Origin of the sequence: Paenarthrobacter sp. NPDC056912 (genome assembly GCF_042786555.1) — a bacterium.
Lineage (GTDB): Bacteria > Actinomycetota > Actinomycetes > Actinomycetales > Micrococcaceae > Arthrobacter.
In genome coordinates, this window is sequence record NZ_JBHUCD010000027.1 from 1 (window position 1) to 57,671 (window position 57,671).

At 63.2% G+C, this 57,671-nt stretch carries 47 protein-coding genes and 1 pseudogene (1 of these 48 running past the window's edge); 26 read left to right on the plus strand and 22 right to left on the minus strand.

Features of this window, described 5'->3' with window-relative positions; all coding sequences use genetic code 11:
- The 3 genes and pseudogenes from ACFRJ9_RS21800 to ACFRJ9_RS21810 form a co-directional block, all read right to left on the minus strand.
- Positions 1-563, minus strand: a pseudogene (locus ACFRJ9_RS21800) (hypothetical protein); the annotation flags it as partial.
- A 229-nt stretch (positions 564-792) separates the two neighbouring features.
- Positions 793-2,478: an acyltransferase gene (locus ACFRJ9_RS21805; RefSeq protein ID WP_377672433.1), complete on the minus strand. Its 1,686-nt coding sequence runs from the start codon at positions 2,476-2,478 to the stop codon at positions 793-795.
- Between the two features lie 142 nt (positions 2,479-2,620).
- Positions 2,621-3,517 (minus strand): helix-turn-helix transcriptional regulator, encoded by an 897-nt coding sequence (locus ACFRJ9_RS21810; RefSeq protein WP_377672435.1) that lies wholly within the window; start codon positions 3,515-3,517, stop codon positions 2,621-2,623.
- 129 nt (positions 3,518-3,646) lie between these two features.
- Between ACFRJ9_RS21810 and ACFRJ9_RS21815 the strand changes: the two genes are divergently transcribed.
- A complete protein-coding gene (locus tag ACFRJ9_RS21815) occupies positions 3,647-4,690 on the plus strand; it encodes an NAD(P)-dependent alcohol dehydrogenase (protein ID WP_377672437.1) in 1,044 nt (347 codons plus the stop codon).
- Between the two features lie 109 nt (positions 4,691-4,799).
- On the plus strand, positions 4,800-7,406 hold the full coding sequence (gene hrpB / locus ACFRJ9_RS21820; protein ID WP_377672563.1) for an ATP-dependent helicase HrpB: 2,607 nt from the start codon (positions 4,800-4,802) through the stop codon (positions 7,404-7,406).
- 31 nt (positions 7,407-7,437) lie between these two features.
- Here hrpB and ACFRJ9_RS21825 read toward each other — a convergent pair whose 3' ends face one another.
- Positions 7,438-9,081, minus strand: a complete 1,644-nt coding sequence (locus ACFRJ9_RS21825) for an amidohydrolase (RefSeq protein ID WP_377672440.1) — start codon at positions 9,079-9,081, stop codon at positions 7,438-7,440.
- Positions 9,071-10,528 carry an APC family permease gene (locus tag ACFRJ9_RS21830; protein ID WP_377672442.1) on the minus strand — a complete coding sequence of 486 codons (1,458 nt, stop codon included), beginning with the start codon at positions 10,526-10,528 and terminating at the stop codon, positions 9,071-9,073. Before ACFRJ9_RS21830 ends, ACFRJ9_RS21825 begins: the two co-directional genes overlap by 11 nt.
- A 159-nt stretch (positions 10,529-10,687) precedes the next feature.
- On the opposite strand from ACFRJ9_RS21830, the gene ACFRJ9_RS21835 reads away from it, so the two are divergent.
- The 3 genes from ACFRJ9_RS21835 (at position 10,688) to ACFRJ9_RS21845 (ending at position 14,264) form a co-directional block, all read left to right on the plus strand.
- The gene (locus ACFRJ9_RS21835) at positions 10,688-11,305 is read left to right on the plus strand and encodes a TetR/AcrR family transcriptional regulator C-terminal domain-containing protein (RefSeq protein ID WP_377672444.1); all 618 of its coding nucleotides are present in this window, start codon (positions 10,688-10,690) and stop codon (positions 11,303-11,305) included.
- Complete coding sequence (locus ACFRJ9_RS21840) at positions 11,302-12,036, plus strand: M50 family metallopeptidase (RefSeq protein WP_377672446.1); 735 nt, start codon at positions 11,302-11,304, stop codon at positions 12,034-12,036. Before ACFRJ9_RS21835 ends, ACFRJ9_RS21840 begins: the two co-directional genes overlap by 4 nt.
- A 119-nt stretch (positions 12,037-12,155) precedes the next feature.
- Positions 12,156-14,264, plus strand: coding sequence for an elongation factor G-like protein EF-G2 (locus ACFRJ9_RS21845; RefSeq protein ID WP_377672448.1), 2,109 nt, complete (start codon positions 12,156-12,158; stop codon positions 14,262-14,264).
- A gap of 3 nt (positions 14,265-14,267) precedes the next feature.
- Here the strand turns inward: ACFRJ9_RS21845 and ACFRJ9_RS21850 are convergent, their stop codons facing one another.
- On the minus strand, positions 14,268-14,933 hold the full coding sequence (locus ACFRJ9_RS21850) for an alpha/beta family hydrolase (protein WP_377672450.1): 666 nt from the start codon (positions 14,931-14,933) through the stop codon (positions 14,268-14,270).
- A 126-nt stretch (positions 14,934-15,059) separates the two neighbouring features.
- Here ACFRJ9_RS21850 and ligD point away from each other — a divergent pair, with 126 nt between their 5' ends.
- Positions 15,060-16,085 carry a non-homologous end-joining DNA ligase gene (gene ligD, locus ACFRJ9_RS21855; RefSeq protein ID WP_377672453.1) on the plus strand — a complete coding sequence of 342 codons (1,026 nt, stop codon included), beginning with the start codon at positions 15,060-15,062 and terminating at the stop codon, positions 16,083-16,085.
- Between the two features lie 13 nt (positions 16,086-16,098).
- Positions 16,099-17,109: a serine hydrolase domain-containing protein gene (locus ACFRJ9_RS21860; protein WP_377672456.1), complete on the plus strand. Its 1,011-nt coding sequence runs from the start codon at positions 16,099-16,101 to the stop codon at positions 17,107-17,109.
- A 16-nt stretch (positions 17,110-17,125) separates the two neighbouring features.
- Here ACFRJ9_RS21860 and ACFRJ9_RS21865 read toward each other — a convergent pair whose 3' ends face one another.
- The 7 genes from ACFRJ9_RS21865 to ACFRJ9_RS21895 form a co-directional block, all read right to left on the minus strand.
- Positions 17,126-17,746, minus strand: a complete 621-nt coding sequence (locus tag ACFRJ9_RS21865; RefSeq protein WP_377672459.1) for an L-threonylcarbamoyladenylate synthase — start codon at positions 17,744-17,746, stop codon at positions 17,126-17,128.
- Positions 17,747-17,766: 20 nt separating this feature from the next.
- A complete protein-coding gene (locus tag ACFRJ9_RS21870) occupies positions 17,767-18,621 on the minus strand; it encodes an ABC transporter permease (protein WP_377672461.1) in 855 nt (284 codons plus the stop codon).
- Positions 18,611-19,609: an ABC transporter ATP-binding protein gene (locus ACFRJ9_RS21875; protein WP_377672463.1), complete on the minus strand. Its 999-nt coding sequence runs from the start codon at positions 19,607-19,609 to the stop codon at positions 18,611-18,613. The genes ACFRJ9_RS21870 and ACFRJ9_RS21875 overlap by 11 nt, the downstream gene beginning before the upstream one ends.
- The gene (locus ACFRJ9_RS21880) at positions 19,606-20,730 is read right to left on the minus strand and encodes an outer membrane lipoprotein carrier protein LolA (RefSeq protein ID WP_377672465.1); all 1,125 of its coding nucleotides are present in this window, start codon (positions 20,728-20,730) and stop codon (positions 19,606-19,608) included. The genes ACFRJ9_RS21875 and ACFRJ9_RS21880 overlap by 4 nt, the downstream gene beginning before the upstream one ends.
- A 133-nt stretch (positions 20,731-20,863) precedes the next feature.
- Complete coding sequence (locus ACFRJ9_RS21885; RefSeq protein ID WP_377672468.1) at positions 20,864-21,934, minus strand: SIS domain-containing protein; 1,071 nt, start codon at positions 21,932-21,934, stop codon at positions 20,864-20,866.
- A 30-nt stretch (positions 21,935-21,964) separates the two neighbouring features.
- Complete coding sequence (locus ACFRJ9_RS21890) at positions 21,965-22,864, minus strand: N-acetylglucosamine kinase (protein ID WP_377672470.1); 900 nt, start codon at positions 22,862-22,864, stop codon at positions 21,965-21,967.
- Positions 22,861-24,291 (minus strand): sugar porter family MFS transporter, encoded by a 1,431-nt coding sequence (locus ACFRJ9_RS21895; protein WP_377672472.1) that lies wholly within the window; start codon positions 24,289-24,291, stop codon positions 22,861-22,863. Before ACFRJ9_RS21895 ends, ACFRJ9_RS21890 begins: the two co-directional genes overlap by 4 nt.
- A 112-nt stretch (positions 24,292-24,403) precedes the next feature.
- Between ACFRJ9_RS21895 and ACFRJ9_RS21900 the strand changes: the two genes are divergently transcribed.
- Positions 24,404-25,135: a GntR family transcriptional regulator gene (locus ACFRJ9_RS21900; RefSeq protein ID WP_377672474.1), complete on the plus strand. Its 732-nt coding sequence runs from the start codon at positions 24,404-24,406 to the stop codon at positions 25,133-25,135.
- Positions 25,136-25,167: 32 nt separating this feature from the next.
- Here the strand turns inward: ACFRJ9_RS21900 and ACFRJ9_RS21905 are convergent, their stop codons facing one another.
- Genes ACFRJ9_RS21905 through kynA form a run of 3 tightly spaced genes read right to left on the minus strand, consistent with a single transcriptional unit; the run spans position 25,168 to position 28,173 of the window.
- Entirely contained in the window at positions 25,168-26,031 is an 864-nt protein-coding gene (locus ACFRJ9_RS21905) for a PaaX family transcriptional regulator C-terminal domain-containing protein (protein WP_377672476.1), read from the minus strand.
- The gene (kynU, locus tag ACFRJ9_RS21910) at positions 26,028-27,266 is read right to left on the minus strand and encodes a kynureninase (protein ID WP_377672478.1); all 1,239 of its coding nucleotides are present in this window, start codon (positions 27,264-27,266) and stop codon (positions 26,028-26,030) included. The genes ACFRJ9_RS21905 and kynU overlap by 4 nt, the downstream gene beginning before the upstream one ends.
- 37 nt (positions 27,267-27,303) lie before the next feature.
- Complete coding sequence (gene kynA, locus ACFRJ9_RS21915; protein WP_377672480.1) at positions 27,304-28,173, minus strand: tryptophan 2,3-dioxygenase; 870 nt, start codon at positions 28,171-28,173, stop codon at positions 27,304-27,306.
- 119 nt (positions 28,174-28,292) lie between these two features.
- Here kynA and ACFRJ9_RS21920 point away from each other — a divergent pair, with 119 nt between their 5' ends.
- The 6 genes from ACFRJ9_RS21920 to ACFRJ9_RS21945 all read left to right on the plus strand — a co-directional run bounded on the left by ACFRJ9_RS21920 (position 28,293) and on the right by ACFRJ9_RS21945 (position 32,952).
- On the plus strand, positions 28,293-28,811 hold the full coding sequence (locus ACFRJ9_RS21920) for an HAD domain-containing protein (protein WP_377672483.1): 519 nt from the start codon (positions 28,293-28,295) through the stop codon (positions 28,809-28,811).
- A 178-nt stretch (positions 28,812-28,989) separates the two neighbouring features.
- Positions 28,990-30,195 (plus strand): anion permease, encoded by a 1,206-nt coding sequence (locus ACFRJ9_RS21925; RefSeq protein WP_377672485.1) that lies wholly within the window; start codon positions 28,990-28,992, stop codon positions 30,193-30,195.
- The gene (locus ACFRJ9_RS21930) at positions 30,192-30,413 is read left to right on the plus strand and encodes a hypothetical protein (RefSeq protein ID WP_377672487.1); all 222 of its coding nucleotides are present in this window, start codon (positions 30,192-30,194) and stop codon (positions 30,411-30,413) included. Before ACFRJ9_RS21925 ends, ACFRJ9_RS21930 begins: the two co-directional genes overlap by 4 nt.
- Before the next feature lie 94 nt (positions 30,414-30,507).
- Positions 30,508-31,500, plus strand: a complete 993-nt coding sequence (locus ACFRJ9_RS21935) for a hypothetical protein (protein WP_377672490.1) — start codon at positions 30,508-30,510, stop codon at positions 31,498-31,500.
- Positions 31,497-32,387, plus strand: coding sequence for a hypothetical protein (locus ACFRJ9_RS21940; RefSeq protein ID WP_377672492.1), 891 nt, complete (start codon positions 31,497-31,499; stop codon positions 32,385-32,387). The genes ACFRJ9_RS21935 and ACFRJ9_RS21940 overlap by 4 nt, the downstream gene beginning before the upstream one ends.
- A gap of 13 nt (positions 32,388-32,400) precedes the next feature.
- Positions 32,401-32,952: a dihydrofolate reductase family protein gene (locus ACFRJ9_RS21945; protein WP_377672495.1), complete on the plus strand. Its 552-nt coding sequence runs from the start codon at positions 32,401-32,403 to the stop codon at positions 32,950-32,952.
- A gap of 8 nt (positions 32,953-32,960) precedes the next feature.
- On the opposite strand, the gene ACFRJ9_RS21950 is transcribed toward ACFRJ9_RS21945, so the two are convergent.
- Positions 32,961-33,425, minus strand: coding sequence for a hotdog fold thioesterase (locus tag ACFRJ9_RS21950; RefSeq protein WP_377672497.1), 465 nt, complete (start codon positions 33,423-33,425; stop codon positions 32,961-32,963).
- Between the two features lie 160 nt (positions 33,426-33,585).
- Between ACFRJ9_RS21950 and polA the strand changes: the two genes are divergently transcribed.
- The 4 genes from polA (at position 33,586) to rpsA (ending at position 40,297) form a co-directional block, all read left to right on the plus strand.
- A complete protein-coding gene (polA, locus tag ACFRJ9_RS21955) occupies positions 33,586-36,228 on the plus strand; it encodes a DNA polymerase I (RefSeq protein ID WP_377672566.1) in 2,643 nt (880 codons plus the stop codon).
- An 83-nt stretch (positions 36,229-36,311) separates the two neighbouring features.
- Positions 36,312-37,622, plus strand: a complete 1,311-nt coding sequence (locus ACFRJ9_RS21960; RefSeq protein WP_377672499.1) for a GNAT family N-acetyltransferase — start codon at positions 36,312-36,314, stop codon at positions 37,620-37,622.
- A 45-nt stretch (positions 37,623-37,667) separates the two neighbouring features.
- Positions 37,668-38,624: a polysaccharide deacetylase family protein gene (locus tag ACFRJ9_RS21965; protein ID WP_377672502.1), complete on the plus strand. Its 957-nt coding sequence runs from the start codon at positions 37,668-37,670 to the stop codon at positions 38,622-38,624.
- A gap of 194 nt (positions 38,625-38,818) precedes the next feature.
- Positions 38,819-40,297, plus strand: coding sequence for a 30S ribosomal protein S1 (gene rpsA / locus ACFRJ9_RS21970; RefSeq protein ID WP_377672504.1), 1,479 nt, complete (start codon positions 38,819-38,821; stop codon positions 40,295-40,297).
- A 184-nt stretch (positions 40,298-40,481) separates the two neighbouring features.
- Here the strand turns inward: rpsA and ACFRJ9_RS21975 are convergent, their stop codons facing one another.
- Positions 40,482-41,171 carry an IMPACT family protein gene (locus ACFRJ9_RS21975; RefSeq protein ID WP_377672507.1) on the minus strand — a complete coding sequence of 230 codons (690 nt, stop codon included), beginning with the start codon at positions 41,169-41,171 and terminating at the stop codon, positions 40,482-40,484.
- Positions 41,172-41,193: 22 nt separating this feature from the next.
- Between ACFRJ9_RS21975 and coaE the strand changes: the two genes are divergently transcribed.
- The 4 genes from coaE (at position 41,194) to ACFRJ9_RS21995 (ending at position 47,108) form a co-directional block, all read left to right on the plus strand.
- Complete coding sequence (coaE, locus tag ACFRJ9_RS21980) at positions 41,194-42,420, plus strand: dephospho-CoA kinase (protein ID WP_377672509.1); 1,227 nt, start codon at positions 41,194-41,196, stop codon at positions 42,418-42,420.
- Positions 42,421-42,461: 41 nt separating this feature from the next.
- Entirely contained in the window at positions 42,462-44,561 is a 2,100-nt protein-coding gene (gene uvrB, locus ACFRJ9_RS21985; protein WP_377672512.1) for an excinuclease ABC subunit UvrB, read from the plus strand.
- A 166-nt stretch (positions 44,562-44,727) separates the two neighbouring features.
- On the plus strand, positions 44,728-45,756 hold the full coding sequence (locus ACFRJ9_RS21990; protein ID WP_377672515.1) for a TerC family protein: 1,029 nt from the start codon (positions 44,728-44,730) through the stop codon (positions 45,754-45,756).
- 29 nt (positions 45,757-45,785) lie between these two features.
- Positions 45,786-47,108: an MFS transporter gene (locus ACFRJ9_RS21995; protein ID WP_377672517.1), complete on the plus strand. Its 1,323-nt coding sequence runs from the start codon at positions 45,786-45,788 to the stop codon at positions 47,106-47,108.
- A gap of 60 nt (positions 47,109-47,168) precedes the next feature.
- On the opposite strand, the gene ACFRJ9_RS22000 is transcribed toward ACFRJ9_RS21995, so the two are convergent.
- Genes ACFRJ9_RS22000 through ACFRJ9_RS22015 form a run of 4 tightly spaced genes read right to left on the minus strand, consistent with a single transcriptional unit; the run spans position 47,169 to position 52,958 of the window.
- A complete protein-coding gene (locus ACFRJ9_RS22000; protein WP_377672519.1) occupies positions 47,169-48,497 on the minus strand; it encodes an alpha/beta fold hydrolase in 1,329 nt (442 codons plus the stop codon).
- A complete protein-coding gene (locus ACFRJ9_RS22005; RefSeq protein WP_377672521.1) occupies positions 48,490-49,002 on the minus strand; it encodes a GNAT family N-acetyltransferase in 513 nt (170 codons plus the stop codon). The genes ACFRJ9_RS22000 and ACFRJ9_RS22005 overlap by 8 nt, the downstream gene beginning before the upstream one ends.
- Before the next feature lie 33 nt (positions 49,003-49,035).
- The gene (locus tag ACFRJ9_RS22010; protein ID WP_377672523.1) at positions 49,036-50,412 is read right to left on the minus strand and encodes a CoA transferase; all 1,377 of its coding nucleotides are present in this window, start codon (positions 50,410-50,412) and stop codon (positions 49,036-49,038) included.
- Positions 50,413-50,423: 11 nt separating this feature from the next.
- Positions 50,424-52,958, minus strand: a complete 2,535-nt coding sequence (locus ACFRJ9_RS22015; RefSeq protein ID WP_377672526.1) for a DEAD/DEAH box helicase — start codon at positions 52,956-52,958, stop codon at positions 50,424-50,426.
- 70 nt (positions 52,959-53,028) lie between these two features.
- Between ACFRJ9_RS22015 and ACFRJ9_RS22020 the strand changes: the two genes are divergently transcribed.
- The 4 genes from ACFRJ9_RS22020 to ACFRJ9_RS22035 form a co-directional block, all read left to right on the plus strand.
- Complete coding sequence (locus ACFRJ9_RS22020) at positions 53,029-53,808, plus strand: trans-aconitate 2-methyltransferase (protein WP_377672528.1); 780 nt, start codon at positions 53,029-53,031, stop codon at positions 53,806-53,808.
- 154 nt (positions 53,809-53,962) lie between these two features.
- On the plus strand, positions 53,963-54,343 hold the full coding sequence (locus tag ACFRJ9_RS22025) for a GntR family transcriptional regulator (protein ID WP_377672530.1): 381 nt from the start codon (positions 53,963-53,965) through the stop codon (positions 54,341-54,343).
- A 65-nt stretch (positions 54,344-54,408) separates the two neighbouring features.
- A complete protein-coding gene (uvrA, locus tag ACFRJ9_RS22030; RefSeq protein ID WP_377672532.1) occupies positions 54,409-57,336 on the plus strand; it encodes an excinuclease ABC subunit UvrA in 2,928 nt (975 codons plus the stop codon).
- A gap of 112 nt (positions 57,337-57,448) precedes the next feature.
- On the plus strand, positions 57,449-57,671 hold the beginning of the coding sequence (locus ACFRJ9_RS22035) for an HAD hydrolase-like protein (protein WP_377672535.1). The gene runs 494 nt beyond the window's last position; only the first 223 of its 717 coding nucleotides appear in the window; its start codon is at positions 57,449-57,451; its stop codon lies beyond the right edge, outside the window.

The window sequence follows — 57,671 nt, forward strand, 5'->3', positions numbered from 1 at the left end:
TGGCCGGTCATTCCCACACCGGGGAGGACCTCGGCGGCGAGGGCGAGTCGGCGGCGTGCTTCGCTGATACTGATCCGGAGCCGGGCGCGGAGGAATTCCGCGGCGTTCCGGTACCCGTCATCGGCCGGGTTGACTACTGATTCTTGGCCGGGCGTCGTCGTCGTGCTCCATCCGGTCTGCCACCCGGGCGCGGCGCCAGCGCCGGGGACAGGGGTCCCGTTCCGGGCTTCGCGGCGGGTCCGTTCGACCGCCTGGGCTGCGATGATTTGCAGGTATTCCACTGTCCGGGAGATGTCCTCGATCCTGCCCGCGACGTCGGCTGCTTCACTAAAACCCAGCACCCCGGCATCGGTGGCAGCGGATGACCGCAGCGAGGTCAGTGCCTCGGTGGCTTGATCGAGTAACGCGTCCACCCCGGCGGTGCTGTTGGTCCCGGCGGCTGGCAGCACCCGGATTCCGTGGGTGGACGCTGAACTCCTGGCGACCACCGAGGCGCGCGAGGCTGCGCCGCCACGAGTTTCGGTGGTGAGGCCCCCGAAACGCCGGGACGCGACGAAACTCATGGCGGGCGATATAGCCCGACGTGCCACGAATTGCCCCATGCCTTCCATGAATCAACCCTGTCACCAGGCACCGACAAAATAGGGCCCCATCGAGCCAGTCACCAGACGTGAAAGAGCGTCGGGGAAAAGGGTGTCGGGAAGTGAGAGACGGTCGGAGAAAAGGGCGCCCGGAAGTGAGAGACGGTCGGAGAAAAGGGCGCCCGGAAGTGAGAGAGCGTCGCCGTGGTGGTTAGAGCGTTGGCAGCACGTAGGCCGGCTCGGGACGGTGGACGCCGCGGGGGCGGTAGCCCAAAGCTTCAGCGCATCCGAGGAGATCGGCGAGATACCAGATGATCGCGAGCCACATTTCGGTTCCCTGGAGGCTTGGGAGGTTCCTGCTTCCGCTTTCGGCAGCAACGCTGAATGCCATGCCTTCGCCGCTGTGCCACCAACCCAGCACTTGCTCCAGCTGGATCCGTGCCCAGGCAGTGGTCTCCGGCCGACGTTGGTCCGTCTGCTTGGCCGCGAGCCAGAGCGGGTGAACGACGTCCAGGACGTTGCACGCGTTCTGCCGGCCTGGGGCGAAGTATCGAGGATCGGCCGAGTGCTTCAGTACCGTGTCCACCAGCCGTTCAACGTAGGGCACGGGCAACCCGAATTGCGCGAACGTTCCGCGGGTTAGCCGGTAGTAGCCGTTGACTATCTTTAGGCGGGTGTCCTCGGATGGGGAGCCCCACGTTCCGGAGGAGGCATTGGCATGGGTCAGCAACCATCCGAAGAGGGCGTCAAGTGACCCCGCAGAGTTCGCGTGGCGCTGGTCGAGGTTCCAATACGCAGCCGTGCCCCAGGCGTCCACCCAGGCACCGGATTCCCAGGCTTCCTTGGTCCAGGGGAGTTCGTCCAAAACAGCGGTCACCAGAGCCGGGCTCATCGCGGCCACGGCGTGGATAGGATGTGCGAACCGGCTGCCCAGGAGATCCAGTGCATAGCCCACGGAGAGCACGTGGTAGGTTTCCGGACCTCTGCCGAAGCGAAGTTCACCACTGCTGCCGGACGTATCGAACTCCGGCACCAAACCAGTGACCGGATCCTGCAGTGCCAGGAGCCGGGAGACATGTTGTGCCCGGGATAGCTGCTCCGGCACGGTGCCCAGAAGCAGGTCCGCGATCTCAATTGCGTCGCAGTGCGCCCTCACTGTCGGTGCCGTTCCGGACTGGTCTACGAATCGGCCGTCCCGGGAAGACCAACTCCTCGAAAGGACGGCCGGGGCGTCCCTGCGTGCCGCCTCGGCAAACGCAGCAAGCGCGGACCGCAGACCGCCGTCGGGCACTTCCTGGGAAGCAGCATCACGCCGGTCCCGGATCCGCCGCGCAGGGTTGCCGCCCACTATGGACCATTCCGGGACGTCTTTGGTGACCACCGCGCCCGCCGCCAGCACGGCGTGTGAGCCTACTGTGACCCCGTCGAGGACCACCACGTTGGAGCCGATCCAGACGTCGTCGCCGATGCTGATTCCCTTGCTGGTGAGTGGTTGCTTGAAGACCGGCGCCGAGGGGTCCATGGAGTGGTTGAAGCCGAGGATGGACGTGTGCGCGCCGATCCGGACACCGTCGCCCATGACTACTGTGCCGCGGACCACGGTGAAGGCGTTGACCGTGCAGTCATCACCTATGGCGATGGAACCGGTGACGTACGCATGGGCGGCGATGAAGGAATCTGCGCCAAGGGAGAGAGTGTCTGCAGTAACGCTGGCAAATGGGGACAGGAATGCCCGCTCACCGATGGTGACGCCGTCGCGCTGGGCGAGTGCCTTTTGGTGCTCGTGCTGGGCTTCACGTTCGGCGTCCGATGCCGAGTTCCAGAACGTCCAGGGGGAGTAGTCGTAGCTGAGGTCGTGCTGGGGGTTCACGTCGTTGTCTCCGCAGTTGGTGGTCAAGCCCTGAACACGGGGCGCGATGGAAAGCGCTTCCCCCATTATTGTGAAGACAAAACAACCGGTCAATGCATCGACCGGAAACGATCACGTTCGATCATCCCGGGTGGCCGTATCCTCATCGGTGACGTGCAGCCGCCCCGTTTCAATCCCGGGCAGGCTCCCTTGCGGCAGGAGTGCTTTGCGTCGTCGCAGCCCAGCTGGCAAGCAGCTGAAAGGCGTCTGCGGTGGGCGTTCCGGGTTCGGCGTTGTAGACGGTCAAGGTCAGTCCGGCGTCGGCCGAGAATTCCATGGCCTCATACAGCATGTGCAGTTCCCCCACGATCGGATGCCGAAAGAATTTCTGGCCGGTGTAGTGCTGCCGAACGTTGTGCGCGGCCCAGCGCACCCTGAATTCCTCACTGCGGGTGGAGAGTTCGCCTACCAGATCGGTAAGGCCGCGGTCGTAGGGATCACGGCCGGCTTCCGTCCGCATGATGGCCACGGTGTCGTTCGCGGCGCGTTCCCAGTCAGGGTAGAAGTCGTGGCTTCGTTCGTCGAAGAACAGGTACCGGGCCAGGTTGGGAGGCTCGGCTGAATTGCCGCCCTGGCCGGAATAGATGTCCGAGTACAGGGCTCGTCCCAACGCGTTGATCGCGAGGATGTCCAATCGTCCGTTGCGGACAAACGCCGGTGATTGTGCAATCGCATCCAGGGTGAGTTGCACACCTTGGCGGATGGCTTGCTTGCGAACCGGGCGGCGCCGCTGGCGGCCGCCATCATTGGCAGCACGGGCGAGGTCGTTGAGGTGGTCCCTTTCAGCCTCATCGAGCTGGAGCGCGTTGGCCAGGGACTCCAGCACACTTTCCGAAGCGCCGGCGAGGTTTCCACGTTCCAGCCGGGTGTAGTACTCCACGCTGACACCCGCCAGCATCGCCACCTCGCCGCGGCGAAGGCCAGGCACCCGTCGGTTGCCGCCATAGGCGGCGAGACCGGCCTGTTCTGGCGTGATTCTGGCCCGCCGCGTAGAGAAGAAGTCGCGCGTTTCGGTCCGGTTGTCCATGGTTCAACCGTAAGACTTTTCTCCAGCTAAGGGAGTCCCTGCCATTACCCCTAACAGCAGTGACTCCTTCCTGTTTCCGAAACAGGGTTAGATGGAAACATCCAACAACGTTCACCACGCAGGAGAAACATGCCTACCGCTACCGCTTACGCTGCCCCATCGGCCACGGGCGATCTTGCCCTGACCACCATCGAACGCCGCGAAGTTGGCCCCAACGATGTCCACATTGACATCAAGTTCGCCGGAATCTGTCACTCGGACATCCACACTGTTCGGGGCGATTGGGGACCGCAGCAGTATCCTCTGGCCCCTGGCCATGAAATTGCCGGCATTGTCACCGAAGTTGGCCCGGAGGTCACCAAACACAAAGTGGGGGACCGTGTTGGCGTCGGCTGCATGGTCAATTCCTGCAAGGAGTGCGCCAACTGCCTGGCGGGCGAGGAACAGTACTGCCTCAACGGCAACGTCGGCACGTATGGTTCCGTTGACCGGGACGGCACCATCACCCAGGGCGGCTACTCCAGCAGCGTTGTGGTGAACGAAGACTTCGTCGTCACCATCCCGGAAGGGCTGGATCTCGATGTCGCCGCACCCCTGCTCTGCGCGGGCATCACCACGTTCTCCCCTTTGAACCACTGGGGTGCCGGCCCCGGCAAGAAGGTCGCTGTGGTTGGCCTGGGCGGACTGGGCCACATGGGTGTCAAGATTGCCCACGCCATGGGTGCGGAGGTGACCGTGCTCTCACAGTCGTTGAAGAAGATGGAAGACGGCCTCAAGCTCGGCGCGGACCACTACTTCGCTACCAGTGATCCGTCCACGTTCGAGCAGCTTGCGGGCACTTTCGACCTCATCATCAACACTGTCAGCGCGTCCATCGACATCAGCGCCTACCTTCGCTTGCTGAGCCTCGACGGCACGCTGGTCAATGTGGGGGCTCCCGCCGAGCCGTTGCCAGTTAATGCCTTCGCCCTGATTGGCGGCCGCCGTCGCTTCGCAGGTTCAGCGATCGGCGGCATCCGCGAAACGCAGGAAATGCTGAACTTCTGCGCCGAGCACGGCTTGGGCGCCGAGATCGAGGTCATTCCTGCCAGCAAGATCAACGATGCCTACGAGCGCGTTCTCGCCTCCGACGTTCGCTACCGCTTTGTCATCGACGCCTCCACTATTGGCTAGGAGCAACACCCCAAAAGGCCACACGCCCCCTCGACTACCGTCGGGGAGCGTGGCTTTTTGTGTGTCGCCCGGCAGGGAGAATGGTCTGGTGACTTTCAGACTGGACACCATGGGGACGGGGCTGGTCTTTGCCGGTTCCCTGGATAACCTGGCGGGCGCCCTGACAAAGCAGGGCGACGGCGGTGCAGCGGTGGTGCAGGCACCTCCCGGCACGGGCAAGACCACATTGGTCCCTCCGCTGCTGGCCAACGTGGTTTCCGCGAGGCGCCAGGGACAGCCTCGTATCGTCGTTACCCAGCCTCGACGTGTTGCTGCCCGCTCTGCGGCCTGGCGGCTTGCATCTCTGGATGGCAGCCAGCTTGGCCGCAGGGTGGGCTACACGGTTCGCGGCGAAAGCAAGACCAGTAAGGACACCGTGATCGAGTTCGTCACGCCGGGTATTCTGGTGCGGCGTTTACTCACGGATCCGGGCCTCGACGACGTCCATGCCGTTGTCCTGGATGAGGTCCACGAGCGGGGCCTTGAGTCGGACCTTTTGGTGGGAATGCTTGCAGAGGTCCGGGAACTTCGTGGCGACCTCACCCTTGTGGCAATGTCGGCCACCCTTGATGCCGCGCAGTTCGCCGCCCTTCTGGGACAGAGCGGCCAAGACGACGGCGACCGGCCGGCTCCGATCGTCGACTGTCCTTCAGCGCTGCACCCGTTGAAGGTTGAATGGGCTCCCGCCAGGGAGCGCCGCCTCGACGGCCGCGGCGTGGCCCGGAGTTTCCTCGATCACGTGGCACATACGGCCGCTGCCTCGCATGCCGAAGCCCTCGCAGCGAGCACGGACGTTGATGCCTTGGTCTTCCTCCCGGGCGTGCGTGAAGTGTCCGACGTCGCTACGCGCCTTCGCAGCTTGGTTCCTGCCGGGATTGAGGTGCTTGAGCTGCACGGGCAGATCGGTCCGGATGCGCAGGACCGTGCTGTATCTGGCCGCGAGCCCGGCGGTGGGCCCAGGATCATCGTGTCCACGGCGCTGGCGGAGTCGTCCTTGACTGTTCCCGGCGTGCGGTTGGTGATCGATTCCGGCCTTTCCCGCGAACCGCGGCGCGACGCCGGCCGTGGCATGTCAGGGTTGGTGACGGTGTCTTGCTCAAGGGCATCGGCCGAGCAGCGGGCGGGCCGTGCCGCACGCCAAGGTCCGGGCACTGTGGTGCGTTGTTACGACCAGCAGGCGTTTGCTGCTGCCCCCGCGCACCAAACTCCTGAGATTTCAGTGGCGGACCTGACGGGTGCGGCGCTGGTGTTGGCTTGCTGGGGCGCGCCGGGCGGCCAGGGCCTGGCCCTTCCGGATACTCCTCCCCGCGCTGCCATGGAAGATGCCGTGGAGATTCTCCGTGAGCTCGGTGCAGTGGATGCAGCGGGAGCCGCCACTGAGCTGGGCAAGACCCTGGCCCGGATACCCGCGGATCCACGGCTTGCCCGTGCTTTGCTGGACGGTTCAGCCACCGTGGGCCTCCGGGCTGCAGCCGAGGCAGTCGCCATGGTGGCCGGCGACCAGCGCGCACCAAGCGCCGACCTGACAAAGCTGCTGCAGTCGCTGCGTTCGGGATCGGACCCAGGGGCACGGCGTTTCGCGGAGGACGTCAAGCGAATGGAGTCGATGGCACGGCAGGAGGCCACCGCCGTCGTACATCCGGGGCCTTCGAGGCCACTCACGGCGGCGGAGGCCCTTGGTTTCGTGGTCGGTTTGGCTTTCCCTGACCGCGTGGCCCGGAGGGTCCCGGGTGCAGGGTCAACGACGTACCTGTTGTCGTCGGGAACACGGGCGGGCCTGCCGGCGGGAAGCCCGCTCACGGGGCAAGAATGGCTCGCCGTCGCAGAGGTTTCGCGTGCGCAGGGCCGTGACGCCGCCGGAACAGGTGCCGTCATCAGGGCTGCGGCCCCCTTGGCGGCCGAGTTGGCGGAAGCGGCCGCACCGGAGCTGTTGACCCAAGAGGTGCAGGCGACCTTTGACCAGGGCAAGGTGACGGCAAGGCTCGAACGGCGACTAGGCGCCATCGTCTTGTCCTCCACACCTGTCCGCCCGAGTCCGGAAGCCGGTCGTCGTGCTGTGGCCGAAGCCTTGGCGCGAGCTGGATTGTCCACGATCGGCTGGTCGGCCACAGCAAATTCTCTACGGCGGCGGCTAGCGCTGCTGCACAGGGAAATCGGCGATCCGTGGCCCGATGTCAGCGATGAAGGGCTGGTGGCACGACTGGAGGAGTGGCTGGCGCCCGAACTCGACGCCATGTCCACCGGAACCCCTGCCAACGGCATCAGCCTGACCGATCCGTTGCGGCGGTTGCTCCCTTGGCCCGAAGCCGCCCGCTTGGATGCCCTGGTGCCCGAGCGGCTGGCGGTACCGAGTGGCTCGCTGGTGCGTATCGACTACCCGGAGACCTCCCGTCGCAGCGATGACAACGACGCCGGCCGTCCGGTGGTGGCGGTCAAACTCCAGGAGTGCTTCGGCTGGGACCGCACGCCGCGATTGGTGGACGGCCGGGTGCCGGTCCTGTTCCACCTGTTGTCCCCGGCGGGGCGGCCCTTGGCGGTGACTGACGATCTCGCGTCCTTCTGGTCGGGACCGTACGCCCAGGTCCGGGCCGAGATGCGTGGGCGCTACCCCAAGCATCCCTGGCCCGAAGACCCTTGGACGGCGCAGGCTACGGCCAAGACCAAGAACCGGATGTAGCCCTTCACCTCCGGCTGCGCCAACGGTCCTGCTATGCCTGCCGGTCAAGCATGAACTGGATCTCGCCGTCCACGAACGTTCCCAGCACGTTGCTCGCGGCAAAGGCATCGGGGGTCGTCGCCAGCGGATCAAGTTCCAAGGCCGTGAAGTCGGCCCGCTTCCCCACGGTAATCGACCCCGAGACGTCCCATAATCCCGCCGCCTTGGCCGCGTGGGACGTGTAGCCTTCCAGGGCCTGGCGTGCGGTGAGGGCTTGGCTGGGAGCGATCGGTTCCTGTTCCGGGTGACCTGAGCGGCGCCGCAACTGCGCGTCGGCCATGATCGGCAGGGGCTGGTAGGGGGCGATTGGCCAGTCCGAGCCGATGCCCAGAGTGACGCCGGCAGTGCGAAGGTCCCGGCAGCGCCACGCCCTGTCCGCACGTTCTGCGCCAAGCCGGGTGGACCAGTTGTCGCTCTGGTCCGCCAAGGAGTAGTGGGTGCAGTGTGTCGGTTGCATGCTGGCCACTACGCCCGATTTCCGGAAACGCTCCACCAACTGGTCCGGGACGGTCTCGATGTGCTCGATCCTGTGGACAGTCCGACGGAGTACATCTGACGGCACTGAGCCCTGCAGCGATTCCAAGGCGTCAAGGACGTGTGCCACTCCAGCGTCGCCGATAGCGTGCGTGGCCGTGGGGATGCCTCGGGAGGCGAAGTAGTTTATGGCCTCGGTGTATTCTGCGGGCCGTGGCCAGAACGGGGCGGTGGACTGGCCGTAGAGGTCCGGTTCGTACAACCAGGCAGTTCCGTTGTCCACGGTCCCGTCGACGAACAACTTGATGGCCTCGATGGACCAGCGGTGTCCGCCCGTCCCGATGCTGTGGGCCAGCTCTTTCCACTGGGCTTCGCCAGTACCCGGCATGCACCACGGCGCCGTCCGAAGCCGCAACGGCAACTCGCCGTCGGCCTCCAATGCCCGGAATAGGGCGGATGATTCGTCACTGTGGTCCATGACGTGGCCTCCGGTCAGCCCTGCCCGGGCGAAGTCCAGCAGCAGGGCACCGAGGCGGGTCTTGCGCTCGTCGAATGACTCTTTGGGGATGTGGCGCTGGACGAGGTCCATCGCCGCCGCCTCGAGGAGCATGCCGGTGGGCTTTCCGTCGGTGTCGCAGACCACCTCTGCCGTCTGGTCGAATTCCTGTTGTCCTTGGATGCCGGCGATCTCCAAGGCCTTGCTGTTCGCCAGGCCCGAGTGCCCGTCGAACAACCGGATCATCGCCGGACGGTCACCGGTGATGTCATCTATGGCGTTCCGGTGCAGGGGGACTGAGCCAAAAGCGTTCGGGTTCAGCCCCCAGCCACGCAGCCACCCGCCGTCGTCGGGGGTTTCATCCCGCAGCAACGCGCGGACCTCAGCCAGGGTTCCGGCGCCGGACAGATCGCAGCCGATGGTGAGGTCCAGGCCGAACACGGGGTGGATGTGGCAATCCACCAACCCCGGGGTCAGCGTCGCGTTGCCGAGGTCCACTACCCGCGTACCGGCCTGCCGCCAGTTCTCGGCGTCCTGGCGACTTCCGACGGCGGTAATGACGCCTCCGCGGACAGCGACGGCCTGGATTATTTCGCGGTTTCCAGTGCCGGGTACGTCGTCGAGGGTATGGATGGTGTCCGCAAGGACGATGAGGTCAGGAGTCATGGGTTTCGAAGGTTCCAATCCGTGCGAAGACGTCGGGGCGGGTGGTGCGCAGGCTGCGGGCGATCAGCAGGCCTGCCAGGAAAACGACGGGTGCCACCAGCAACAGGATGGTGTTGGTCAGGGCGTCGGCGAAGGTCAGCAATTCGATGTTGATGGCGATCAATGCCACTACTCCGAACAGCAAGACGGCGGAGGCCACACTCAAGGGGATGAGGAGTCGGTGGGTAACCGCTGCCGGATTGCGGCGCAGATAAATGAACGCTGCTACCGAAACCAAGCCTTGGAGGGCCACGATTCCAAAGATGCCGGGAGTGTTGACCCAGATGAGCAGTTGCTTGTAGGGATCGGCGCCTGCGATGGCACAGATGATGATGACGACGGCGGCCAGGACAGTCTGAATCTGGCCGGCACGGTGCGGTGATTTGTACTTGGGGTGTGTCTTGCCGAGGAATGCGGGGAGCACGCCGTCCTTGGCGAGCATGTAGACGTAGCGGTTGATGGCGTTGTGGAAAGCCAGTTGCGATGCGTAGACGCTGGTCACGATCAGGACGTACATGACTACCTCGGCCCAGGGACCGACATAGTGGTTGATGGTGGCGAAGAACATCCCGTCGGCGAGTTCTCCGGCGGCGGCAACCACATCACCGTCTCCGTAGGCCTGAATAACGGTCCACACAATGAAGGCGTAGAACACGGACATGAAACCGACCGCGATGTAGGTAGCCCGGGGCACGGACTTGTCCGGATTCCGGGCCTCACGCCGGTAGAGGACAGTGGATTCGAAGCCCATGAAGGCGGCGAAGCAGATGGCCAGGATGGCCAGGACGCCTGGCGTAAAGGCGTGCTCCGGGGCAAACGAGGCAAAGCTGATGCCTTGCGCGCCACCGGCGGCCAGGATTCCCACGCCCATGATGGCCAGGATGGCGGTCTCGGCGATGAGAAGGACACCCAAGACCTTGGCACCAACATCGATGCCGCGGTATCCGAGGAACCAGACAGCGGCTATCGCGGTAAGTGCCACCACAGGCCATGGCACGTCCAGCCCGAAGAGTGTACGGAGCATGGCCTGGGTCTGCACCGCGAACAGCCCGTAGACGCCGATCTGCAGGCAGTTGTAGGAGACGATTGCCAGAACCGCGGAGGCCAGTCCCACCGTCTTGCCCATGGCCAGTGTGATGTAGGTATAGAAACCACCGGCGGCCTTGACGTGCTTGGTCATGGCCATGAAGGAAAGCGCGAAGACCAGCAGGACCGCTCCGGCTATGAGGTAGCCCATGGGGGCGCCAATGCCCCCGATGCCAATGGCGACAGGTGCCACGCCAGCCATCACGGTCAAAGGAGCCGCAGCGGAAATCACCAGGAAGGCGATGCCGCCGGTGCCCAGGGCATTGCGTTTGAGCCCATTGCCGGCGTCGGCTGCCGGCGGTCGGGTTTCGAGATCAGACATGGGGGTCCTCTGGGGTTGGATAAGGGGAAATTTTCAGGGGAAGCCACGTTGTAAGCGAAAGGCTTTCGTTTATCGTAGATCCTTGTGATCCGCGGCACAATACGTCTGCGCAAAGTTCTGGCTAGAGTCGTAACAACAACCTGGAATGGAGACACCCGTATGGCACGCCCGCTGGTCCCGCTGATATCGATCGATGCACTCGTCACTGCCGCCCTGGAGCTGGTGGACGAGGCAGGGGACTTCAGCCTGCCGAAACTGGCAAAGCGGATCGGCGTCAGCCAATCCTCCATTTACAACCACGTCAGCGGCCGCGAGGAGATCCTTGAGCTCATGCGTGGCCGGATCATCTCGGAAAGCCCTTACGTCCTGGGCGACGAGCGGGACTGGGAGGCAGCGCTCCGCGCCATCGTCCGGAGCTATCGTGACGCCTTCGCACGGCATCCGCGCCTGGCACCACTGCTGGTACTCCAGACCGTTCAGGATGACCAAGTCCTGGCACTCTACGAGAATCTGGCTGTGGCCCTCCAAGCGGCGGGATTCCGTGGCCGGGACGTCGTATCCGCCATCTCTACGATCGACAGCTTCGCCCTTGGCTTTGCGCTGGACCTCGCTGCACCGGATGTCGTCTGGGCACCCCCCGCCCAGGGCTACCCAACGCTGACCAGCGCCCTGGCGCACGCCGGTCCATCCGGGGAGCGCGGCGAAGCGGCCTTTGAGTTCGGCTTGGAAATCCTCATCGCAGGCCTGCATTCGCGCCTCAAGTCGACGGTACTGTGAACCTCCTCGCAACCTGGTGGGACGCCGTTCTACGCGGGTTCACCGATGTCCACACCACAGCGGTGCCGCTTCCTGCGCTCTTGGGCATCCTCGCTTGCGCCGTTGTCCTCAGCATTCCGCGGGTGACCTGGCGGTGGTTCGGACTCTATGTCACGTTCGTTCACGAGCTCGGCCACGCCTACGCCGCCCTCATGACCGGACGCTTTGTCCATAGCCTCAGGATCGGACTTGACCATTCGGGCCGCCTCGTCAGCAGTGGTCGGAGCACTTTCGGTGCCGCTTGGTCCGGATTCTGGGGCTACCCTGCACCGGCCGCTGCAGGCCTTGCCCTGATCGCCGCATTTGCTGCCGGACGATCCGGTGCGGCCATGTCCGTCGGAGCACTGGTCCTGCTTGTCTCGTTGATCTTCCTGAGGAACCTCACCGGAGTCCTGGTGGCACTATGCAGTGCCGCCATCGCCCAGCTCCTCATCCTCTTCGGGTCACCCACCACGGTCAATTACGTGGTCCTGGCCCTCGGTATTGCCCTCTCTGTGGGCGGCGTGCGGGATCTTTTCAAGCTTGCCGGCGTCCACATCCGGCGACGGGACCGTTTGCCGTCGTCGGACGCCTTCATCCTCGGCCGCACCACAGGCGTGCCCGCATTCGTGTGGTTGACGGGTTTCACTGTTGTCATTGCCGCATGCGCGGTGACGTCCGTGTGGCTGCTCTGGGGGATGCTCCCCGTTTAGCGCTTTTAGTACCTTCTGACCCTTGCCCTGTAGTCGCTTCAGGGTGTCCAATCCTCTTTAACGTTCGAACCTTTCCGTCGTTCGAACTCCGTGCCGGGATACAACACCAGGAGGTGCCCATGTCCGCGAAGGGCACGCGCGAAACGGCAAGAGGAACCGGAACGGGGACGTCCGAGGCCAAACGAAGTGACAACGGCGCGGCCCTGGCCGCAAGCGATCCTGTGAATATCCGCAACGTGGCACTCGTGGGACACTCGGGGTCCGGCAAGTCCCTCCTGGTGGAAGCGCTGTTGGCGGCCACCGGCGCCATCGCCAGAATGGGTTCCATCAGCGATGGCACTACAGTCAGCGACTCAGATCCCTCGGCCATCCACCAACAGCGGTCCGTGACGTTGTCCGTCGCGCCGATCCTGGTGGGTGATATCAAGGTCAACCTGATCGACACTCCCGGCTACACGGACTTCACGGGTGAGTTACGCGCTGGGTTGAGGGCCGCTGATGCGGCCCTTTTCGTTGTGTCCGCCATTGAGGGGATCGACGGCGCCACCATCGCTTTGTGGGGCGAATGCGAGAAGATCCGAATGCCCAGAGCGGTGGTGGTCAGCAAACTTGACCACCCGCGTGCCGACTTCAACGCCGCCGTCAGCCGTTGCCGGGAGGCCTTCGGCGAATCGGTGCTTCCGCTCTATCTCCCCGCGGGCGACGCCTCTGATTCCCACCTCGTGGATTTGCTCGACGTCACCGCGCAGTCGGATGCCGCGGGGACAGAGTTCGATGACGCCCGCGGTTCCTTGCTCGAGGGCATCATTGCCGAGAGCGAAGACGAGACGCTCATGGACCGGTACCTTGGCGGCGAAGAGTTGCCGCTGGCGGACCTCGTCAAGGACCTGGAAACTGCCGTCGTCAGGGGCAGCTTCTTCCCTGTCATGCCGACCTCGGCTGAAACCGGCCTGGGTCTTCCCCAGCTCATGGCCTTGTTGACCGATGCTCTGCCATCTCCGGTGGAGCGCACCCCGCCGGCCGCCATGAAGCTGGATGGTTCCTCCCTGAAACCGTTGGAATGTGATCCGGCCGCTCGTCTCGCGGCCGAGGTAGTCCGGACCACGGTGGACCCGTTCCTCGGCCGGGTGTGCTTGGTCAGGGTGTTCTCCGGAACTCTTCGGGATGACTCCTCCATCCATATCGGCGGAAGGGGATTGGCGGACAGGGGCCATGCGGACCATGACGCCGATGAACGCATTACGCACTTATACTCACCGGCCGGATCAAGCCTGAAAGCTGTCCCGCTCTGCATCGCGGGAGACATCTGCGCTATCAGCAAGCTTGCCAGCGCCGAGACCGGTGACACCATTTCGGACAGGGATGCGCCGCTGCTGATTGAGACATGGAATATGCCGGAGCCACTGATGCCCATCGCCATCGAAGGTGCGTCCCGCAGCGATGAGGATGCCTTGGCCAAGAGCATCGGGAAAGTGGCAGCTGCCGATCCCACGCTTCGCTTGGAGCGGAACCAGGACACGCACCAACTCATCCTCTGGTGCATGGGTGAGGCGCATGCGGACGTGGTCCTGGACAGGTTGCGCGGTCAAGGAGTCAAGCTCCAGACGGTGGACGTGATCACGCCCCTTCGGGAGACCTTCGCCACCAAGGCCGTGGGGCATGGGCGGCATGTCAAGCAATCCGGTGGCCATGGCCAGTTTGCCATCTGCGACATCGAAGTAGAACCCTTGGCGCGAGGAGAAGGGTTCGCGTTCACTGACAAGATTGTGGGTGGTGTCATCCCGGGGACCTTCGTCGCATCCGTGGAGAAAGGCGTCCGTTCCCAGATGCTCAAGGGCGTCTCGGCAGGTTTCCCGGTGGTGGACATCAAAGTGACATTGTTGGGCGGAAAGACACACAGCGTGGACTCCTCTGACGCAGCCTTCCAAGCGGCCGGTGCATTGGCGCTCCGGGAGGCTGCAGCTGCCGCCAGGATCCAACTGTTGGAACCGGTCTCGTCGGTAGTGATCAGTGTTCCGGACGAGTATGTAGGGGCGGTGATGAGCGACTTGTCCGGCCGGAGGGGACGCGTGACCGGCACAACCGCTGCCGATGGCGAGGTCACGGAAGTCAGCGCGGAAGTGCCGGACCAAGAACTGCTTCGGTACGCTATCGAACTCCGTGCCCTGACCGCCGGCACCGGCCGTTTCCGGCGGTCGTACCTGCGCCACGAACCCTTGCCGAAATAGCTTCTAGGCGTTGTCCCGGAGGAACGCGGCAACGGCTGGCGCCAAGGACGCACCCACTTCGCCCGCGCTCCTCTTGATGCCCTTGACTCCGAACGAATGGTCCCCATCGGGGGTCCACTGGAGCGTCGCCGTCGGCCCTATCCTGGCCAAGACGCCCTCCAGCAGGTCCGGGGTTGCAAAGGTGTCGCGGGTTCCTTGAAGGAACAGCATGGGCACGGTAATGCCATAGAGGTGCTCATCGCGCAGCTTCTCCGGTTTGCCGGGTGCATGGAGGGGGTAGCCGAGGTACACGAGGCCCCGCGCGGGCATACCTTCGGCCACGGCCATCGAGGCCATCCGTCCGCCGAAGGACTTGCCGGACGCCCACAACGGCTCGCCATCGGCAAGCTCCTCAGCCTTCTCCATGACAGCCCGCCATGTTGCGATTGCTAGCGGGGGACGGTCCGGGAACCGCCGGCCCGCCTCACGGTAAGGGAAATTGAACCGCAGCGTGGCCACTCCTTCGCCTGCCATGGCTTCTGCAAACCCCTGAAGGAAGGGGTGCTCCATTCCGGCGCCCGCGCCATGCGCCACTACCAACGTAGCGAAGGGCTGATCCGGCCGGAGGTAGAGGGCGGATACTTCGGTTTCGCCGACGGTGATGGTTGCTGAGGTTTCAGAGTTTGGCATATATCCATCATGGCCTACCCTTGGCAGCGCACGTTTCACTTTCGGAGCACCTGAAAAAAGTCCTGTCAGAAACACGACATGTGGCGGGTGCTGACGAACGGGCCCTCAACGGGGTAGCTTGTGGCCATGGCGAGCGAAGCAACCACCGTTACTGTGCCCGGTCCCAACGGCCCCCGGGAGGTGCGGATTTCGAGTCCCGGGCGCGTGATGTGGCCTGCGGCGGGACTGACCAAGCTGGACCTCGCCAACTATCTCATCGCGGTCGGTGACGCCTTTGTCACGGCCAACGGAAACCGGCCCATCAGCCTCCAGCGCTATTCAGGCAACATCGACGGCGAGATGTTCTTCTCGAAGAACCCACCCAAGGGTGCTCCTGACTACGTCCGCTCGGTCCCGGTCACGTATCCGAGTGCGCGGTCGCATCCTCAGCTGGTCATCGACGAACCGGCGGCTGCCGTATGGGCCGCCCAAATGAATACCGTGGTGTTCCATCCTTGGGCTTCGAGGGCCAACGATCCGGACAACCCGGACCAGCTGCGGATCGATCTCGATCCCCAACCAGGAACGGATTTTGGTGACGCCATTCCCGCAGCCCTGGAACTCCGTTCTGTCTTAGAGGAGGCCGGACTAACGGCGTTCATCAAAACGTCCGGGAACCGGGGCCTGCATGTGTATGCGCCGATCCATCCCAAGCATGAATTCCTCGATGTTCGGCATGCTGTCATCGCAGCAGGCCGGGAACTGGAACGGCGCATGCCCGAGAAAGTCACTACGGCTTGGTGGAAAGAGGAACGAGGAACCAGGATCTTCGTGGACTTCAACCAGGCGAACCGGGACCGGACCATCGCTGGTGCATACAGCCCCCGTGCCGTGCCGCAGGCACAGGTTTCCTGCCCCTTGGAGTGGGACGAACTAGGCAACGCCGATCCTGCGAAATACACCATCGCGACCGTTCCGGAACGTTTGAAGCTGACCGGCGATCCGTGGGCGGCCATGCACGAGCACCCCGGTGATATCGATGTCCTTTTGAAGTGGTGGGAACGCGATGTCACCAATGGCCAGGGCGAAATGCCCTTCCCGCCGGAATTTCCCAAGATGCCGGGCGAGCCCATGCGCGTGCAGCCGAGCCGGGCCCGCAAGCCGGAGGAGTAAACCGGGAGCTCGTGTGCATCGCCCGCGGACAGCGCTAACTGCAGCCGCACTCGCGTGCGGTCTGTGCCTCAGTGGCTGCACGGGCGAAGCGGAGCCTGAGCCCACCGTGATAGTGCCGCCCTCCGTAGTATTCCCGACGACGGTCCCTCCGCTTGCGCCGACGCCTTCCGAGAGCGCGGCAACGCCGGCGTTCCAAGAGCTGAAGGCTGCTTTGGAGCTCTTCAGCCGCGAGAAGCTGGAGGAGGGCGCGTCCGCTGTGCTCATCCAGGCCAGAATCGGCAGTCAGGAATGGTCGCATGCTGCATTCAGCCGCGATGCCGGTGCGTCGGTCCCTGAGGACGCCCGGTTCCGCATCGGCGCACTGGCCCGGACCATGGTGGCTGTTTCTGTCATGAGGTTGGTTCAAGAGGGCCGGCTGAGCCTGGACGATTCCATCACCGCACACTTGCCTGGTGTCGACGGCATCCCGGCGGGTATCCCTCCAACAATCCGCCAACTCCTGGGTGCACATTCAGGGCTGCCAGACGCCGCGAGCCTTCCTTCGCAGTCCGTGCTCGGGCTTTTGGTGGAGCGGCTCCGCGGAGCTCCACTCGGTGAGGTCCTGCGAAGCGAGATTCTGGAGCCGCTTGGCCTTGCGTCCACGGGGATGTTGGGAGGGTCCCTGCGCGATGGCATGTACTCCACGGTTGAGGACATCAACGCTTTCCATGCCGCACTGCTGAAAGGCCAGTTGCTGGCTCCGGAGAGCCTCATCGACATGAAAGGACCGGTTTCCGCCAGCTATGGCCTTGGTTTGGACCACTGGGATGATCGGTGCACCAACGGCTACTACTACGGTCATTCCGGGGATGTTCCGGGGTATGGAAGCATTGCCGTCAGCAGCGCTGACGCCCACCGCCAGCTGGCAATATTCGTGTCGTACGCCACGGCATCCACATCCGCGCAGCCCTCGGCCGTGGCCTTGGAATTGACGGGCGTGGCACAGGTGGCTTTGAACTCGGGGTGCAGGTTCCAATTCCGCTGAGGACGGCCCGGGTGTCCTATTCGAAGCGCGAAGGATCACCCGTACCAACACGCACTACCTCGGCCACGCCACTGGAAAAGTCAATCACTGTGGTGGGCTCAGAGCCGGTATCACCAGAATCAATCACGGCATCAACCTCGTTGTCCAGCCGTTCCTTGATCTCCCAGCCTTGAGTCAGCGGTTCCTCCTGGTCCGGGAGCAGCAGTGTGCTGGACAGCAAGGGTTCGCCCAATTCGGCCAGAATCGCTTGGACCACTTTGTGGTCCGGAATGCGCACACCCACGGTCTTCTTCTTGGGATGCAGGAGTCGCTTGGGAACTTCCCGCGTTGCCGGCAGGATGAAGGTGTAGCTGCCGGGAGTGACGGCTTTGATGCTTCTGAAGACGTCGTTGTCGATCATGACGAATTGCCCCATCTGGGCGAAGTCCTTGCATACCAAGGTGAAATGGTGTTTGTCGTCCAGGTGCCTGATTGTCCGGATGCGGTCCAGGGCCTCCCTGTTGCCGATCTGGGCGCCGAGGGCGTAGCAGGAGTCGGTGGGGTAGGCGATCAAGCCGCCACTCTGCAGCATGTTCACCACTTGGCCGATGGCGCGTGGTTGGGGATCTTCAGGGTGCACGTCAAAGAATCTGGCCATGGAAAGAGCCTACGACAAAGCTAGGACAAGACGTCCTTGTTCGAGAATTTCGCGTAGGCCAGCGCGCCGCACACAGCGACATACCCGGCCTGCAACAAAGCGTTGTCCCCGAATGAGGCCCACGAGACAGGCTGCCTGAGCAGGTCCGCGAATCCCAGCCAGTGGTGGCTGAACAGCCACGGATGAAGCCATTCCAGCTGCGGCAGGTTATCGAGCACCTGCGAGACCACGGACAGGACAATTGTCGCAGCCATGGCACCCACCGGTATATCCGTGAAGGTGGAGATCAGCATCCCGATCGCGGACAACCCCAGCAGCGACACCGTGATGTAAGCGGCGATCAGCAAGGATCTCACGGCGGATTCACCCACGCTGATAGTGTCCCCGGACAGCAACGTCACCGGACCGACGGGAAAGAGTACGACGCCGGCCAGCGCACCTGAGGCTGCCACCGTCGCCGTCGCGGCGAAACAGAAGGCAACGGCACCGGCGTACTTGATGATCAGGAGGCGAATGCGCCCGGCCGGTGCCAGCAGAAGGTATCTCAAGGTTCCGAGGTTGGCTTCTCCTGCAATCGTGTCTCCGGCTACCACTCCGACCGTAAGCGGCAGGAAAAGGGGCACGCAGACCACTAATGCAGTCACGGCGACGAACAGTCCGTTCTGGGTGATGCGGTCCAGGAACAGGGGCCCTCGCCCGGGGGCGGCCGGCCGCGAAGAGAGCTTCACGGCGACGGCAATCAGTACCGGGACGGCGGCGAGGGCGATCAACATTGCCCACGTGCGCAGCCGGCGGAACAGGACCGACAACTCCGATCCAAGGAGCGACCACCCGATCCCGGGGCGGTGAGCGGGTGCAACGGTTTCAGCCGACAACGTCGAACCCCTCCCCGGTCAGGGACACGAAACGCTCCTCCAGGCTCGCATTCTCCACGGAGAAGCCGCGGACGCGCACTCCCTCAGCTACCAGTGCCGCCACAATTGCCTCAGGTTCTACTCCGTCGAGTCCGGTTCCCAGCACCGTGCCTGTGCTTTGAAACGGCGAGGAACCATGCGCTTCGCCGGGGACCAGCCCGAGTCTTGCCAAGACGCGGGCTGCGCGGTCGACGTCGGGCGTTCGAACCAGCACGTGCGCCTGACCGGCGGACCGCAGCTCCTCCAGCGGGCCCTGGGCCACCAGCCTGCCAGCGCTCATGACGCCCACGTGAGTGCACATCTGCTCCACCTCAGCCAGGAGGTGGCTGGAAACGAACACGGTGGTTCCACCGGCGGCGAGGGATCGGACCAGGCCGCGGACTTCACGGGTGCCTTGGGGGTCCAGACCGTTGGTTGGCTCGTCGAGGACCAGCAGTTCCCGTGGCCTCAGCATGGCGTTGGCAAGCCCCAGCCGTTGCTTCATGCCCAACGAATAGGCGCGGACCTTTTTCCCAGCGGCATGGCTGAGCCCCACCCGTTCCAAGGCGTCATGGACGCGTTGGCGCCGGGATGATGCGGAAGCGTGGCGGTCGGCGGCGTCCAAACGCATGAGGTTGGCAGTGCCAGAAAGGAAAGGATAAAAGCCGGGTCCTTCAACCAGGGCGCCAACGTCCGGCAACACCAAAGCCAGCGCCTGGGGCATTTCGCGTCCGAGGATACGGACCTGGCCGCTGTTTGCCGAGGCCAGGCCAAGGAGAACCCGGATGGTGGTGGTCTTGCCCGAGCCATTCGGTCCAAGGAACCCGAACACGGAACCGCGCGGCACCGCCAAGTCAATCCCGTCAACGGCCGGGCGCCGACCGAATCGCTTTACCAGGCCGTGCGTTTCGATAGCGAGGGATGCATTCAAGGCGCCGGACCCGGCGTGCCCGGGCAAGGGTTCAATCACTGCGCGGCAGCGGCTGACTGAAGCCGATCCAGAGGAACCATGCCCGCGAAGACACGGCCGTCGTCGAGAACCAGGACGCTCAGCAGGGAGGTCGTCAACGCGCGGCCGCCGTCGACGGGCTGCAGAAGCTGTGCCAGCTGCGGGTTGGCAGTGAACCCGTCCGGAGCTGTTCCGGCCGGCAATGCGATGATGCTAGCCCAGCCTTCGCCGGTGACGGACACACCATGATGCGGTTGGACGGCCTGATCCGGGGTCTTTCCCTCGGGGGCGGGGACGGTCGAATCAGGGACTGGCATGGACGGTACAGCCTGTGCCGGAATGGCTTTCTCCGTGACGGTGGCCCCTGGCGGAGGCGTGAAGGCGAACAGCGCCGCATCCGGCGTCGAGAGGTTCAGTTCGGTGTAGGCGAGGGAGAAAGCAGGCTCGGACTGGCCCTTGGCGCGCACCTCCACGGCCAGTGGCAGGCCGGTTTCAGAGTCAACGTCGATAGCCACTGAATCCACCAAAGTCGTGGTGCTCCGGGGGTTCAGTTCCAGGCGGTAGGCGCTCCTGCCCGCCACGGAGGAAGCCTCGCCCACCGTCACCTCGGTGCTGGCATCAATGGCCGCAAGGAAGCGGGCGGCCAGGGCTTCCGGGGTTGGTGCCTCGGGCCGGGCGCCCTTGGCAGCAGGCGGATTCTTCAGCTGGGCAATGGATGGCACGGGGGCCGTCACGTGCGTTGCACTGTTATCAGCCGAGTTGTAGAACCAAGCCTCGCCGCCGTTGATCACGAGGTCACGTTCGGCCAGCTGGTCCATCACCTGCAGCCGGGCCTTGAAAGGGCCATCCACGTAGATCCGGGCCGTATGCGAGCCCGTCAGCAACTCCATGGCCGAAGCGGCACCCGGCACTACGCCGGGGCCGGTGGTGGGGAGTTCAGGAAGTCCAAGTCCGGCGGTTTGCTCCACCGTGCCGGACAGCGCACGTACCTCCGTGCGCGCGATCATGGCAAGGATTTCCTCGGCCGTCCTGGGCGGAAGGGAAACGGTGGCGCCCGCTTGGACGGAGCCGAACAGCACCGCCACTACCAAGGCAAGGGGGATCAGCGGGGCTGGCAGCCATCGCTGTTTTGCCCGCGCCATTGCTACCGACCACCGCACGTGAAAGGCATGAAACCAGACTACTCCCGTTGCCTGAACGGATCACCAGCCCGGTGGCTGGATGCGGCCCCGGCAGTCAACCCGGAACCGCACCCAGCCGCGGGGGAGTGGGGACCTACCAGGTCTCGGTGACTTTCAGCAGCCCGCGCGGGGCATCGGGGTCGTTGCCGCGCTCCACGGAGAGTTGCAGCGCCAGCAGCTGCAGCGGGAGTATCTGCAGGATGGGGGAGAGTTCTTCGGGAACTTCAGCCGGCAGTGACAGTACCAAGCCGCCGGGAAGGGCGGCGGAGCGGTCACCCACCACGCAGACATGGGCGCCGCGGTCTGCCAGCCGTTCCAACACCGGGCGCATGGCGGCTCCGCCAATTCCCTCCGGAACCACGGCGATCACGGGGTGTTGTGAGTCGATCATGGCGAACGGTCCGTGGAGCAGATCCGCACCGGAGAAAGCCTGGGCCGGCAGGTACGAGGTCTCCATGAGTTTGAGCGCCCCTTCCCTCGCGGTGGGATAGGAGTAGCCGCGTCCCGTGGTGATGATGCGGTCGGCGAACCGGTACCTGCCGGCAACGTCCACTACGGCATCGTCCTGCAGAACGGTCTCCGCCCACTCCGGAAGCCGCCTCGCGTCGTCGGCTGAACCATTGCCCCATGCATCAATCAACAGCCAGAGCGCCAGCAATTGAGCTGTGTAGCTCTTGGTCGCCGCCACAGCGGCTTCTTTTCCTGCATCGATGTCCAAGTGGTGTTCCGCCGCTTTTGCAAGCGGGGACTCCGGCGAGTTGGTGACGGCGACGGTGAGGGCACCCAGCCGGCGGGCTGCCGCCGTCGACTCCACCAGATCCGGTGAGCCGCCGGATTGGCTGACCGCAAGCCACAGCACGCCGTCCAGATCGGGCGACGCGCCATAAGCGGTAAGGGTCGACGGCGATGCAAGGCCCACCGGCAGGCCAAGCTTGATCTCGATGAGGTACTTGGCGTAGAGAGCCGCGTGGTCGCTGGTGCCCCGCGCCGCCAGCAGCACAAAACGAGGTGATGCCTGCTGGATGATTTTGGCCATGGTCCGGAACTGTTGCACTCCGGAGTCAAGGAGTCCGGCGAGCACCTGAGGCTGCTCACCGATTTCGCTGGCCATCAGGAAACCGGGCGTGGAGTCCAAGGGCGCGGGGGAGTCGGAAGTGATGGTCATGGGTTCCTGTCTGGGGTGGGAGGGGCGGAATCAGTTGTGGAGAAGTTGACGGGCCAGTTCCACCGCACCGTGAACGGGGGCCTGCGTCAGGATCCTGACCGAAGATGGATCTTCCAGTGACACTTTGCGGGCAACTGCGCCGGCCAGTTGCTGGTGATTGACCAACAGGCCGCCGGCCATCACCAAGGGGAGGTCCAGGCCCAGTTCGCCAAGCACCTGGCGGGCCAGCGTAGCGAGTGAATGCGCTGCCTCCGCCTGGATGCGCACGGCGGCGGGGTCGCCCTCGGTTGCGAGCTCCAACACCAGCGGTGCCAGCTTGGCCCAGTGGTCCGGCTCCGGCTTGGCATAGAAGAAGTCCATCAGCTGCAGCGCATCCGCGCTGGCCGTGGCCGCCATAAGGGCCTCGACCAGGGTTCCGGGTTCCAAACCGGCGTAGTACTCACGCAGTGCTTCACGGACGGCGTCACGCACCACGGAATAGCCGCCGCCTTCATCGCCCAGCAGGTAGCCGTAGCCTCCGCTGCGGGCCTCGCGACCGTCCGCGCTGCGTCCCCAGGACACCGAGCCGGTGCCCGCAACCAAGACGGCCCCGGCGTCGAGACCTGCAGCGGCGAGCACCATGCGGGTGTCATGGACAACTTCCACCCGGGCGCCCGGAAAATGTTCGGTCAGAAGGGCGGACAAGACAGCCCGGCTCGCCGGTGTGTCGGCACCGGCAGCTCCGGCGCAAACAGCCTCGACTCCGCCGCCAACACTGGCGGCGATCCTCCGCAGCACGGCATCGGCGCCCTGATGTCCTACGGAGGACAAGTTGGCGCTGGACTCGGTAATTTCGGTTCCGTCGGCTGATGCTCCCCGACGGCCTTCGTCTGAACGGACGGCGTGCGTCTTGGAACCGCCGATGTGGAGCCCCAGAACTGCGCGCGTCATTTGACTGCCGCCTGTTCGGTGTTCCCGTGTGATGGTGTGGCGCCGGCCCCAAGCTCGGGCCACTTGCCACCGTTTTCCCAGAACTGCTGTATTTCCTCCAACTGACGTCCCTTCGTCTCCGGTGCAAACTTGCGGACAAACATAAAGCCGAGGATAGCCAGTACACCGAACACAGCGAAGGTTCCGGCTCCACCGAGTCGCTGGAGCATCGTCAGGAAGAACGCGGCCACCAGCACGTTGGCCACAAGATCGGAGGTCAGCATGGCGCTCGCCCCGAGGGAACGCAGGCGTGAGGGGAAGCTCTCGCCGGCATAGACCCACACCAATGCACCAAAGCCGAAGGTAAAGCCCACAGTGAAGAGGAGGACGCCGAGGAAACCAAGGATCGTGAGCAGGCCGCCGAAGTCCTGGCCTGCCATGAAGACGGCCACCAGCAGGATGTTCGCTACCACCATCATGCCGATCCCGGTCAACAGCACGGGCCGGCGTCCCAAGCGATCCACCAGGGACAGGGAAACGAACACGGCAACCAAAGCGGCTACCTGGACCGCCGCTGGAAGCAGCAGCAGCGCCGCGTTGCCACTGAAGCCCATGGCCTCGAAAATCCTGGGGCTGTAGTAGACCACGGCGTTGATTCCGGTGATTTGGATGAAGAAGCCCAATCCCACCACAAAGACGGTGGCGCGCAGATAGGGAGTGCGGAGCATTTCACGGATTCCTCCGCCGCGTTCCTCGCTGATGGCCCTTTGCATTTCAGCCAGTTCGGCATCCACGTCCGTCTCGGGTTCGATGGCAGCGAGCGTGCGTCGGGCCTCTGAGGTTCGTCCCCGCATCATGTACCAGCGAGCGGTGTCCGGGAGCTTGATCACGATCGCCAGCACGATCACCGCAGGAACGGCGGCCAAGCCCAGCATCAAGCGCCATGACCCTGTGCCTGCCAGTGCATAGGCGGCCACATAGCCAACAATGATGCCGATCACCGTGGCCACTTGGTAGGCAACGAGCAGGGCGCCGCGGACCTTGGCCGGCGCGGACTCCGCAACGTACACGGGGACCACCACCACGGAGACTCCGATTGTCAGGCCCAGCAGCAGGCGTGCGATCAGCAGCGTGGGGACATCGTTGGACATGGCGCTGAGAACGGCAAAGAGGGCATAACCCACGGCCAGGCCAACCATGCAGGACTTACGGCCCAGCCGGTTGGAAAGCCAACCGCCTGCCAACGCACCCAGGACTTCTCCGGCTACGACGGCGGTGGTCACCAGTTCCTGCTGGGAGGTGGTCAAGCTGAATTGCTTGGTGATGAACAGCAGCGCTCCGGCGATGTTGGACATGTCGTACCCGTAGATCACGCCGATGGTGGCCGCGGCTCCGCCCACCAGGAGGCCGAGCTTGGGGGTTTGCCGTAGGTCGTGCAGGATCGACATCTTTGTCCCTTGAATCTGTGGAAAAGTAGGGTCATGACGGAGTGTTTCCGCAATTGGTTTAGACCAACCTGCACAAGATTGGCATAGACCAATCACCTTGTCTACAAGTAGGATGTCCAATATGTCCACCGATGTCGGTCCTGCCACGCCCAAGTACTACCTCCTCAAGACCGAGGTACTTGCGCTCATAGCAGGATTGCAACCCGGCACGCTTATCCCCACGGAACGGGCACTGGCTGAGAAATACTCGACATCCCGCACCACTGTCCGGCAGGCCATCAGTGAGTTGGTGGCCGAAGGGAAGCTGGGCCGAATCCAAGGGCATGGCACGTTCGTGGCTCCGCCCAAGGTGACGCATGTCCGGCAACTGACTTCCTTTTCGGATGACGCCCGCACCCAGGGGCTCCGGGCGGATTCGGAGCTGCTGGCCCTTGACGTCGTCAAAGCCAATGCGGACGTCGCAGCACATCTGGGGCTGGATCAGGGCGGGCCTGTTACCCGGCTGGAGCGAATCCGTCTGATTGACAATGAGCCATTGGCGCACGAGATCGCGTGGCTTCCCGGCAAGCTTCCGCGTTTCAAGTCCAACCTGGCCAAGGTCGGTTCACTGTACGCGGTCCTTGCCGACGTGTACGGAGTGCGCATTGCCGACGTTGAGGACACGGTGGAAACGGCATTGGCCGGTCCCGGGGATGTCAGGCTGCTCGGCATTGAGATGGGCGCACCGCTGCTGGTGGTTCACCGCCTGGCCCGGGACGCGGCCGGCGCGCCGGTGGAATGGACGCGAAGCGCGTTCCGCGGGGACAGGTTCAGGTTTGTGTCCAGGGTTAAGTCAGACGGCTGACCTTGCGTCACGGTCCGCAGATCGGCCAGTGGTTACGTCACGGGGACCGCTGAATTGACGCCCAGGGTGCGGGCCACGAACTCCGCACTTGGTTCGGCATAGGCGGCCACGATACGGCTGAACAGCGCCGCACCCTCGGCTCCAGGCCAGTCCTCGGGCAGGAATGACGGCGGCAGCCCGGGGTCGAGATACGGAATGATCCGCCACCGGTCGATGCACTGGACGTACGCGGAAAAGGCGGCAGCGGAGGCTTCCGCGGAGGTGCCGTCAAGGTCTGCAACTGCGTCGCCCTGCTCCTGGATAAAGTCCCTGTGCAGTCTCGCCACAACATCCAGGTCCCACCACTTGGACGCAGCCTCCTCCAAGCTGCCGCCCACCAGCGGAGTTTCCGTCACGAAGATGGTGGCCATGTCCCTTAGCTCCAGGTCCGCCAGGATTTCCTCCACCTCCACCCGGAGGGAGTCCGGGCAGATCCACAGGCCGGCTGCTACCGTGCCGCAACCGATCCAATGAAGCCTCCGCCGCAGTTGATGGCGTTTCTCGCGCTCCGTCTCCGGGATGGAGAAGGAGATGAGGCACCAAGGATCCGTGGGCGACATGCTTCGCGGGGTGAAGATCCGCCGGTCACCCCGGGCCAGCATCGCCGACGCGCCCGGGGTGAGGGTAAAGCCGGGGGCGCCATTGCGTGTCTCCTGAAGCACTACGTCCTTTTTGCGCAGCCTGCCCAAAGCCGTCCGGGTGACAGTTGCCGACGTGCCCAGGGCTTCCATGAGCGCCACGATGTCTTTCGCGCCCATCCATCCACCGGCATCGCGCAGATAGAGGCCGATGACGGTACGCAGCAACGACGTTGTGCTCCCTGGACGGGAGTCCATATCGTCAAGGACGGCACTCACTGGAGCTCGGACAGGGCGTCGCGGATGGCTGTCACTCCAAACTCCACCTCCGCATAGCTGGTGCTCAAGGGGGACAGGCCAATGCGGAGGCCGTGGGGCGGACGGAAATCGGGTATGACGCCCTTTTCCCATAGTTTGGCGGTGACATCCGAAAACAGCGGGTGGTCCACAGTGATGTGTGAGCCGCGCTCCGCATGGTCCCTGGGAGTCACGATTTCGGCGCCGAGGGGCACCAGCAGTTCCTCGGCCAGGGCGATCGCGTATTCAGTGAGCTTGATGGACTTTTCACGCACGGCGTTCATGCCTACGGACGCGATCAATTCCACCATGTCCTTGAGCGGTTGCATCGCCAGTACCGGGGGAGTTCCCGTGATGAACCGGCGCATGCCCTCCGCGGGACGGTATGAGTCGGTCATCCCGAAAGGATTGTCTGCCCCCATCCAGCCCCAGATCGGCTGCTGCAAGCTGTCCTGCCGGGATGCGTTGACGTAGGCAAAGGCCGGTGAGCCCGGGCCGCCATTGAGGTATTTGTAGGTGCAGCCCACTGCCAGGTCAACTCCCCACTCGTCCAACTCGAGTGGCACGGAACCAACAGAGTGGCAGAGGTCCCACAGCATGAGGGCGCCGGCCTGGTGAACTTTGGCGGTGATTCCCTTGGCATCGGCCAGGAACCCGGACCGATAGGCCACATGGCTGAGGACCACGACGGCGGTCCGCTCGCCGAGCAGTCCGTCCAGGTCCGAAGCGCGTACACCGCTGGCAGGGTTTGTTGCGATCCACTTGATGCTTGCCCCGCGTTCCTTGGCAATGCCCTCAATGATGAAACGGTCCGTGGGGAAGTTGTCGCGGTCAATGACGATTTCGTCCCGGCCAGGCTGGGAATCCACAGCCGCACGGATCAGTTTGTACAGCATCACCGAGGTCGAGTCACCCACCGTAACCTGCCCGGAGGCGGCCCCCAGCGTCACTTCGCCGATGCGGTCGCCCACCACAGTGGGTTCGTCCATCCATTGCTCATCCCAGCCGCGAATGAGCCGGCTGCCCCAGGCGTCGTGGATGAAGGAGGCGAGGTTCCCGGCGGAGACCTTCAGGGGGCGTCCCAGTGAGTTCCCGTCCAGATAGGAGGTGAGTTGATCGGCGTCGGGCGTGTAGAACGCGTCACGCTGGGAAGCGAGGGGATCTGCGGCGTCCAATTGGGCCGACGTTGGCCGCTCGGTTTGCTGTGCGGTGGTCATGGTTCCTCCTGTGGAAGGGTAGGGCAGAACAGTGTGCTTAGTTGCCGATTTCGGTCCGGACGGCGTAAAGCTCGGGGAAGAATGTCAGGTCCAAGGCGCGCTTGAGGAAGTCCACGCCGGAGGAGCCGCCGGTGCCTACCTTGAAGCCGATGGTCCGCTGGACCGTGCGGAGGTGGCGGAACCGCCACGCCTGGAAGTTGTCCTCAATGTCCACAAGGTCTTCGCACGCCTCGTAGAGACCCCATGGAGTGTCATCCGATTCGTAGATGTTCTGGAAGATGGGGACGAGGTCCTTGCGGAACGCCCATGGTTCGCTCTTGTCCCGCCCGAGGATGTCCTCCGGGATCTCGTAGCCCGCACGTGAAAGAACTGCCAGGAATGCGTCGTAGAGCGTGGGCTCGTCCAGGAGCGTGCTGAGCAGGGCGTGGGCCTCGGGTTCGCTTTCGAAGACGCGCAGCATCCCGCGGTTCTTGTTCCCCAGCAGGAATTCGACGGCGCGGTACTGATAGGACTGAAAACCCGATGAGCTTCCCAGGAATCCCCGGAACTGGGCGTACTCGCGCGGCGTCAGGGTCCCTAGGACCGACCATTGCTCAGTCATGGTGCGCTGGATGGCTTTGACGCGTGCGATGCATTTCAGGGCTTTGCCAAGGTTGTCCGCGTCGAAAAGCCTGCGCGCTTCCAGTAGTTCATGCAGGACCAGCTTGAGCCACAGCTCGCTGGTCTGGTGCTGGATGATGAACAGCAGTTCGTCGTGGTGCTCGGGTTCACTCAGCGGGTGCTGTGCGCTGAGCAAGCTGTCAAGGTCCAGGTATCCGCCATAGGACATGGCATGCCGGAAATCCGTGCGGACGGTGTCCTCGATGTGGCGGACACTCTGGGGGGAATGGACTGCGGGTTTCTCCATGTTTCGAGATTATCACTTACATGACGAACGTCAAGAGATTGATTTTCCTCGAAGTAGGCATTTCGATGTCACCGCCTTCCCGTACGCTGATCTTGAACCGTCGGGGAAGGGGTTAAGCCATGGATGCCAGCAATCACACCGCTGCCTCGGTCTCGATCTATCTTGACGTCGACGGCGTGGTGAACCCGTTCAGTCCCAGGGGAACCACCGATTGGGGCGGCGAATGGGCGATTGCCGATGCCGGCATCCTGGACGTCGCCTTTGCGCCGGAGGCCGTTGCCGAACTCAATGAACTCGCCGCCCATCCTGCAGCCCGCTTCGTGTGGCTGACCACCTGGGAACGCCTTGCCCCTGAGTTCCTGTGCCCCGCCATTGGCTTGAACGGTCAGGATTGGCCCGTGCTGTCCAGTCAGGGTTGGGACCAGGCCCCTGAATGGTGGAAGCTCGTAGCGCTGCAGAAAGATCTGGCGGCTACGCCGAGCGAGCGGATCGTGTGGCTCGATGACCAACTCAGCGAAGATTACGATGCCCGGTCGTGGGCCGAGTATCAGCGGGATCGTGTGCTCTGCATCTCACCCGATCCCCGCAAGGGACTGTCACGGCGCGACCTCGCGGCAGTTCGGTCGTATTTGGGCTGAACGCGGACTGCTGCACGTTTGTCCGCCACGGGTATGGCACGTAGGATTCTTAAGGTTTCAAGCCCGCCAGATTGAATCCCGCAAGTCGAGTCAGTTGAACATCCGCTGAACTATGCTGTGGATGGCAGGTATGGGGAAGTGAAACTGCTGAACGTCGACTCTGCAGATTGGGCAACAGGTGGAAATCACCTTCATGGTCGCGCTGGTAATAGCGTTGGCCCTATTTTTTGACTTCACCAACGGGTTTCACGACACAGCCAATGCGATGGCCACGCCTATCGCTACGGGGGCGATCAAGCCCAAAACGGCCGTTGCCCTGGCCGCCGTGCTCAACCTTGTAGGCGCGTTCCTTTCCACGGAAGTGGCCAAGACCATTTCCGGAGGACTGATCCGGGAAGGCTCGGACGGAATCCACATCACACCGGACATCATCTTTGCCGGGCTCATGGGGGCCGTTCTCTGGAATATGGTCACCTGGCTCAAGGGCCTCCCGTCGAGTTCTTCGCACGCCCTGTTCGGTGGCCTCATCGGCGCCGCGGTAGTCGGCATCGGACTGCACTCCATCAACTTCGAAACTGTATTGATGAAGGTGATCCTGCCCGCGATCTTCGCGCCGCTGATCGCCGGCGGCGTGGCCTACCTCTGTACGCGCCTTGCGTATGCGCTGACCTCGCGGCACGATCCGGAAACCGGCGACAAACTGACCCAGAAACGCGGCGGTTTCCGTACCGGACAGATCTTCACCTCCAGCCTGGTGGCCCTGGCGCACGGTACCAATGACGCCCAGAAAACAATGGGCATCATCACGTTGGTGCTGATCGCGGCGGGCACCCAGGCCCCCGGCTCCGGACCCCAGTTCTGGGTAGTCACTGCCTGCGCGCTTGCCATCGCCATCGGTACGTACGCCGGCGGCTGGCGCATCATCCGCACCATGGGCTCGGGCCTGACCGAAGTAAAGCCCGCCCAGGGCTTCTCCGCTGAGACCAGCACGGCCTCGGCCATCCTCGCCTCGTCCCACCTCGGCTTCGCGCTCTCCACCACGCAGGTGGCCTCCGGCTCCGTCATTGGTTCCGGACTGGGCCGCAAGGGTACCTCCGTCCGCTGGGGTACTGTCGGCAAGATTGGCCTGGGCTGGCTGTTCACACTTCCTGCTTCCGCCATTGTGGGCGCGCTGACAGCGCTCCTGGTGAACATCGGCGTCGTCGGCGTCGTGATTGCCGCTGTTGCCGGGACAAGCGCGGTGGTGTTCATGTTCGTGGCCTCACGGAAGTCGCACGTTGGGCACCACAACGCAGTCGAGGTTGAGGAAGCCGGCCATGCCGTCCGCTTCCGCAAGAAAAAGAAGACCCGAAAGACCACCAAGAGCGAGGATGTGCAGCGATGAAATGGTTGGAATTGCTGCAGGTGGCCGGAGTTACTTTGGTGTCCGCCGTAACGCTCGTGGTCCTTTACTCCCTGGGTGTCCGCCTCACTGCCATCGCAGGCGACGCTCAGCAGAAGTCCCCGGCCTTGGTCCGATCCCTTGCCTACCTGTGCTTCGGCGTCTGCGGAGTGGCTGTGCTGTTCGGTATCTACCTGATCGTTCCGTACTTCGGCAAGTAGCTTTCTCTGGCAGTAAAGTCCATTCGGGAGAATAATCAGCAGTGTAGTTATGCACATAGCTGCGTGTTCGTGATCCGGCAGATGTGGGGCTGTCATGAAGTGCCAATCCCGAAGCCATCTCATCGGACTGGCGCTGGTTCCGGTCCTGGTGCTGGGAGTTTCTGCCTGCCTGCCTCCTTCAACTGACGGAGCTTCCCCGAGCACTTCGTCCGTTTCCCCCGGGTCTGGCTCCCCGGCGAGAAGCCAGCCCACCGCCGTCGAGCCCACCGCCAACCAACCCGTTGGCCCGGCGGGTCCCGGCGCTCCCCAAGCGGACGCACCTGTGGTGCGATGGGTCCCCATAGGACCGGTGGGTCCCAACGATCCCACCTCAGGGCAGCGGTACCTGCTGCTTCAACAACGGCAATGCGATGCCCTCGCCCAAAGCGTGGAAGGCGCTGACGACGCCGCAGTCTGGCAGGCAGGCGCGGCAGTCTGCAGCGCCCTGCAAACCGGCAGCCGATCCGACTGGCAACGCGCCGCGGCCGCGGTAGCCGCTACTCCGCGGATACCGCAAACCCAGTGTCTCGAATACGTGGTTGCCTCCGCGTCCGCTTCCTTGCTTGCCCAGCACCGCAGCAACCCCGGCGCCGTTTTTGCGGTTGAACCAGGCCAGGGAGAGGCGTGCCCGAGGCACCTGGACGGACTGACGGTGGTCAATGAGGATTTGCAGCCCGTGGCAACTACGGCCCGAGCGACTGGTCCCAGCACCGGCGGCACGATTGTCCGCCTGGACGGATACTACGTACGGGTGGGAGACATCCTGTTTGACGGCGTCCCCGCTTTCCCCGAGATCGTCTCCGGCGGAGGGGATTATCAAACTCTGTATCTGCGGATGCCGGCCTCCGAGGGACGGCAGTCACTCCGGATCTCCATCACCGACACGGTGGACATCGCTGGAACTGTGACGTTCTTCTATGACGATTCCGGCACCACCTCCAGCCCAAGCCCATCGGAGTCCGGCGGAACCCTTCCTGCCACCGGGCAACCTACCGGACCTTCAAGCACAGCGCCGGCCAGCGAACTGTCCCCAACGGCCGCCCCGTGAGCGACCCGCAGGAGTCCGACGAACGCAGCCTCATCAACACCAGGTGGCAGAGGACCTTGGAGGTCCTCTCCGTCATCGGTCCGCCCCTGACCGTGGCAACGGCATTGCTCGTCTACTTTGGCTGGGCCCGCACTGACGCCCAGTCCAAAGCCATGGGCCTAGATGTCAGCCTTTTCGGTTACACCGTCCAGGACTTCATTCTCAGGAGCATCCAGTCACTGTTCCAGCCATTGGCCTGGCTCGTAGTGATCGGTTTGCTGTGGCTGATGCTGGACCGGGCGGTGTCACGGCTCCTTGAGGCCGCCCGGTACAGGAAGCTCATCCACACTATTGCCACCGTTGTGCTGATCCTGGGCTTCGCCTACGCGGCCGTGATGTGGATTGTGATCGTGACACGTCCAGGACAGACTGTGCTCTATGCGCCGTTCCTCATCGCGGCCGGCCTCCTCGTAGGAGCATGGGGACTGAGCGTTCGACGCCGGGCAGCCGAACCCGCAGCGAGGGCGCTGCGCATCACTCCGAGGGCCCTTGAAAGGGCGTTGGTGTTCACCCTGGTCACGTTGCTCCTGTTCTGGGGGACGTCGGATTTCGCGCAAGCACTGGGACGGGGCGCTGCACTCGATTACCAGGAGCGCTCCCATCTCCTGCCTACAGCGGTCGTGTACAGCAAGGAACGCCTGGCGGTCACGGCACCGAATGTCCGCGAGGAATCGGCAGGAACGGAGTCGGCACCCTTGTTCCGTTATACGGGCCTGCGCCTTCTGGTAGTCAGCGGCGGACGGATCTTCTTGCTGAACGACGGCTGGACCCTTGCCCAGGGCCGCGTCGTGGTCCTGCCCGATAACGGGAGCATCCGCGTGGAGTATGGGAACCCGGCCGCGGACTGACTAGTCTGGGCCCATGCCGATCTTCCAGTACTACGTAGCTTCCACCGTCGACGGCTTTATCGCCTCACCGGATGACGACCTCGGCTGGCTTCTGCAGTTCGATGAGGTCGAAGGTGTGAACGAGAGCATCGGAGCCTTCATGGCCGGAGTCGGGTGCATCGTGATGGGCGGGGACACCTACCGGTGGCTCATTGAACACGAACCCGGCAAGTGGCCATATCCAGGTACGCCGTGCTGGGTCTTCACGCATCACGAGTACTCAGCGCCCGCCGGCGCCGATATCACCTTTGTCCGCGGTGACGTCCGCGAATTCGCTCCGGACCTGCTGGCCGACGCCGGTGAGAAAAATGTCTGGCTGGTGGGCGGAGGCGACCTCGTGGCCCAGTTCGCCAACGCGGGACTGCTCCACGAAATGATTGTCACCATCATCCCGGTGGTTCTCGGCGCCGGAAAGCGGCTGCTGCCGCTTGATGGTCCGACGCCGCCGCTCGAGTTGGTCTCGTCCCGCATCCTGGGTGGAGCCGCAGCAGAGCTCCACTACCGGCTTCCGCAAAAGGGCAGCTAGCCTTCAGCTCAGTGGCGGTTGTCCCGGATCATGTTAGTGATCCGGGCCGTGGACAGCCTGCGACCCTTCTCGTCCGTGATGACGATCTCGTGGGTGGCCAGGGTTCCGCCAAGGTGGATGGCCGTGCAGGTCCCGGTCACGGTGCCGGCCGCAACGGAACGGTGGTGGGTTGCCCCCACCTCGATTCCCACGGCATGGCGGCCTTTGCCAGCGTGGAGGGACGCCGCAAAGGAGCCCAGGGTCTCCGCAAGGACCACATGTGCCCCGCCGTGGAGGATGCCCGCCACTTGGGTGTTTCCTTCCACCGGCATGGTGGCCACGATGCGTTCGGCGCTCATCTCGGTGAACCGGATGCCCATTTTGACCACAAGGTCACCAACGCCGTGCGCGGAGAGCCAATCGTGGAATTCCTCCGGCACACCCGCCTTGTTGAGTTGGTCGACAAACCGGTTCGGCGTGAAATTGTCCATCATGCCAACTAGGCTGACACCTGTGAGTGAAACAACCAAACCGGACCAGGTTCCAACGGCCCAAGCTGCTGCCATCGCTACAGCACCCACCCCCACTGCCACGGCATCCACCAGCACCGCAGGGGAGGGGCGGCCCAGGTTGCTGGTCCTGGACGGCCACTCAATGGCCTTCAGGGCCTTCTACGCCCTTCCGGCAGAGAATTTTTCCACTGCCAGGGGGCAGTACACCAATGCAGTGCATGGCTTTACTTCCATGCTGATCAACTTGATCAAGGACCAGAAGCCCACGCACGTGGCTGTGGCTTTCGATGTTTCGGACGACACCACCTTCCGCAAGGCGGAATACAGCGAGTACAAGGGCGGACGCAACGCAACCCCCGCCGAGTTCGCCGGGCAGATCGGCCTGATTTCCAAGGTCATGGACGCTTGGGGCATCAAGACCATTGCCCTTCCCGGCTATGAGGCGGATGACGTCCTGGCCACGCTGGCTTCCCAAGGTGACGCCGCTGGCTTTGAAGTCCTCTTGGTTTCGGGGGACCGGGACTCCTTCCAGCTCATCAACGACAACGTCTTTGTGCTCTACCCCAAGCAGGGCGTGAGCAACATCCCCAAGCTGGACGCCGCGGCCATCGAGGAGAAATACTTCGTCAAGCCTGAGCTCTATTCAGACTTGGCCGCCCTGGTGGGCGAATCGGCGGACAACCTCCCCGGCGTCCCGGGCGTGGGTCCCAAAACAGCAGCAAAGTGGATCAACCTCTACGGCGGCTTGGAAGGCATCCTGGAAAACCTTGACTCCATCGGCGGCAAAGTCGGCGGCGCGCTCAAGGAAAACCTGGACAACGTCAAACGGAACCGCAGGCTGAACCACTTGCTGCGCGACCTCGAACTGCCTGTCTCCCTGGAGGACCTCCACCAGCCGCGTCCGGACCGGCAGGCCATTGAGGAACTCTTCGAGGAACTCGAATTCCGGACCCTGCGCACGCGCTTGTTCGATCTCTACGGCGATGACACCGCCGGCGCAGCTCCGGACTCCATCGATGCCCCGGAGTTCTCCGTACTCACGGACGCTGACGGGCTTGAAGCCTTCTTCGCCGCAGGTTCCGGTGTTCGCTCCGCCCTCGCCGTACAGCCTGTCCCCGGCCGCATCGGTGAGGACGCCAGTGCCCTTGCTGTAGTCCGGAACAACGGAGCTGCCTACATCGAACTCGCCGGGCTGGATTCAGCAGCCGAGTCCGTTCTGGCGCGTTGGTTGCAGGACCCCGAAGAAGCCAAGGTCCTGCACGAATTCAAATCGGCTCTCAAGGCGCTGCACAACCGCGGGCTCGGACTCGAAGGCGTTGTGGATGACACCTCCATTTCCGGTTACTTGATTCAGCCTGACCGCCGAAGCTATGACCTCGCTGAGCTCGCCCAGGTACACCTGAAGATTTCCATCGCTACGGCCGCCACCCAGTCCGGCCAATTGGAACTGGACCTCTCCGGTGAGACGGACGAAGTTGCCGCAACAGCGCTGGTCCAGCATGCCGCCGTCGTGCATTCCCTCAGCAAGCATTTCGAAACGGAACTCGCCGAGATCAAGGCCGATGCCCTCTTGACCACGCTGGAACTTCCGGTGGCGCGCGTATTGGCGCAAATGGAACTGACCGGCATTTTTGTGTCCAGGGACCGCATGGATGAACAACTGGCCGACCTCACCAAGGTGATCGAGAATGCCCAAGAGCAGGCATTTGCAGCGATCGGGCATGAGGTTAACCTTGGTTCGCCCAAGCAGCTTCAAACTGTCCTGTTTGAGGAACTCGGGCTCCCGAAGACCAAAAAGATCAAATCGGGCTACACCACGGATGCTGCGTCGTTGAAGGCGCTGCTGGAAAAGACCGGCCACGAATTCCTGGTCCAGCTCATGGCCCACCGTGAATCCTCCAAGCTGGCCCAGATGGTGGAAACACTGAAGAAATCCGTGGCCGATGATGCGCGGATCCACACCACCTATGCCCAGAACATCGCAGCCACCGGCCGTATCTCCTCCAACAACCCGAACCTGCAGAACATCCCCGTCCGCAGTGAAGAAGGCCGCCGGGTTCGCGGCATTTTCGTGGTCAGCGAAGGATACGAGTGCCTTCTGTCGGCGGACTACTCGCAAATCGAAATGCGCATCATGGCTCACCTTTCGGGTGACGAGGCACTGATCCAGGCCTATCGGGACGGCGAAGACCTGCACCGCTTCGTGGGTTCGCGGATCTTCAATGTCGCTCCTGCCGAGGTCACCAGTGCCATGCGCTCCAAGGTGAAGGCCATGTCCTACGGCTTGGCCTACGGCCTGACGTCGTTCGGGCTCTCCAAGCAATTGGAGATCTCGGTTGACGAGGCACGGACCCTGATGAAGGACTACTTCGACCGCTTTGGCGGTGTTCGCGACTACCTGCGCGGCGTGGTGGACCAGGCGCGCGTGGATGGCTACACGGCCACCATCGAGGGCCGTCGCCGCTACCTCCCTGACTTGACCAGCACCAACCGTCAGGCCCGTGAAGCAGCGGAGCGCATCGCGCTGAACTCACCCATCCAGGGTTCGGCCGCTGACCTCATCAAGCGGGCCATGCTCGGCGTCGCGGCGGAACTCGCCAGCCAGGGCCTGAAGTCGCGGCTGCTCCTGCAGGTACACGATGAACTTGTCCTCGAGGTCGCCCCAGGGGAAAGGGAAGCCGTGGAGAAACTCGTGGTGCAGCAGATGGGCTCGGCCGCTGAGTTGTCGGTACCTCTGGACGTCCAAGTGGGCGTCGGCTCGAGCTGGTACGAGGCCGGACACTAGCCCAGGCAAGCATTCAATGGATCGCAAGAGGGCGCGCCGCCGGGAAGGTGGCGCGCCCTCCGGCGTCTGGCTAGGCTCGGTTCGTGGCTGATCCCAATGAAATACGCTCTGAGAAGTACTCTGTCCAACGGTTCCCTGTTGTGGAGCAGGATGACCCCGGCTTCAGCCGATGCAGCACCTGGGTGCAGGCGGTTACCCACGGATTCCACCAGGATCGGCGCAGCCCGGAATATTTGGCCAAGACCCTTGACGCGTACAGGCTGGACGGCCGGGAGCTGACCGGCGTCTACGTCAACTGCGGCGTACCCGAGCACTCGCTGGCCGCCGACGTTCCCGTGGGGACGTATGCCACTATGCGCAAGCCCCTCAACATCGGATTCGGCCGCCAGCTGGATGCCAACCTTGTCACGTCCGTGACTGTGCGGGGCACGCACCGACGCAACGGCATTCTTCGTGGCATGATCACGGCGGACCTTGAGGGCGCCAAGGACGACGGCCTCGCCCTCGCCGCCCTCACGGCATCCGAAGGCTCCATCTATGGCCGGTTCGGGTTTGGTGTGGCAACTTTTGAACGCAGCATCACTGTGGATACCGGCCCGCGTTTCCGGCTTAGGGGAGAGCCATCGGGAACGGTGGAAGTCGCCGATCCCGCTGTCCTCCTCGAAATAGCCCCAAAAGTCTTCGAGCGGGTTCAGCGCGCGGCGCCGGGATCAATTGACCGCCAGGAATATTACCGGCTGGTAGCGTCCGGATCCATCGGGCGCGACGGCAAGCCGGATGCTGCCATCCGCAGTGCGCTGCACTATGGTGCCGACGGCACGGTTGATGGTTATGTCTCCTACCGCTTCAAGGGGTGGGACACCAAGCCGTACGTCATGGAGATCGTTGACTTGGTGGCGGCCACGAACGCCGCCTACCTGGATCTATGGCGCTTCCTTGGCAGCATCGATCTTATCGACCAGGTGATCTGGGCCGAAGCCCCCGTGGACGATCCCCTGACTTGGGCCTTGGAAGACCCGCGCTGCGTTGATTCCTCAGACATCCGGGACATGCTGTGGCTGAGGATTCTGGATGTACCGGCCGCCCTGCGGGCGCGCGGGTTCGCCGCGGCGGGACGCCTCGTCCTGGAGATTGCAGATCCTTTGGGCTTGGCCGGTGGCACCTGGGCTTTGGAAGCCGACGGCGGTGCTGCCGCCGTCGTCGATGATGCCTCGGGTGAGGCACCGGACTTGACGCTGGACATCGCGGACCTCGGTTCGATGTACCTTGGCGCCGTATCGCCAGTGACGCTGGCTGCCGCCGGACGAGTCCGGGAACACACCCAGGGTGCCGCTTTCCGAGCACAGCAACTGTTTGCCGTCGAACGTTCCGCGCACTGCCTCACACATTTCTAGTAAGAACCACCAACTAAAAACAGTCACAACCAGATAGGGACATCCATGGGGGATTCCAAGCGGCGGCTAATGGCCGGCCGGCGATCAGTGCTGCTCGGGATGGCGGGTTTCGCGTCCGCTGCGTTGACGTCATGCGCACCCAACGTGCCGGGCGGCAGCCCGCCTGGTTCGCAGGCCCGCCCGCCGGCGCCGCAGACTGGCCCTGCCACTCCGCCGCCCTCCATCGCTGCCCTTTCCAGCGAGCAGGCGGCAGCTGCCCTTGCTCCGTCCGCCCCGGCGTCAACGCCCCGAGATGCGGTGCCAGGCAAGCAGCAGATCGTGGCCGAGTTCTCCGGGCGACGGCCCAAGGAATGGGGTTTGCACGTCACGGGCGTGGTGAACAGCTCTGCGTCCAGGCATGTGGCGCTGACGTTTGACGCCTGCGGTGGACCCGGAGGCACGGCCTGTGACCACGCCTTATTGAAAGCTCTCCGACGGCTAAATGTTCCTGCGACTCTCTTCATCAACAGTCGCTGGATTGCTGCCAACCCTGCCCTCTCGGCGGAGTTGGCAGCGGATCCGCTGTTCGAACTGGCCAATCACGGCACCCTGCACCTTCCGCTGTCCGTCACCGGGAAATCCGCGTATGGGATCGCAGGTACGGCCAGCGTCCCGGCGGCCTACGACGAACTGATGGGCAACCAGGCCGTCATGCAGGAGCTGACAGGCAAGGCTCCGCGCTTCTTCCGGCCGGGTACTGCCTACTATGACGACGTAGCAGCGGAGATGACGCACAGGCTGGGTATGGTGCCGGTCAACTTCACCGTCAATGGCGACGGCGGTGCCACCTTTCCGGCGGCAACAGTCGCCACCGAGGTGGGGCGGGCAGCACCCGGCGACATCGTCATTTCGCACTTCAACAGGCCGGCGGCCGGAACCGCGGAGGGCTACGTCCGGGCTTTGCCCCTGTTGTTGGATCGCGGCGTCAGCTTTGGACGGCTATCGGATGTCTTGCCCGCGTGAGGCCAAGGGGCCACCCTTTTGACCCTGCTTTGCCAATGCGACTAGAATAAACGGGCGTGTACTACGTGCATGCATCCATTTTGTATTAATCCACAAATCAGGATGACCCGGCGCTTTGCCGTGTTCTGCCGTCCGGACCCGGACGGCAGCGGTTTGCCTGACCGACTCACTATCCACAACGGAGCCCCTACTACATGACCATCACCTCCACCGAGAAGCCCGGTACCCCCGTAGTCGCCATTAACGACATCGGTACCGCTGAGGACTTCCTCGCAGCTGTCGACGCCACCATCAAGTACTTCAACGACGGCGACCTCGTCGAAGGTACCGTCGTCAAGGTTGACCGCGACGAAGTCCTGCTCGACATCGGTTACAAGACCGAAGGTGTCATCCCTTCCCGCGAGCTTTCCATCAAGCACGACGTTGACCCCGGCGATGTTGTCGCCGTTGGCGATCAGGTCGAAGCTTTGGTTCTCACCAAGGAAGACAAAGAAGGCCGTCTGATCCTCTCCAAGAAGCGTGCTCAGTACGAGCGCGCCTGGGGCGACATCGAGAAGGTCAAGGAAGAAGACGGTGTCGTTACCGGTACCGTCATCGAGGTTGTCAAGGGTGGCCTCATCCTGGACATCGGCCTGCGCGGCTTCCTGCCCGCATCCCTCGTCGAGATGCGTCGTGTCCGCGACCTCGCTCCGTACATCGGTCAGCAGATCGAAGCCAAGATCATCGAGCTGGACAAGAACCGCAACAACGTTGTGCTGTCCCGCCGTGCATGGCTCGAGCAGACGCAGTCCGAGGTTCGCTCCACGTTCCTCAACAAGCTGGAAAAGGGCCAGGTTCGTCCCGGCGTTGTTTCCTCCATCGTCAACTTCGGTGCATTCGTGGACCTTGGCGGCGTAGACGGCCTCGTTCACGTTTCCGAGCTGTCCTGGAAGCACATCGACCACCCGTCCGAGGTTGTCGAAGTTGGCCAGGAAGTCACCGTCGAGGTCCTCGAAGTGGATCTGGACCGCGAGCGGGTCTCCCTGTCGCTCAAGGCTACGCAGGAAGATCCGTGGCAGACCTTCGCCCGCACCCACGCCCTCGGCCAGGTTGTTCCGGGTAAGGTCACCAAGCTGGTTCCGTTCGGTGCGTTCGTTCGCGTCGAAGACGGCATCGAAGGCCTCGTGCACATCTCCGAACTGGCTGTCCGCCACGTGGAGCTCGCCGAGCAGGTTGTCTCCGTTGGCGACGAACTGTTCGTCAAGGTCATCGACATCGACCTCGAGCGTCGCCGTATCTCCCTCTCCCTCAAGCAGGCTAACGAGGGCGTTGACGCTGACAGCACCGAGTTCGATCCCGCTCTGTACGGCATGGCCGCTGAGTACGACGAAGAGGGCAACTACAAGTACCCTGAGGGCTTCGACCCCGAGTCGAACGAATGGCTCGAAGGCTACGAGACCCAGCGCGCCGCTTGGGAGCAGCAGTACGCTGACGCCCAGACCCGCTGGGAAGCTCACAAGAAGCAGGTTGCCCAGCACGCTGCTGACGACGCTGCTGCTGCAACGTCCGGTGAGTCCGATTCCGGCACCACCAGCTACTCCTCTGAGCCGGCTGCTTCCGAGGCTACCTCGGGTGGCACCCTGGCATCCGACGAGGCTCTCGCAGCACTGCGTGAGAAGCTGACCGGCAACTAATTCCGCCGCCCCTCACGGGATGCGCTGAATAGCCACAAAAGGACCCCTGCCTCACGGCGGGGGTCCTTTTTGCATGGTGTTGCCGCTCCGGCAGACTCCGCACCCCTTTCCGCCGTTCGCGCCAGTTAGGACTGGTGCGGCGGGCGGGAGCGCGTGCGGCGACAGCGAGGAGCTCAGCGACCAGTTAGAACGGGACGTCTATCCATTCGGTTCCCTCCAGCCGCAGCTCTGTCTTGCCGGCGGTCATGGCGGCAACACGGGCGTGTGCTTCGGCGAGGTCCGCCGGCTCGTCCCGCAGGGCTACCGTCAGCACAACGTGCTGCGGTCCGTAGGCCGTCCCGGCCATCACGAACCCGGCACTGCGGAGTTCGTTTTCCACGCGTCCGGAGTCCGCGTGCGGAACATCAAGTGCGCAAAGCCGCAACCGGCGGCGCTGCACCAACGTCGAAAGATCCAATGCGGCCGACACCGATTCGGAGTAGGCCCGGACCAGGCCGCCGGCACCCAGCAGGATCCCGCCAAAATAGCGCACGACGACGACGCTCACGTCGCTAAGGTCCGTCACCCCTGGTGTCGTCTCACGCTTAGTGAGGGATTCCAACATGGGGATGCCCGCGGTGCCCGAAGGTTCACCGTCGTCACTTGAGCGTTGGATCATCCGGTCTGGTCCAATGACGAACGCCGAGCAATGGTGGCGTGCATCGTGGAATTCCCGCCTCAGGTCCGCAGCCAGCGAACGGGCCGCACCCTCATCCGGCGAACGCCGGAGGACTGTGATGAACCGCGAACGGCGGATCTCCAGTTCATGGCGGAAATCAGGGCCGGCCGCGAGCGTCGTGTAGGTGTTCGCTTGGCTGTCGTCCTCAATTTCCACCGCTTCAGTTTAGTGTGGAGGGGTGTTGAAGATCGGGCTGACGGGCGGCATCGCCTCAGGAAAATCGCTGGTGGCATCCAGATTGCAGGAATTGGGGGCAGTGCTTGTCGATGCTGACCTCCTTGCGCGGCAAGTGGTAGAGCCTGGCACCCCTGGCTTGGAGCGTGTCGTGGAGGCCTTCGGATCCGGCATCATTGCCCCGGATGGCCGGCTCGATCGGGCCGCCCTGGGCGCCATCGTGTTCCAGGACCCATCCAAACGGTCAGTGCTCAACGGCATTATCCATCCCTTGGTTCGTGAGGCAGCCGCCGCAATCGTGTCGGGGGCGGCCACAGGTGACATTGTGGTGCAGGACATCCCGCTCCTCGTGGAAACCGGACAGGGAGCAAATTTCCATCTGGTAGTGGTGGTGGACGCACCGGATGATGTCCGTGTCCAACGCATGGTGGAGCACCGGGGCATGACGCCGGAGGAGGCCCGCTCCCGCATGGCTGCACAAGCCGGCCGCGACGAGCGCAACGCCGCCGCGGACGTTATCTTGGCCAACGACGGAGACCGGGCGGAGTTGCTCGCCAGGGTTGACTCCCTGTGGACGCAGCGATTGGTTCCGTTCGCGGACTACCTCAGCCGGGGTGCCAGGGCCGCGCGGAAAGCTGGTCCTGTCCTGGTGGGGTCCTCGTCGGACTGGCCCCGCGTGGCCGAACGGCTCGCCGGCCGCATCATGGCGGCAACTCCCGGGAACGTCCTGGCAGTGGACCACATCGGTTCAACGTCGGTGCCAGGGCTGGCGGCGAAGGATGTGATAGACCTGCAGCTCACCGTCAGAGATCTTGAGGTGGCAGACCAGATTGCACCCCTCCTGGCGCGAGCGGGCTTCCCTCCCGTTCCCGGAGTCAACCAGGACACTCCAAAACCAACCCATCCTGACGACTCTCAATGGCAGAAACGCTTCCACGCCAACGCTGACCCCGGGAGGGCAGTAAACCTGCATGTTCGTGTTGCCGGCTCGCCGGGCTGGCGCTATGCGTTGCTTTTCCGTGATTGGTTGCGGGGGGAGGAGTCCGCACGTGCGCTGTACGAGGCGCATAAACAACAGCTCGCCGAGCAGCACGCGGGAGATCCCGGCACTGCCGCCTATGCCGATGCCAAAGAGCCATGGTTCACCGAAGTCGCCTGGCCCCTCATGGATGAATGGGCAAACCGCACAGGCTGGCAGCCGCCGTCGTATTCGTCGTCCGCTGCCCGCTAAAGCGGACAGTAGCTGTCCGTGGGCAGGGGTAGATTTGTTTCATGAGCCTTGCCCAGGAAATCAACCGTGTCGTCGCCCCCTTCGAAGTGATCAGTGAGTTCAAACCTGCCGGCGACCAGCCTGCCGCTATCGCCGACCTGACGGAACGCATCAACAACGGTGAGAAGGATGTCGTCCTGCTTGGCGCCACCGGTACCGGCAAGAGCGCCACCACGGCTTGGCTCATTGAACAGGTACAGCGCCCCACGCTGGTCATGGTGCAGAACAAAACTCTCGCTGCGCAGCTGGCCAACGAGTTCCGGGAACTGCTGCCGAACAACGCAGTGGAGTATTTCGTTTCCTATTACGACTACTACCAGCCTGAGGCATACGTAGCGCAGACGGACACCTTCATCGAGAAGGACTCCTCCATCAACGAGGAAGTCGAACGGCTCCGCCACTCTGCCACCAATGCCTTGCTGACCCGCCGCGACGTCATCGTAGTGGCCACGGTGTCCTGCATCTACGGCTTGGGCACGCCGGAAGAATACATTGCCGGAATGGTCACGCTCCGCAAGGGGGCGGAGATGAATCGTGACGACCTCCTGCGTAAGTTCGTTGCCATGCAGTACGCACGAAATGACATGGACTTCCACCGGGGCACGTTCCGGGTCCGGGGCGACACCGTTGAAATCATCCCGATGTACGAGGAACTGGCCATCCGCATCGAGTTCTTCGGCGATGAGATCGAAAACATCCACACCTTGCATCCGCTGACCGGCGAGGTCATCCGGGATGAAGAGGAGATGTATGTGTTCCCCGCGTCGCACTACGTGGCCGGGCCCGAACGGATGGCCAGGGCTATTACGCGGATCGAGGACGAACTTGCTGAGCGACTCAAGGTCCTGGAAAGCCAGAACAAGCTGGTGGAGGCACAGCGCCTCCGGATGCGCACTACCTACGATCTCGAGATGATGCAGCAAATGGGCTTCTGCAACGGCATCGAGAATTACTCGTCACATATTGACGGCCGTGCCCGCGGCACTGCTCCGCACTGCCTCATTGACTATTTCCCGGACGACTTCCTCCTGGTGATCGACGAATCCCACGTCACTGTGCCGCAGATCGGCGCTATGTACGAGGGTGATATGTCCCGCAAGCGGAACCTCGTGGACTTTGGCTTCCGCCTGCCGTCGGCCATGGACAACCGTCCGCTCAAGTGGGACGAGTTCCTCGAACGCGTGGGACAGACCGTCTACCTGTCGGCTACACCCGGGAAGTACGAGCTCGGCAAGGCCGATGGCTTTGTGCAACAGATCATCAGGCCTACCGGGCTCATCGATCCCGAGGTGGTGGTGAAGCCCACCAAGGGCCAGATCGACGATCTGCTGGGAGAGATCAAGACCCGGACGGCAAAGAATGAGCGCGTACTGGTCACCACCTTGACCAAGCGGATGGCCGAGGACCTCACTGATTATCTGGTGGGCCACGGCGTCAAAGTGGAGTATTTGCACTCGGACGTTGACACGCTCAGGCGCGTTGAACTGCTCCGCGAACTCCGGATGGGCGTCTTCGACGTCCTTGTGGGTATCAACCTGCTCCGGGAAGGCCTCGACCTTCCCGAGGTTTCCTTGGTGAGCATCTTGGACGCTGACAAGGAAGGCTTCCTGCGTTCCTCAACCTCCCTCATCCAGACCATTGGCCGCGCCGCCCGTAACGTCTCGGGGCAGGTCCACATGTACGCGGACAGGATTACGGATTCCATGGCCCATGCCATTGAGGAAACCAACCGGCGCCGTGCCATCCAGGTGAAGTACAACACGGACAACGGCATCGATCCCCAACCGCTGCGGAAGAAGATCGCGGACATCACGGACCAGCTGGCGAAAGAAGACGCGGACACTCAGGAGCTGCTCAATAACAACCGGCTGGCCAAGGGCGCCAAACGCGGAAAATCGGCGGCCAAGGGTGCGGTCACTGTCAGGAGGGATGGCCTGGCCGCGGCCCCCGCTGAAGACCTGGTGGGCCTCATCGAGCAACTCACCGAACAGATGCACGGGGCGGCCGCCGAGCTGCAATTCGAGGTCGCCGCCAGGATCCGTGACGAAGTAGGGGAATTGAAGAAGGAATTGCGTCAAATGCAGGCCGCCGGGCACGCCTAAGGTAAGGTTGAGGTCACGTAGGGGAGTATCCCAAGCGCTACGTCCGTCAGCACGCAAGGCACAGATGCCTCGCCGGATCTAGCGGGCCGCCACATTCGCATTCACCGCACCTGGCAGGCCGGAGAGACTTACACCGCTTTCCCATACCCTGCGAAAGGCATTTTTGATGCAGCTTCCCGTCTGGTTTGAGGTCGGCTCTTTTGTCGTCCTCGGAATCATCCTGCTAATCGACCTCTTGTTGGTCGTCAAGCGTCCCCACGAACCTTCCATGAAAGAGGCCGGCCTGTGGGTCGGCTTCTATGTAGCGTTGGCCCTCCTCTTCGCAGTTGCGATGTTCGCCTTCGCCGGGCCCGAATACGGCGGTCAATTCATCGCCGGCTGGGTCACTGAGTACAGCCTGAGCATCGACAACCTGTTTGTCTTCATCATCATCATGGCCCGCTTCTCGGTGCCCCGTAAGTACCAGCAGGAAGTCCTGATGGTGGGCATCATCATCGCGCTGATCCTCCGTGGCATCTTCATCGCCCTTGGTGCCGTGGTCATTGAGCAGTTCAGCTGGGTCTTCTACATCTTCGGCGCCTTCCTGCTCTGGACGGCATGGAAACAAGCCAAGGATTCCGGCGAGGATGAGGAAGAGGGCGCGGAGAACCCGCTGGTGGCCCGCCTCCGCAAGGTCCTGCCGATGTCCGAGAAGTTCGACGGCGGCAAGATCCGAACCGTGGTGGACGGCAGGAAGGTCTTCACCCCCATGCTCATCGTCTTCGTGACGATCGGCCTGACCGACCTCCTGTTTGCCGTGGACTCCATCCCCGCGATCTTCGGCCTGACGCAGAGTGCCTTCATTGTGTTCACCGCGAACATCTTTGCCTTGATGGGCCTGCGCCAGCTGTACTTCCTCCTCGGCGGACTCATGACGCGTTTGATCTACCTGAAGCACGCACTATCGGTCATTCTCGCTTTCATCGGCGTCAAGCTTGTCCTCCATGCCATGCACGTCAACGAGTTGCCGTTCATCAACAACGGCCAGCACATTGAGTGGGCTCCCGAGATTCCCACCTACGTTTCCTTGGCTGTCATTGTCGGCACCATCATCGTGGCGGTTGTGGCGAGCCTCTTGAGCCCGGCCGCGCGCCAGTCCAAGCTGGACGCCCGCCTGGAAGAAGACGCAAAGAAGAGCCTCACCGAGGCAGAGTAACTACTCTTCGAACGTTGTAGTCTCGTCAAGTGACTACCACCTCAACTACGGCGCTGGACCCCCAACGGGTTCAGCGCCGTACTGTTTTCCTTCTTGGTTCCGCCCAGCTCCTCAGCGGAATCGGCAACGGCGCCACTTTGTCCATAGGCTCGCTCCTTGCCGTCGACTTGTCTGGCTCCGAAGCCTGGGCCGGCTCCATCACCACGGTCTTGACGCTGGCGGCGGCCGTCGCGGCACTGCCCCTCGCCAGATTGGCCGAGGCACGGGGACGCCGCGTTGGGCTTGTGACGGGTCTGCTCGCGGCCATGCTCGGAGCGCTTCTCATCATTGCCTCAGTGACGGCCCAGTCGTTCCTGTTGCTGTTGCTCGGGGCGGCTTTCCTGGGTCTGGGTACCGCCGCCAATCTCCAGGCGCGATTCGCCGCCGTCGACCTCGCTGAACCGGAGCACCGCGGTCGGTCGCTGTCTACGGTGGTTTGGGCAATCACCATTGGTGCGGTCGCCGGACCAAACCTGATCCAGCCCGGGGCGGCCGTTGGCGCGGCGCTCGGACTACCGCTCATAGCGGGCCCGTTCGTGTTCTCAGTGGCGGGGCTGCTGTTGGCGGCCGCACTGCTGTACATAGGGCTAAGGCCGGATCCGCTTCTGTTGGCCCGCCGTTTGGCTGCAGGCCTCTCAGCCGCGGGTAATGACAGCAATCCACCGGTACGGGGCACCATCAGGTCCGGCCTGCGCGCAGTCCGGTCCTCGCCACGGGCCCAGCTTGCCTTGGCAGCGGTGGTTGCTGCCCACGGAGTCATGGTGGCGATCATGTCCATGACGCCCCTGCACCTCCAGCAATTGGTGGGTGGAAGCCACAGCGGCCACCATGGCGGAACGACGGACAGCACTGACGCCCTGGTAATTATCGGAGTCACGATCTCGCTCCATATCGCAGGGATGTTCGCCCTGTCGCCGCTGTGGGGGTGGCTGACCGACAAGGCGGGCCGGCTGCAGACCATTGCCCTGGGTCATGGACTGCTTCTGGTCGCGGTGTTTGTCGCAGGATTCGGCCAGCATGAGACTGCGCTGGTCACTGCGGGATTGATTCTCCTGGGCCTTGGCTGGTCGGCTGCCACCATCGCGGGATCAACGTTGCTGGCAGAGAGCGTCGCCCAGGATGACCGGGTCACGGTCCAAGGTGTCTCGGATACGCTCATGGGTGCCGCAGGGGCAGTCGGGGGAGCGACCTCCGGACTGCTGCTCGCCTGGATCGGCTACCAGGGGCTCAATCTCGCCTCCAGCGCGTTGGCAGCAGCGGTGCTCGTCCTGGCGGTGACCGCAGCCGCCCGCGGTCGTCGCCCAAGAAAGTAGCAGAAGGGGCCCTTCTGCAAGCTCAGAAGGGCCCCCGCCGCTACTCAGATACGGTCAGGTTTAACGGTTACCGCGGACCATCCCGAAGAGTCGTCGGAAAATGCCTTCTCCGTCTTCCCCGATACCATCGTGGTGGAAATCAGTGGTGACCCACGGCTGCAGCCCCCGGACGGCCGCGGCAGTTTCGAGTGAAAGATCGTGGTCCACGTAGATATCGTCCTTGTACACTGCCGCCGCAACGGGAACAGTGTTGATGGAGAGCCTGGTGGTGTCGTAGAGCGGCTTCCAGTCTTTCTTGGCAGCCAGCAACTCGGCGACGTCGCGGAGCGGTGCAAGGGCCGGGTCTTGATCGAAGTACCACGGATACACCATTTCGCCCGTGAGCAGCGGCTCTGTGGCTTCGGGCTTGAACTCTGGAAATTCGTCCAGCACGCGCCAGGCCGCCCAGTTGCTTGGCTCACCTTGGCCGTAGATCGATTCGTGCAGCACCGCATAGAGCGGGTTGGCGGCGCGGCTGACCAGTCCACGTACCTGCTCCAGGAAGGTCTCCGACAACCGTTCTCCGGAAGCCGTCTCGATGAAGGCGTCCTCCAGCAGGTAATGCAGGGCATCAACGCGGGTGTTGCCGCCCAGGAACGAACCCACCATTTGGAAGCGCTCGGTGGTGAGCTGTTCGCCGCTGGCCAGGAACTCAGGCTGCTGCTCCAGGTGGCGGGCAATCCGTGTGACCAGTTCCCGGTCTTCCGGATACCAGGAGAAGTACTCTGCGTTCCGCGCGGCGACTCGGCGGAAGGTAGCGCGGTAGACGCGGTCAGGATGTCCGTGGAGGGGAGCCAACCCTCCGGTGATCATGACTTCACGTAGTCCGCCCGGCGCGAACGACAGGTACGTCAAAGCGCAGAAGCCGCCGAAGCTCTGCCCAAGGACGGACCAAGGCGCGGAACCCAGGACGTTCCGGATGAGCTCGGCGTCGGCCACGATGGAATCTGCGCGGAAGTGCGTCAGGTACTCTGCTTGGGCTGCAGCATCACCCCGAAGTTCCAACGACAGGGGTTCAACCGGCGTGGACAATCCCGTACCGCGCTGGTCAAGCATCAGGATGCGGAAATCCTTGGCAGCTGCCTTCATCCAACCTGAGAGCGACGTGACCCGATTCCCTCGGCCGCCGGGTCCGCCCTGCAGGAAGAGCAGCCAGGGAAGCTTGGCGGCATTCTCCACCGAATGCTCCGTTGACGAATACTCGCGGGCGAAGACCGTGATGGTTTCACCCGAACTGCTTTCTTCCCCAGCCGCTTCGGTGCCATGGACCAGCGGAACCGTGAAGTAGTGCTCGACGGTGCGGAGGCCGCGGAATTCGTGGCGCGCGCGGGTGCTGTGCTGTTCACCCACGGGCCAGGGCCTGACGGGAGTCGCCTGCGGTGGAGCCGAAAGCCTCCAGGGCATCGCCGGTCAACCGGAAGGTGGACCACTCTTCCATCGGGAAAGCGCCGAGGCTCTTGTAGAAGTTGATGGACGGTTCGTTCCAGTTCAGGACGCTCCACTCGACCCTCGCATAACCACGTTCGACGGCGGTCGCAGCCAGATGCTGGAGCAGCGCCTTGCCGTGGCCCTCGCCACGCGCATCCGGAACCACGTAGAGGTCCTCCAGGTAGATACCGTGGACGCCTTCCCACGTGGAGTAATTCAGGAACCACAGCGCAAAACCCTGCACAGTGCCCGATGCGTTCTCAGCGATGGTCGCATACACGCGGGGGTTCTGGCCAAAGAGCACCTCCTTGAGCATTTCAGGGGTGTTCTTGACGGCGTCCGGTTCCTTCTCGTAGATCGCAAGATCGTGGATCATACGCAGGATTGCGTGGACGTCGTCGGCGGTGGCGGGGCGAATTACACTCATGCCTCCGAGCTTACTAGGGGCAGCCCAACCACTTTAACGCCACGTGAGCGCCGACATTCCGTAGCGGACAGGTGCTTCCGTGAAGGTGATCTGCGATCCGTCGGCGAGAATGGGCAGCCCGACAAACCTGAGTGTGCCGTAAGGGCTATCCACCTGGTGGTAATTCGGCTCGCGGAGGGGGACGGCATGCTGGGAGCGGGGGTCCGCGGGCAGGCGGAACAACTCCTCGGCCGTGCGCGCCAACGAGAGTCTGGCCGCGCCGCCGGACCCGCTGCTGAGCCGTTCGGCCAATAAGGCGATGGCTGCAGCCGCGAGGCCATACCCGGTGGCGTGATCCAGTGCTTGGACGGGCAGCGCGCCAGGCTTCCAGCCCTCGTGATCGCGATGCCCATAGTGATCGGCTATTCCGCAGGCCGCCTGCACAAGGCTGTCGAAGCCACGTCGGCCCCGCCACTGTCCACTGTTACCCCAGGCATTCAACGTCAGCACCACAAGGTCCGGCCTCAGGGCCAACAGCGACCCGGGACTGAGGCCAAAACGGTCCAGGGCGCCGTCGCGGTATCCGGTGATGACGACGTCGGCAGTTGCGGCCAGGTGCGTGACAGCCTCCAGGGCGTCAGCTTTGCCGAGGTCGGCCTCGCCGCTGCGTTTGTCGAACCCGGCGTCGACGAATACGTCCGTCAGTTCCGGAATTCCTGGCGGGTCAATACGCAGGACGTCGGCACCCAAAGCGCCCATCAGGCGTGTGGCCGTGGGGCCGGCTATCACTCGTGTCAGGTCGAGGACGCGCAATCCGTCCAAGGGCCGGAGCGGATTCGCGGACGGCACCCAGTCCGACGCGCGAACAGTGCCGGATACGGCCGCAACCGGGCTGGACAGGCTGATCCAAGGACCACTGCCCGCCGTTTCGTGCATGGGCGTGCCCAACCATTCGTCCCGTGTCCGGACTGCGGCCGCCGCTCCGTTCTTGGCCGTAATGACTTCCTCGGCGTCCTCGGACGACATCGCCAGAAGGGCAGCGTCAACGTCCTCGGGAGTGCGGACGGAAAGCGCCTCCAACAAACGCCCGGCATGGTGCGGGTAGTTGGCGTGCAGGCGGATCCAGCCGTTCTTGGTGCGGCGGAAGCCGGACAGCGGAGCAAAGCCGACTGGTTTGCGGCCGTCGATGCGCAGGTAGCTCAGTGAGTCGAAGGATGCTCCCGTGGGCCCCGACGCCACGGAATACATGCCCGCCGAACCAGTCAAGGCGTTGAGCGCTGTTGCTGCCGCCTGGACCGATCCCAACGCGAGTCCCTCGACGTCCAGGGCACCACCCCACCAGCGGCGTGGGCCGGAAACCGGAGCCACCGGCTGGCGGCTCAAAGCAGCGATGCCCCGCAGGCTGCGGCTCAGGTCAGGAACGGAATCCACGGCGCCGTCGCTTACAGCCTGTTGACGTCCGTCACGCGGACCACGGCAGTGCCGGTCTCGTCCGATGCCGGCAGATCCACTTCGGCAGAGATGCCCCAGTCATGATTTTGGGCAGGGTCATCAAAGATCTGCCGGACCTTCCACGTATCTGGTTCCTCGGTGATGATGAGCAACCCCGGTCCACGGGCGTCGGGTCCGGTGCCGATATCGTCATGTTCGTCGAAGTAGTCGTCCAGGACTTCCTCCCATCGCCCGGCGTCCCAGCCGGCGTCGGCATCGAGTTCGCCCAGAGCCGCGGAGTCCTCGTCGGCAAACAGTTCCACCCTTCGGAACATTTCGTTGCGGACCATCACACGGAACGCGCGGACGTTGGACGTGAGCGACGGCGGCGGGGGCGGGGGAGCGTCGTGCGGTGTCGGGGCAAGCCCGGACGTGAGTTCCTCCCATTCGTCCAAAAGGCTGGAGTCCACTTGGCGGACCAGTTCGCCCAACCACGCGATGAGGTCTTCAAGGTCCTCACGGAGGGAGTCCTGGGGAACGGTTTGCCGCAGTGCCCGGAAGCCGTCCGCCAAGTAGCGCAGGACAATTCCTTCGGATCGGGCCAGGCCGTAGAACTGGACGAACTCCCCAAAGTTCATCGCGCGCTCGTACATATCGCGAATGATGGACTTCGGTGCCAGCTCAAAGTCTCCCACCCACGGGGCGGCCTTACGGTAGACCTCGAAAGCCTCACCAAGAATGCCGGCGAGCGGCATGGGATACGTGACTTCGTCGAGCATGGCCATCCGCTGGTCATACTCGATGCCATCTGCCTTCATGGCGGCCACGGCCTCGCCACGGGCCTTCTTCTGCTGCGCCGAAAGGATCTGGCGCGGCTTCTCCAGCGTTGCCTCGATGACGGAGACAACGTCCAAGGCATACGAAGGGGACTCCGGATCCAGCAGTTCCAGTGCGGCCAAGGCGAACGGTGAGAGAGGCTGGTTCAGCGCGAAGTTTGCCTGCAAATGAACGGTCAATCGGACAGAACGCCCTTCAGCTTCCTGCTGGTCTTCCGGGATACGCTCCACCACACCTGCCGCCAACAGCTCGCGATAGATGCCCAGGGCCTTCTTCATCAGTTTCAGTTGGGCCGCACGGTTTTCGTGGTTCTCGCTCAGCAGGCGGCGGGTTGCCTGGAAAGGATCGCCGGGGCGCTCCATGAGGTTCAGGAGCATGGCGTGGGTGACGGTGAAACTGGATGTCAACGGATCCGGGACTGACTCCACCAGCCGGTTGAACGTGGGCTCACCCCATGACACAAAGCCCTCTGGCGGCTTCTTCTTGACCACCTGGCGAAGTTTCTTCTGGTCGTCGCCGAATTTGGCGGTGGCCTTGGCCATGGCCTTGGTATTTTCGACGACGTGGTCGGGAGCCTGAACCACCACGGTACCGGCAGTGTCGTAGCCCGCCCGGCCCGCGCGTCCGGCAATCTGGTGGAACTCACGCGAGTTCAGCACCCGCGTGCGTACGCCGTCGTATTTGCTCAAGGCCGTCAACAGCACCGTGCGGATCGGAACGTTGATGCCGACACCGAGTGTGTCCGTACCGCAGATAACCTTCAGCAGGCCGGCTTGGGCGAGTTGCTCCACCAGCCGCCGGTACTTGGGCAGCATTCCGGCGTGATGTACGCCAATACCGTGGCGGACCAGCCTGTTGAGGGTTTTGCCGAATCCCGCCGCGAAGCGGAACCCTGCGATCAGCTCCGCGATGCGGTCCTTTTCCTCCCGGCTGCACATATTGATGCTCATGAGGTTTTGGGCGCGTTCGATCGCCTCGGCCTGGCTGAAGTGGACCACATAGACGGGAACCTGTTTGGTGGACAGCAGCTCCTCAAGGGTCTCGTGGACCGGGGTGAGGTGGTAGTAGTAGTGCAGCGGGATGGGGCGCTCGGCGGAGCTCACCGTAGTGGTGGTGCGGCCAGTCAGTTCCGTGAGGCCGGTTTCGAACCGGCTGACGTCGCCAAGGGTTGCGGACATCAGCAGGAACTGCGCCTGCGGAAGTTCCAGGAGGGGGACTTGCCAGGCCCATCCGCGCTGGGGGTCGGAGTAGAAGTGGAACTCGTCCATGATGACGGAACCAAGCTCGGCGCCCCGGCCTTCGCGCAGTGCGATGTTGGCCAGGATTTCGGCAGTGCAGCAGATGATGGGGGCGTCTTGGTTTACGCCGGAGTCACCCGTGATCATGCCGACGTTCTCAGCGCCGAAGATATCGCAGAGGGCGAAGAATTTCTCCGAGACCAGGGCCTTGATGGGTGCGGTGTAGTAGCTTCGCTGGCCCCGCGACATCGCTTCAAAGTGGGCGGCTATGGCCACCAGGGACTTGCCCGAACCGGTGGGAGTGGCAAGGATGACGTTGGCACCGGAGGCGAGTTCCATGATCGCTTCATCCTGCGCGGGGTACAGCTGCAACCCACGGCTCTCTGTCCACTCAACGAACCGGGTATAGATTTCGTCCGGGTCCAATGGACCGGTGGCGGTGGAACCGGGGAGCTGTTCAAGAAGTTTCATTGGTTTCCAGCTTAGTGCCCGGACGGTTTAGGCTCGGCCCAGCAATATGGCCAGCTGCGAGGAGGCTTTCGTGAAGTGGGATCCGTCCAAATACGTGGAGTTCGGCAACCATCGGGACCGGCCGTTCCATGACCTCGTAGCGAGGATCCATGCAGACGAACCCCGGAAAGTGGTGGATCTTGGCTGTGGGCCCGGAAATTTGACCGCAACCTTGGCCGTCCGCTGGCCGGACGCCCGGATTGTCGGGATCGACTCCTCAGCAGAAATGCTCGCCAAGGCAGAGCCCCAAGCACGGCAGTTCACAACAGTGGAATTCGAGCATGGCGACATCTCAGGCTGGCAGCCCGACACTGACACCGGCGTTGTGGTGACCAACGCGGCCCTGCAGTGGGTTCCAGGCCACCGTGAGATGCTCCACGGATGGCTTGGGGCAATGCGGCCAGGTGCGTGGTTTGCCCTGCAAGTACCCGGCAACTTCTCCTCACCGTCCCACACCTTGATGCGCGAGGTCGCCGATTCCCCTCGGTGGCAGTCCCGGCTCGGTGGGGTCTTGCGGCACGACGACGCGGTGGGCAGCCCGGCGGACTACCTGGGCATCATGCTCGACGCCGGTTGCCAGGCCGACGCTTGGGAGACTACCTACCAGCAGGTACTTACCGGAGCGAATCCTATTCTGGAATGGGTGCGCGGAACGGGACTGCGTCCGGTTCTGGCGGCACTGTCACCGGAGGAAGCCGCTGAATTCGAGGACGAGTACTCCGCGCTGCTGCGCGAAGCCTATCCAGCCACGAACCACGGCACGGTATTTCCGTTCCGGCGCATTTTCGCCGTAGCCCGCAAGAACGAATGAGCGCGGCTGGCCCTTCGCTTCACGTAGCAATCTGCTTCGTGCGCCGCGATGGCTTGTCCCATCCCGGCGTCGCTGGTCTAATTCTCGGCATGGACCAAGGACGTTTCGAGCAACCCATGCCCCGTTTGGCGCCGGCAAAGCGCCGGTGTTCCCCGTGACCGTCTCGGGGGAGTTCCCAGGCGGTTGGCGTCCTAACACCAACAGCGCCGTTGCCCTCTTTGAACAATTGCGCCTGCGGATCATCGAGCTTGCCGATTCCGGCGTTCTTGCCGTAGGAGCCAAACTGCCCCCGGTCCGGAACCTCGCCGGGGCGCTGGATGTTGCGCCACACACGGTTGCCCGTGCGTACAAAGAATTGGAAGCGGCAGGTGTGGTTGCCACCCGCGGAAGAAACGGGACGGTTGTCTGCGCGCGGGATGACCGCTGGGGTGCCTTGGCAGAAGTTGCTGCCCAATATGCTGCTGCAGCGAAGGCGCAGGGGGCTTCCTTCGCCGAAGCCGTCCAGCTTCTTGCTGCCGCATACGACGCAGACTGATACCGATCAGTAGCATGTGAGGCAGGACATGGAAATTCGAAGAAGTTTTCGATTAGCATTGGTAGGTGCCCAAAGCCTTAGCTGAAGATACAGCCATCCAGTCCCCGAACAGTGTCTCCGTCGTTGCCGACACCAAGCCCGCCAAGCCTGATCTGTCGCGGCTGGTCGTCAAGGGTGCGCGGGAACACAACCTGCGCAACGTTGACCTGGACCTCCCGCGTGACGCGATGATCGTCTTCACGGGTCTCTCGGGTTCCGGCAAGTCGTCGCTGGCGTTCGACACCATCTTCGCCGAAGGCCAGCGCCGGTACGTGGAATCGCTGTCCGCTTACGCACGCCAGTTCCTCGGCCAGGTGGACAAACCGGATGTCGATTTCATCGAGGGCCTGTCGCCGGCAGTGTCCATCGACCAAAAGTCCACCAGCAAGAATCCCCGTTCCACGGTTGGCACCATCACCGAGATTTACGACTATATGCGGTTGCTGTGGGCCAGGGTCGGCCGTCCGCACTGTCCTGTGTGCGGCGAGCCCATCGCCAGGCAAACACCCCAGCAAATCGTGGACCAGCTTCTGGAACTGGAGTCGGGAACGCGCTTCCAGGTCCTCGCCCCCGTGGTCCGTGGTCGGAAGGGTGAGTTCGTTGATCTCTTCAAGGAGCTGACAGCCAAGGGTTACTCAAGGGCCCGCGTGGACGGCGAGCTGGTCCAGTTGAGTGATGCCCCCAAACTCGGCAAGCAGTTCAAGCACACCATCGAGGTTGTCGTAGACCGCTTGGTGGTCAAGGAAGGCATCAGCCAGCGACTCACGGACTCCGTGGAAACAGCGCTTGGCCTTGCAGAGGGCCGCGTCCTGGTCGAATTCGTTGATCTGGAAGCGGAAGACCCCGCCCGTATCCGGGCGTTCTCCGAAAACCTGGCATGCCCCAACGAGCACCCCCTGGCCATTGATGAGATCGAGCCCCGCTCATTCTCGTTCAACAACCCCTTCGGGGCCTGCTCCGCGTGCAGCGGTATCGGCACCAAGCTGGAAGTGGACGAGGAACTGATCGTCCCCAACCCGGAGCTGTCGCTCGGGGAAGGTGCCATCGCTCCTTGGTCGCTGGGCACGGCAACCACCGAGTACTGGAACCGTTTGCTGGAGGGCCTGGCCCACGAACTTGGCTTCTCCATGAAGACATCGTGGGAAAAACTTCCCAAGGACGTCCGCAATACGGTGCTTCATGGCAAGGACCACAAGGTTGTTGTCCAGTACAAGAACCGTTTTGGCCGCGAACGCAAATACAGCACTGGCTTTGAAGGCGCCATCCAGTATGTCCACCGGAAGCATGGAGAAACCGACTCCGATTGGGCCCGCGACCGGTACGAAGAATACATGCGCCAGATCCCTTGCCCTGAGTGCAATGGTGCGCGGCTGAACCCCGCGTCGTTGTCCGTGCTTATCAACGGGAAGTCGATCGCCGCCGTCGCTGCCCTGCCCATGCGTGAGTGCGCAGAGTTCCTGGGCAGCCTTACCCTCACCAACAGGGAAGCCCAGATCGCCAACCAGGTGCTGAAGGAGATCCAGGCCCGCCTGACTTTCCTTCTGGACGTTGGCCTGGAGTACCTCAACCTCGAGCGTCCCTCGGGAACGTTGTCCGGTGGCGAAGCCCAGCGCATCCGTCTGGCTACCCAGATCGGTTCGGGACTGGTGGGTGTCCTCTATGTCTTGGATGAACCCTCCATTGGTCTTCACCAGCGCGATAACCGGCGGCTCATTGAGACGCTGACCCGCCTGCGGGACCTCGGCAACACCCTGATCGTGGTGGAGCACGACGAAGACACCATTCACGAGGCCGACTGGATTGTTGACATTGGCCCCGGAGCAGGCGAACACGGCGGCCAGGTGGTGCACTCCGGGACCTACAAGGAACTTCTGGAGAACACGAACTCCCTTACGGGCGACTACCTGTCCGGACGACGCAAGATTGAGATCCCTGCCAAGCGCCGCAAGTACGACAAGAAGCGCGAACTTAAGGTTGTGGGGGCGAGGGAGAACAACCTCACCAACGTTGATGCCACGTTCCCCCTGGGGCTGTTCACGGCAGTGACAGGCGTCAGTGGATCTGGAAAGTCCACCCTGGTGAACGAGATCCTCTACAAGGTCCTGGCCAACAAACTCAACGGGGCCAAGCAAGTGGCCGGACGCCACCGTACGGTGGCTGGACTGGAGCACCTGGACAAGGTGGTTCACGTCGATCAAAGCCCCATCGGCCGTACACCGCGTTCCAACCCCGCAACGTACACCGGTGTGTTCGACAACATCCGAAAGCTTTTCGCCGAGACCACTGAGGCCAAGGTCCGCGGATACCTGCCCGGAAGGTTCTCGTTCAACGTCAAGGGCGGGCGCTGCGAGGCTTGCTCGGGCGATGGCACCCTGAAGATCGAGATGAACTTCCTGCCGGACGTCTACGTTCCGTGCGAGGTGTGCCACGGTGCCCGGTACAACAGGGAAACACTCGAGGTCCACTACAAGGGCAAGACCATCGCCGATGTTCTCAACATGCCCATCGAGGAAGGCGCGGAGTTCTTTGCTGCCTTCACCCCTATTGCACGTCATTTGAACACCTTGGTGGACGTTGGCCTTGGCTACGTCCGCCTGGGGCAGCCCGCAACCACGCTGTCCGGCGGCGAGGCCCAGCGCGTCAAGCTCGCCGCTGAGCTTCAGAAGCGATCCAACGGCCGCAGCATCTACGTTCTGGACGAGCCCACCACCGGCCTGCACTTCGAGGACATCCGGAAGCTGCTGATGGTCCTCCAGGGACTGGTGGACAAGGGAAACACTGTCATTACCATCGAACACAACCTGGACGTCATCAAGTCGGCGGACTGGATCGTGGACCTTGGCCCCAACGGTGGTTCCGGTGGCGGAAAGATTGTTGCCACCGGCACCCCCGAACAAGTAGCCAAATCGAGCGACAGCCATACGGCAACGTTCTTGGCGGAGATTCTGGGTTAGCCAATCCAAGGACGGCTGAGGGCTGTCAGCGGAATATCTTCGCGACGCTTGAAGTATTCCAGTGGCGGCATGCGAGTTTCAGGCATGCCGCTACTCGTGAGAAACTAACCCGGTGACTCAAACAACGGTGCCCGTAATATTCGATCTGGACGGCACCCTTGTCGATCCAGCCGGCGGTATCACGGGAGGAATCTCCGCGGCCCTGCGCGAAATGGACCTCCCTGTCCCCGAACAAGCCGTATTGAATTCCATGGTCGGCCCCAAACTCAGCGATTCCCTGCTGCATTTAGCCGATGTCCCGGCTGAATTGGTCGATGAAGCCATCGAGCGATACC

What these genes read in the sequence shown, in the direction of transcription:
- ACFRJ9_RS21815 (WP_377672437.1), top strand. Translation starts at nt 3,647, where the DNA reads ATGCCTACCGCTACCGCTTACGCTGCCCCATCGGCCACGGGCGATCTT.
- ACFRJ9_RS22005 (WP_377672521.1), bottom strand. Translation starts at nt 49,002, where the DNA reads ATGAGTGTAATTCGCCCCGCCACCGCCGACGACGTCCACGCAATCCTG.
- kynA (WP_377672480.1), bottom strand. Translation starts at nt 28,173, where the DNA reads ATGGAGAAACCCGCAGTCCATTCCCCCCAGAGTGTCCGCCACATCGAG.
- rpsA (WP_377672504.1), top strand. Translation starts at nt 38,819, where the DNA reads ATGACCATCACCTCCACCGAGAAGCCCGGTACCCCCGTAGTCGCCATT.
- ACFRJ9_RS21835 (WP_377672444.1), top strand. Translation starts at nt 10,688, where the DNA reads ATGGCACGCCCGCTGGTCCCGCTGATATCGATCGATGCACTCGTCACT.
- ACFRJ9_RS21930 (WP_377672487.1), top strand. Translation starts at nt 30,192, where the DNA reads ATGAAATGGTTGGAATTGCTGCAGGTGGCCGGAGTTACTTTGGTGTCC.
- ACFRJ9_RS21945 (WP_377672495.1), top strand. Translation starts at nt 32,401, where the DNA reads ATGCCGATCTTCCAGTACTACGTAGCTTCCACCGTCGACGGCTTTATC.
- ACFRJ9_RS21890 (WP_377672470.1), bottom strand. Translation starts at nt 22,864, where the DNA reads ATGACGCGCGCAGTTCTGGGGCTCCACATCGGCGGTTCCAAGACGCAC.
- ACFRJ9_RS21990 (WP_377672515.1), top strand. Translation starts at nt 44,728, where the DNA reads ATGCAGCTTCCCGTCTGGTTTGAGGTCGGCTCTTTTGTCGTCCTCGGA.
- ACFRJ9_RS21845 (WP_377672448.1), top strand. Translation starts at nt 12,156, where the DNA reads ATGTCCGCGAAGGGCACGCGCGAAACGGCAAGAGGAACCGGAACGGGG.
- ACFRJ9_RS21895 (WP_377672472.1), bottom strand. Translation starts at nt 24,291, where the DNA reads ATGTCGATCCTGCACGACCTACGGCAAACCCCCAAGCTCGGCCTCCTG.
- ACFRJ9_RS22015 (WP_377672526.1), bottom strand. Translation starts at nt 52,958, where the DNA reads ATGAAACTTCTTGAACAGCTCCCCGGTTCCACCGCCACCGGTCCATTG.
- ligD (WP_377672453.1), top strand. Translation starts at nt 15,060, where the DNA reads ATGGCGAGCGAAGCAACCACCGTTACTGTGCCCGGTCCCAACGGCCCC.
- ACFRJ9_RS21920 (WP_377672483.1), top strand. Translation starts at nt 28,293, where the DNA reads ATGGATGCCAGCAATCACACCGCTGCCTCGGTCTCGATCTATCTTGAC.
- ACFRJ9_RS21900 (WP_377672474.1), top strand. Translation starts at nt 24,404, where the DNA reads ATGTCCAATATGTCCACCGATGTCGGTCCTGCCACGCCCAAGTACTAC.
- ACFRJ9_RS21965 (WP_377672502.1), top strand. Translation starts at nt 37,668, where the DNA reads ATGGGGGATTCCAAGCGGCGGCTAATGGCCGGCCGGCGATCAGTGCTG.
- ACFRJ9_RS21810 (WP_377672435.1), bottom strand. Translation starts at nt 3,517, where the DNA reads ATGGACAACCGGACCGAAACGCGCGACTTCTTCTCTACGCGGCGGGCC.
- ACFRJ9_RS21950 (WP_377672497.1), bottom strand. Translation starts at nt 33,425, where the DNA reads ATGATGGACAATTTCACGCCGAACCGGTTTGTCGACCAACTCAACAAG.
- ACFRJ9_RS21880 (WP_377672465.1), bottom strand. Translation starts at nt 20,730, where the DNA reads ATGGCGCGGGCAAAACAGCGATGGCTGCCAGCCCCGCTGATCCCCCTT.
- ACFRJ9_RS21850 (WP_377672450.1), bottom strand. Translation starts at nt 14,933, where the DNA reads ATGCCAAACTCTGAAACCTCAGCAACCATCACCGTCGGCGAAACCGAA.
- kynU (WP_377672478.1), bottom strand. Translation starts at nt 27,266, where the DNA reads ATGACCACCGCACAGCAAACCGAGCGGCCAACGTCGGCCCAATTGGAC.
- ACFRJ9_RS21830 (WP_377672442.1), bottom strand. Translation starts at nt 10,528, where the DNA reads ATGTCTGATCTCGAAACCCGACCGCCGGCAGCCGACGCCGGCAATGGG.
- uvrB (WP_377672512.1), top strand. Translation starts at nt 42,462, where the DNA reads ATGAGCCTTGCCCAGGAAATCAACCGTGTCGTCGCCCCCTTCGAAGTG.
- ACFRJ9_RS21935 (WP_377672490.1), top strand. Translation starts at nt 30,508, where the DNA reads ATGAAGTGCCAATCCCGAAGCCATCTCATCGGACTGGCGCTGGTTCCG.
- ACFRJ9_RS21865 (WP_377672459.1), bottom strand. Translation starts at nt 17,746, where the DNA reads ATGGCCAGATTCTTTGACGTGCACCCTGAAGATCCCCAACCACGCGCC.
- ACFRJ9_RS21825 (WP_377672440.1), bottom strand. Translation starts at nt 9,081, where the DNA reads ATGACTCCTGACCTCATCGTCCTTGCGGACACCATCCATACCCTCGAC.
- hrpB (WP_377672563.1), top strand. Translation starts at nt 4,800, where the DNA reads ATGGGGACGGGGCTGGTCTTTGCCGGTTCCCTGGATAACCTGGCGGGC.
- ACFRJ9_RS21885 (WP_377672468.1), bottom strand. Translation starts at nt 21,934, where the DNA reads ATGACCATCACTTCCGACTCCCCCGCGCCCTTGGACTCCACGCCCGGT.
- polA (WP_377672566.1), top strand. Translation starts at nt 33,586, where the DNA reads ATGGCCTTCAGGGCCTTCTACGCCCTTCCGGCAGAGAATTTTTCCACT.